This is a genomic window from Burkholderia sp. LFS061, from assembly GCF_047978125.1.
Classification (GTDB): domain Bacteria; phylum Pseudomonadota; class Gammaproteobacteria; order Burkholderiales; family Burkholderiaceae; genus Burkholderia; species Burkholderia pyrrocinia_C.
The window spans coordinates 1-55,146 of the sequence record NZ_JBFPFS010000043.1; the positions used below are offsets into that span (position 1 = coordinate 1).

Genomic DNA, 55,146 nt, shown 5'->3' on the forward strand with positions numbered 1-55,146 from the left:
GCGCGGGAGGCCACCCGGCCCCCCCGGCCGCCCCCCCCCCCGCGGGGGGCCCCCCCCGCGCCCCACACCCGCCCGAACTCCCCGCCCCCCCGTCCCGGGGGCGGGGCGCCGCCCCCCGCGGCCCGGGCGGCGCCGCCGGCCGGCCGGGAACCCCGGTCCGACCGTCGGCGCTTGCCCGAATCAGTATTTCGCCCCTACAGTTCGTGGTTGTCATCCTCTCGTCGCTCGGAAGCCCCTATGTCCAATGCCTATAAACGCGTCCTCCTCAAACTCTCCGGCGAAGCGCTGATGGGCGACGATGCCTTCGGCATCAATCGCGCGACGATCGAACGGATGGTGGCCGATATCGCTGAAGTCGTGCGTCTCGGTACGCAGTTGGCGGTCGTGATCGGTGGCGGTAATATTTTCCGCGGTGTCGCGGGCGGCGCGGCCGGCATGGACCGCGCGACCGCCGACTACATGGGGATGCTCGCGACGATGATGAACGCGCTGGCGCTGCAGGACGCGATGCGCCACGCCGGCATCGAGGCGCGCGTGCAGTCCGCGCTGCGGATGGACCAGGTCGTCGAGCCGTACATCCGGCCGCGCGCGATCCGCCAGCTCGAGGAAGGCCGCGTCGTGATCTTCGCGGCCGGCACCGGCAACCCGTTCTTCACGACGGACACCGCCGCGGCGCTGCGCGGTTCGGAAGTGGGCGCCGAGGTCGTACTGAAGGCGACCAAGGTCGATGGCGTATATTCTGCCGATCCGAAGAAGGATCCGTCGGCCACGCGCTACACGACGATCAGCTTCGACGAGGCGATCAGCCGCAACCTGCAGGTGATGGACGCGACGGCGTTTGCGCTGTGCCGCGACCAGAAGCTGCCGATTCGCGTGTTTTCGATCAACAAGCCGGGCGCGCTCAAGCGCATCGTGCTGGGCGAGGACGAAGGTACGCTCGTCCACGTGTAAACTCCCGCGGATGCGGGTCAATGGCCGCGGCGCGCAGGATGCGCCGTGCGGGGCCCGCGTTCTTTGAAGGTTTGAAGGTTCGGAGGTTGAAATGAGTGTCGCTGATACCAAGAAGGGCGTCGAGCAAAAGATGCAGCGCTCGATCGAAGCGTTCAAGAACGATCTGGCAAAGATCCGTACGGGCCGTGCGCACACCGGTCTGCTCGATCACGTGCAGGTCGACTACTACGGGTCGATGGTGCCGATCTCGCAGGTCGCGAACCTGACGCTGGTCGACGCGCGCACGATCGGCGTGCAGCCGTGGGAAAAGAACATGGTCGCGAAGGTCGAGAAGGCCATCCGCGAAGCCGATCTGGGCCTGAACCCGGCAACGGCCGGCGACCTGATCCGCGTGCCGATGCCCGCGCTGACGGAAGAGCGCCGCCGCGAGCTGACGAAGGTCGTCAAGAGCGAAGGCGAAACGGCCAAGGTCGCGATCCGCAACCTGCGCCGCGACGCGAACGAAGCGCTCAAGAAGCTCGTGAAGGACAAGGAAATCTCGGAAGACGACGAGCGCCGTGCGAGCGACGACGTGCAGAAGCTGACCGACAAGCACGTCGCCGAAATCGACAAGCTCGTGCAGACCAAGGAAGCCGAGATCATGACGGTCTGACGACCGTCCTCGCGCGCCGCCTTCTTCCCGCATTACTGTCTCAACGGCCATGACCTATACCAGCTCTACCGTTCGCGTGCCTGACGTCGGCGTCGTGCCGCGTCACATCGCGATCATCATGGACGGCAACGGCCGTTGGGCAACCGAACGCCGCTTGCCGCGCGTCGCGGGGCATACCCGCGGCGTCGATGCCGTGCGGGCGGTGGTCGAAGGCTGCGCACGCGCCGGCGTCGAATACCTGACGCTGTTCGCGTTCAGTTCGGAAAACTGGCGCCGGCCGAACGACGAAGTGTCGTTCCTGATGCGGCTCTTCATCACCGCGCTCGAGCGCGAGGTGGGCAAGCTGCATGCGAACGGGATCCGCCTGCGTGTCGTCGGCGATCTCGAGCGCTTCGAGCCGCGCATCCGCGAACTGATTCGCCGCGCCGAGACCAAGACGGCGCGCAACACCCGTCTTACGCTCACCATCGCTGCCAACTACGGCGGCCGGTGGGACATCCTGCAGGCGACGAAGAAGCTCGTCGAGCAGGCCGTGCGCGAGGGTCGCGAGGTCGAAGTGACCGAGGACGCATTCGCGCCGCACCTGGCGATGGCCTATGCGCCGGAGCCCGATCTCTTCATCCGCACCGGCGGCGAGCAGCGCGTCAGCAACTTCCTGCTGTGGCAGCTCGCGTACGCCGAATTCTATTTCACCGACAAATACTGGCCGGATTTCGACGGCGCGGCACTGGCCGACGCGATGGCGTCGTATACCGAGCGCGAGCGCCGTTTCGGGCGCACGAGCGCACAGCTCGAACCACAATCGCAGAACGCCGACTCCCTTTCATGCTGAAAACCCGTGTGATCACGGCGATCGTGATGCTGGCAGTGCTGCTGCCGGTGACGCTGTTCGCGCCGCTCGTCGCGTTCGGCGCGCTGATCGGCGTCGTGCTCGTGTTCGCCGCATGGGAATGGGCGCGCCTGCTGAAGCTCGGCGGCGCGGGCCCGGTCGTCTATGCGGTCGTCGCGGCGCTCGCGCTGGCGGCCACCATGCCGCTCGGCATCGATGCGACTGCATCCCGGCCCCTTTTCATGGCGGCCGGCGTGTTCTGGCTGCTGGTCGGCCCGTTCGCGCTGCGGCGCAAGCCCGAACTTGCGGGCGGCGTCTGGCGGCCGTTCCTGCTGGCGGCCGGGTTGATCGTGTTCGCGGCCTGCTGGCATGCGCTCGTCGCGGCGCGCGCGCAGGGCGTGCCGTTCGTGCTGTCGCTGCTTCTGGTCGTCTGGCTGGCCGATATCGGCGCATACTTCGCGGGCAAGGCCTTCGGAAAGCGTAAACTGGCCATTACGATCAGTCCCGGCAAGAGTTGGGAAGGCGCGATCGGCGGCTGGCTTGCGGTGATGGTCGTCGCCGGTGTCGCGACGGCCGCGCATGCTTTCGAGCCGACCCTGTTTTCCGCATTCGCCGTGCGCTACGGAATGCCCGGTGCGTGGGCCGCGCTGACGCTGCTGGTTGCGTACAGCGTGATCGGCGACCTGTTCGAGTCGCTGCTGAAGCGGCAGGCCGGTGTGAAGGATTCGAGCGGACTGCTGCCCGGCCATGGCGGCGTGCTCGACCGTGTCGACGCGCTGCTGCCGGTGCTGCCGCTCGCGATGCTGCTGCTTGGTTAAACCATTATCTCTGTTATGCAAAAACGTCTGACATTGCTCGGTTCCACGGGCTCGATCGGAGACAGCACGCTCGACGTGGTCGCGCGCCATCCCGAGCGTTTCTCGGTCTACGCGCTGACCGCGCACCGCAACGGCGACAAGCTCGTCGAGCAGTGCCTGCGTTTCGCGCCTGAAGTGGCGGTGGTCGGCGATGCCGCGACGGCCGCGCACGTCGAAGCGAAACTGCGCGCGGCGGGCAGCAAGACGACCGTGCTGCACGGGCCGCAGGCGCTCGTCGACGTGTCGACGAGCGACGGCTGCGACACGGTGGTCGCGGCGATCGTCGGCGCGGCAGGCCTGGCGCCGAGCCTCGCGGCCGCGCGTGCCGGCAAGCGGATCCTGCTCGCGAACAAGGAAGCGCTCGTGATGTCGGGCGCGATCTTCATGGACGCCGTGCGCGACCATGGCGCGATCCTGCTGCCGGTCGACAGCGAACACAATGCGATCTTCCAGTGCATGCCGCGCGATGCGGGCGAGCACGGCGGGATCTCGAAGATCATCTTGACCGCGTCGGGCGGCCCGTTCCGCACGCGCGAGCCGGCCACGCTCGTCGACGTTACGCCGGACGAGGCGTGCAAGCACCCGAACTGGGTGATGGGCCGCAAGATCTCGGTCGATTCCGCGACGATGATGAACAAGGGTCTCGAGGTGATCGAGGCGCACTGGATCTTCGGGCTGCCGGGCGACCGGATCGACGTGCTGATCCATCCGCAGAGCGTGATCCATTCGCTCGTGTCGTACCGCGACGGCTCGGTGCTCGCGCAGCTCGGCAACCCCGACATGCGCACGCCGATCGCGCATGCGCTCGCGTTTCCCGATCGCGTCGATGCGGGCGTCGACCAGCTCGATCTCGCGCAGATCGCGCAGCTGTCGTTCGAGAAGCCCGATTACGCGCGCTTCCCATGCCTCGCGCTCGCGCTGAAGGCGCTTGAGGAAGGCGGCATCGCGAGCGCCGCATTGAACGCGGCGAACGAAGTTGCGGTCGAAGCGTTTCTCGAGCGCCGGATCGGCTTCATGGCGATCGCGGCGACGGTCGACGCAGTGCTCAACGCGCTGCCGAACCGTGCACCCGACGGGCTCGACGACGTCCTGGCGGCGGATGCCGAGGCACGCCGCCTCGCCGCCACGATCATTGCAAAAGCGCCTGCGCCCCGCGTGGAGCGTACTGTCTGAATGGAGTGCTCATGAACGTGCTGGTCGAACTGATCGCGTTTGCGGTGGCGATCGGGGTGCTGGTCGTCGTGCATGAGTACGGACATTATCGCGTCGCGCGCTGGTGCGGCGTGAAGGTGCTGCGTTTCTCGATCGGCTTCGGCCAGCCCGTCGCGCGCTGGGTCAGCCGCAGGACGGGCACCGAGTGGACGCTGTCCGCGCTGCCGCTCGGCGGCTACGTGAAGATGCTCGACGAGCGCGATCCGGGCCCCGGCATCAAGCCGGAGGAACTCGGCCAGGCATTCAACCGCCAGTCGGTCTACAAGCGCATCGCGATCGTTGCGGCCGGGCCGATTGCGAACTTCCTGCTGGCAATCGTGCTGTTTTCCGTCGTATTCGCGTCCGGCGTGACCGAGCCGGCCGCGATCGTCGCGCCGCCGGCCGCCGGCACGGTGGCGGCCCGCGCGGGCTTCGACGGCAGCGAGACGATCGTGTCGATCCGCAACGTGCGCGTAGGCGATGCGCAGGGCGGCGAGTCGGAGCCGGTGCGGTCGTGGTCGGACCTGCGCTGGAAGCTGCTGGCGGCCGCGTTCGATCATCGCGAGATCGTGCTCGGCGCGCGCGACGGCAGCGCGACGTTCGATTTTCGCGTCGACCTCCGCAATGTTCCCGAAAGCCAGCTCGACGACGATTTCATGACGCACCTGGGCTTCGAGGCCGGCGGCGGCATGCTGTCGGTCGCATCGGTGCAGCCCGGCAGCGCGGCGGAGCAGGCGGGCCTGAAGGCCGGCGACAAGCTGGTCGCGCTCGACGGCAAGCCGATCGGCGGCGCGTCGCGCTTCATCGATTCCGTCAAGCACCATGCGGGCAAGGCGCTCGACCTGCGGATCGAGCGCGACGGCGCCGCGCAGACGGTATCGATCGTGCCGCAGATGCAGCGCGACGACGAATCGGGGCAGCAGGTCGGCCGGATCGGCGCGGCGCTGTCGATGCACACGCCGTCCGTCGACGTGCGCTACGGGCCGATCGAGAGCCTGCGGCTCGGCGTGCACCGCACGTGGGACATCTCCGTGTATTCGCTGCGGATGTTCGGGCGGATGATCACGGGCAACGCGTCGCTGAAGAACCTGTCCGGCCCCGTGACGATCGCCGACTACGCGGGCAAGAGTGCACGGCTCTGTCCGTCGGCGTTCCTGTCGTTCCTCGCCCTTGTCAGCATTAGCCTTGGCGTCCTGAACTTGTTGCCGATTCCCGTTTTGGACGGGGGGCATCTGTTATATTATGCGGTTGAAGCCGCGACCGGGAAAGCCGTCTCGGAGCGCTGGCAACTGATTCTGCAAAGAGCCGGGTTGATCTGCATCGTCGCGTTGTCGGCGATCGCGCTGTTCAACGATCTGGCTCGGCTAATCCATTTCTGAAGCGTCAGGCGGCCGCCGCTGGGCAGTCGCCCGATTTGATGCAGCTTAAATATTGGGGATGCATGTTGTTCAAACCTCATCGCTTTGTACCTAAGACAGTTGCAGCGGCCGCGCTCGCCGCGCACGGCCTCGCGGCGCATGCAGCGGCACCGTTCGTGGTGCAAGACATCAAGATCGAGGGGCTGCAGCGCGTCGAAGCGGGTTCGGTGTTCGCCTATCTGCCGATCAAGCAGGGCGATACCTTCACGGACGACAAGGCATCCGAAGCAATCCGCGCGCTGTACGCGACGGGCTTCTTCAACGACGTGCGCATCGCCACGCAGGGCAACGTCGTGATCGTGCAGGTGCAGGAGCGTCCGGCGATCGCGTCGATCGACTTCACCGGCACGAAGGAATTCGACAAGGACAACCTGACGAAGGCGCTGCGCGCCGTCGGTCTCGCCGACGGCCGCTACTACGACAAGGCGCTCGTCGACAAGGCGGAGCAGGAGCTCAAGCGCCAGTACCTGACGCGCGGCTTCTACGCGGCCGAAGTCAAGACGACGGTCACGCCGGTCGACGCGAACCGCGTATCGATCCTGTTCGCGGTTGCCGAAGGCCCGAGCGCGAAGATCCGCCAGATCAACTTCATCGGCAACAAGGCGTTCAAGACGAGCACGCTGCGCGACGAGATGCAGCTGTCGACGCCGAACTGGTTCTCCTGGTACACGAAGAACGACCTGTACTCGAAGGAAAAGCTGACGGGCGACCTCGAGGCCGTGCGCTCGTACTACCTGAACCGCGGCTACCTCGAGTTCAACATCGAGTCGACCCAGGTGTCGATCTCGCCCGACAAGAAGGACATGTACCTGACGGTCACGCTGCACGAAGGCGAGCCGTACACGGTGTCGGGCATCAAGCTGTCGGGCAACCTGCTCGATCGCGAGGCCGAACTCAACAAGATGATCAAGATCAAGCCGGGCGACCGCTTCTCGGCCGAAAAGCTGCAGCAGACCACCAAGTCGATCGTCGACAAGCTCGGTGAATACGGCTATGCATTCGCGGCCGTCAACGCGCAGCCGGACATCGACCAGGCGAACCACAAGGTGAACCTGAACCTCGTCGTTGATCCGAGCCGCCGCGTGTACGTGCGCCGCATCAACGTCGTCGGCAACACGCGCACGCGCGACGAAGTGGTGCGCCGCGAAATGCGCCAGCTCGAAAGCTCGTGGTTCGATTCGAACCGCCTCGCGCTGTCGAAGGACCGCGTGAACCGTCTCGGCTACTTCACCAACGTCGACGTGACGACGGTGCCGGTCGAAGGCACGAACGACCAGGTCGACGTGAACGTGAAGGTCGACGAAAAGCCGACCGGCGCGATCACGCTGGGCGCCGGCTTCTCGTCGACGGACAAGGTCGTGCTGTCGGCCGGCGTGTCGCAGGACAACGTGTTCGGTTCGGGTACCAGCCTGTCGGTGAACGTCAACACCGCGAAGAGCTACCGCACGCTGACCGTCACGCAGGTCGACCCGTACTTCACGGTCGACGGCATCAAGCGGATCACGGACGTCTACTACCGTACGTACCAGCCGCTCTATTATTCGACGAGCTCGAGCTTCCGGATCATCAGCGCGGGCGGCAACCTGAAGTTCGGCATCCCGTTCTCGGAAGTCGACACCGTCTACTTCGGCGCGGGCTTCGAGCAGAACCGCCTCGACGTCGATTCGAACACGCCGCAGAGCTACCAGGATTACGTGAACCAGTTCGGCCGCGTGTCGAACACGGTGCCGCTGACCGTCGCGTGGTCGCGCGACGCGCGCGACAGCGCGCTGATTCCGAGCCGTGGTTACTTCACGCAGGCGAACATGGAGTACGGCGTGCCGGTCGGCAAGATCCAGTACTACAAGGCCGACCTGCAGGCACAGTACTACTATTCGTTCTCGCGCGGCTTCATCCTGGGCCTGAACCTGCAGGGCGGCTACGGTAACGGTATCGGCAACCCGTACCCGATCTTCAAGAACTACTACGCGGGCGGTATCGGCTCCGTGCGTGGCTACGAGCCGAGCTCGCTGGGCCCGCGCGACACGAAGACGAATGACCCGATCGGCGGTTCGAAGATGCTGGTCGGCAACATCGAGCTGACGTTCCCGCTGCCGGGCACCGGCTACGACCGCACGCTGCGCGTGTTCACGTTCCTCGACGGCGGTAACGTGTGGGGCAACGCGCCGGGCGGCACGAGTACGGGCGCCAACGGCCTGCGTTACGGCTATGGTGTGGGTCTCGCGTGGATCTCGCCGATCGGCCCGCTGAAGCTGAGCCTCGGCTTCCCGCTGCAGAAGCACGAAGGCGACCAGTACCAGAAATTCCAGTTCCAGATCGGGACGGCGTTCTGACCGAACGCATGACAACAGCAACGAGAGGGTAATTTTGCTAACCGGTAAGTTTTCGAAACGAGTGATGTGCGCGCTGACCGTTGCGCTGGCCCTGGGCGCGGCGACGGTTCACGCACAGGACGTCGCCCGCATCGCGGCGGTCAATTCGGATCGGATCCTGCGCGAGTCGGCGCCCGCGAAGGCGGCGCAGACGAAGCTCGAAGCCGAGTTCGCGAAGCGCGACAAGGATCTGCAGGATCTGGCGGCGCGTCTGAAGTCGATGTCCGATTCGCTCGACAAGGGCGGCACGTCGCTGTCGGCGGCCGATCGCGCGCAGAAGCAGCGCGATCTCGCTCAGCTCGACACCGATTTCCAGCGCAAGCAGCGCGAGTTCCGCGAAGACCTGAACCAGCGTCGCAACGAGGAACTGGCGGCCGTGCTGGAGCGAGCGAACAAGGTCATCAAGCAGATCGCCGAGCAGCAGAACTACGACCTGATCGTGCAGGAAGCCGTGTACGTCAGCCCGCGCATCGACATCACCGACAAGGTGCTCAAGGCGCTCGCGTCCGGCTCGGCGAACTGAACGGAGCAGACGACGAATGGCATTGACGCTTGAGGAACTCGTAAAGCGGTTCGGCGGCGAGATCGCCGGCGACGCACAGTGCAAGGTGAACGGGCTCGCGCCGCTCGACCAGGCAGGCCCTCAGCAGCTCGCGTTCCTCGCGAATCCGAAGTACCTGTCGCAGGTCGAGTCGACCCGCGCAGGCGCGGTGCTGATCGCGCCGAAGGATCTGGAAAAGCTGGGCGCGGCCGCTAACGGTCGCAATTTCATCGTGACGCCGAATCCGTACGCGTACTTCGCGCGCGTCGCGCAGATGTTCATCGACCTGGCCGCGCCGCCGCGCGCCGCCGGCGTGCATCCGAGCGCGACGATCGATCCGGCCGCGAAGGTCGCCGCGAGCGCGGTGATCGGCCCGCACGTGACGGTCGAGGCCGGCGCGGTGATCGAGGACGGCGTGCAGCTCGACGCGAACGTATTCGTCGGCCGCGGCACGACGATCGGCGCAGGTTCGCACCTTTATCCCAACGCATCGGTGTACCACGGCTGCAAGGTCGGACCGCGCGCGATCGTCCATGCGGGCGCGGTGATCGGCTCCGACGGCTTCGGCTTCGCGCCGGATTTCGTCGGCGACGGCGACGCCCGCACCGGTAGCTGGGTCAAGATCCCGCAGGTCGGCGGCGTATCGATCGGCCCGGACGTCGAGATCGGCGCGAACACGACGATCGATCGCGGCGCGATGGCGGACACCGTCATCGAGGAATGCGTGAAGATCGACAACCAGGTGCAGATCGGGCACAACTGCCGGATCGGCGCCTATACCGTGATCGCCGGCAGCGCCGGCATCGCGGGCAGCACGACGATCGGCCGCCACTGCATGATCGGCGGCGCGGCCGGGATTGCCGGCCATGTGACGCTCGGCGACTACGTCATCATCACCGCGAAGTCGGGCGTATCGAAGTCGCTGCCGAAAGCCGGCATCTATACCAGCGCGTTCCCGGCCGTCGACCACGGCGAATGGAACAAGAGCGCCGCGCTCGTGCGGAACCTCGACAAGCTGCGCGACCGCATCAAGGCGCTCGAAGCCGCGCTCGCCGCCCAGGGCGGCACGGAAGCCTGAGCGCGCCATGCGAGACCACCAACCGGGCACGGCCAGCGCAACCGGCCCGGTTTGTCAGACTGGGCCGCATGGCGGCCCGCTTCAGCCTTTGCATCACCACCGCGCAGCCTCTGCGTGAGACGAACCATCATGAGCACTGAAAAAATCAATCTCGACATCCACAAGATCCTCACGCTGCTGCCGCATCGCTACCCGATTCTGCTCGTCGATCGCGTGCTCGAACTCGAGCCGCACAAAGGGATCAAAGCGCTGAAGAACGTGTCGATCAACGAGCCGTTCTTCCAGGGGCACTTCCCGAAGCGGCCGGTGATGCCGGGCGTGCTGATCCTCGAGGCGCTCGCGCAGGCCGCGGCGCTGCTGACCTTCGCGGAAGAGCAGCCGAAGGATCCGGAGAACACGCTGTACTACTTCGTCGGGATCGACGGCGCGCGCTTCAAGCGCGTGGTCGAACCGGGCGACCAACTGATTCTGAACGTGACGTTCGAACGCTACATCCGCGGCATCTGGAAGTTCAAGGCGGTGGCGGAAGTGGACGGCAAGGTGGCGGCGGAAGCCGAACTGATGTGCACGGTCAAGACGGCCGACGCGGCGCCCTGAGCGACGCGGCACGCATGGGCAACGCAACGCGACACATCACATCGAGAGGCAACGGCGCATGACCAGGATTCATCCCACCGCGATTGTCGAATCGGGCGCGCAGATCGACGAATCGGTCGAGATCGGCCCGTACGCGATCGTCGGCCCGAACGTCACGATCGGCGCGCGCACGACGATCGGCTCGCACAGCGTGATCGAAGGCCACACGACGCTCGGCGAGGACAATCGCATCGGCCATTACGCATCGGTCGGCGGCCGTCCGCAGGACATGAAGTACAAGGACGAGCCGACGAAGCTCGTGATCGGCAACCGCAACACGATCCGCGAATTCACGACAATCCACACGGGCACGGTGCAGGACGTCGGCGTAACGACGCTCGGCGACGACAACTGGATCATGGCCTATGTGCACATCGGCCATGACTGCAGCGTCGGCAGCCACGTGATCCTGTCGAGCAACGCGCAGATGGCCGGCCACGTCGAGATCGGCGACTGGGCGATCGTCGGCGGGATGTCGGGCGTTCACCAGTTCGTGCGCATCGGTGCGCACTCGATGCTGGGCGGCGCGTCGGCGCTCGTGCAGGACATTCCGCCGTTCGTGATCGCGGCAGGCAACAAGGCCGAGCCGCACGGGATCAACATCGAAGGGCTGCGCCGGCGCGGTTTCTCGCCCGACGCGATTTCGGCGCTGCGCAGCGCGTACCGCCTGCTGTACAAGAACGGCCTGTCGCTCGAGGAAGCGAAGGTGCAGCTGCGCGAGCTGGCGGAGGCGGGCGGCGACGGCGATGCGCCGGTGAAGGCGCTCGTCGAGTTCATCGACGCGTCGCAACGCGGCATCATCCGCTAAGCGATGCCGTTTCCGACCAATCAGCTCCGGCTCGCGATGGTGGCAGGCGAGCCATCGGGCGACCTGCTCGCGGCGTCGCTGCTCGGCGGGCTGCGCGAGCGGCTGCCCGAATCGGCCCAGTATTACGGGATCGGCGGGCCGCGGATGATCGCGCAGGGCTTCGATTCGCACTGGCAGATGGACAAGCTGACCGTGCGCGGTTATGTCGAGGCGCTGGGCCAGATTCCCGAGATCCTGCGGATTCGCGGCGAGCTGAAGCGCCAGGTGCTCGCGGAGCGGCCGGCCGCGTTCATCGGCATCGACGCGCCGGATTTCAACTTCAGCGTCGAACAGGCCGTGCGCGACGCGGGCATCCCGTCGATCCACTTTGTGTGCCCGTCGATCTGGGCATGGCGCGGCGGCCGGATCAAGAAGATCGCGAAGTCCGTCGATCACATGCTGTGCCTGTTCCCGTTCGAGCCGGCGATTCTCGACAAGGCAGGCGTCGCGTCGACCTACGTCGGCCATCCGCTAGCCGACGAGATCCCGCTCGAGCCCGACACGCACGGCGCGCGCATCGCGCTCGGCCTGCCCGCGGACGGTCCCGTGATCGCGGTGCTGCCGGGCAGCCGGCGCTCGGAGATTGCGCTGATCGGCCCGACGTTCTTCGCGGCGATGGCACTGATGCAGCAGCGCGAGCCCGGCGTGCGGTTCGTGATGCCGGCGGCGACGCCCGCGCTGCGCGAGCTGCTGCAGCCGCTCGTCGACGCGCATCCGCAGCTCGCGCTGACGATTACCGATGGCCGCTCGCAGGTCGCGATGACGGCCGCCGACGCGATCCTCGTGAAGAGCGGCACCGTCACGCTGGAAGCCGCGCTGCTGAAGAAGCCGATGGTGATCTCGTACAAGGTGCCCTGGCTGACCGGGCAGATCATGCGCCGGCAGGGCTACCTGCCGTATGTCGGCTTGCCGAACATCCTGGCGGGGCGCTTCGTCGTGCCCGAGCTGCTGCAGCATTTCGCGACGCCCGAGGCGCTCGCCGATGCGACGCTCACGCAGCTGCGCGACGACGCGAACCGCCGCACGCTGACCGACGTATTTACCGAAATGCATCTTTCGCTGCGGCAGAACACGGCCGCGAAGGCGGCCGAAGCGGTCGTGCGCGTGCTCGAACAACGCAAGGGGCGCGCATGACGGCAGTACGTGCACCGCGCCGCCGCGCGTCGAGAGACGTGCAGGGCGGCTTCGACTTCAGCCGACCCGACGAGATCGTCTGCGGCGTCGACGAAGCCGGCCGCGGCCCGCTCGCGGGGCCGGTGGTGGCCGCGGCGGTGATTCTCGATCCGGCGCAGCCGATCGACGGGCTCGACGATTCGAAGGCGCTGTCCGCGAAGAAGCGCGACGTGCTGTACGACCTGATCGTCGCGCGTTCGCGCGCGTATTGCGTTGCGTCGGCAAGCGTCGACGAAATCGATACGTTGAACATCCTGCACGCGACGATGCTCGCGATGAAGCGGGCCGTCGAGGGCCTGTCGGTCCTGCCGACGCTCGCGCAGATCGACGGCAACCGCTGCCCGACGCTGACGGTGCGTGCCGAGGCGATCGTCAGCGGCGATGCGCTCGTACCGAGCATCTCGGCCGCGTCGATCCTCGCGAAGGTCACGCGTGACCGCATGCTCGTCGACCTGCACGAACGCTTCCCGGTGTACGGTTTCAACGTGCATGCGGGTTACGGCACCGCGAAACACCTTGCCGCGCTGCGCGAGCACGGCCCGTGCGAAGCGCACCGGCGCTCGTTCGCACCGGTCCGGGCGGCACTCGACCTGATTCGATGAAAAGCATTACTTCCCGTGACAACCCGCTGTACAAGCGCCTGAAGGCGCTCGCGGGTTCGACGCACCATCAGCGCCGCGGCGGCCAGGCGATGCTCGAAGGATTCCATCTCGCGAGCGCGTACCTCGATACGGGTGCGACGCCCGAGCTGTGCGTGGCGACCGAAGGCGCGCTCGGCCACGCCGAGGCGCAGGCGATCGTCGCGCGCATCGACGCGCAGCGTGTCGTCACGCTGCCCGATGCGCTGTTCGGGCAGTTGTCGAACGTCGTCAACGGCGTCGGGTTCCTGCTGCTCGTCGACCGGCCGGCGCAACCGCTGCCTGAGCGTGTGACGCACACGTCGGTCGTGCTCGACGGCGTGCAGGACGCCGGCAACGTCGGCTCGATCCTGCGCAGCGCCGCGGCGGCCGGTGTGCGCCACGTGTTCTGTGCGCCGGGCACGGCCTACGCGTGGTCGTCAAAGGTGCTGCGCTCGGGCATGGGCGCGCATTTCCTGCTGTCGATCCACGAAGACGTTGACGCCGCGGCGCTCGCCGAACGCATCGACCTACCGGTCGCGCTGACCGATTCGCATGGCGCGCAGGCGCTCTACGACTGCGACCTGTCGGGGCCCGTCGCATGGGTGTTCGGCAACGAGGGCGCCGGCGTATCGGCGTTCTGGCGCGATGCGGCCACGCATCGCGTGACGATTCCGCAGCCGGGCGGGATGGAGTCGCTGAATGTCGCGGCAGCAGCGGCGATCTGCCTGTTCGAGCAGGTGCGGCAGCAGCGGCCTGCGTGACGCCCCACGCAAGCATTCCCCGCACCACGAAAAAGGCCGCGTTCGTTCGCGGCCTTTTTGTTTTTCCGGCGGCGGCCGAGCGGCCGCAAGCGCGCCGGCGCTCAGTACGACTGCCGGTCGAGGCGGATTTCCTGCAGGATCGTCGTCGCGATTTCCTCGATCGACTTGTGTGTCGACGACAGCCACTTGATCCCTTCGCGACGCATCATCGCTTCGGCCTCGTTGATCTCGAAGCGGCAGTTCTCGGGCGCCGCGTACTTGCTGCCCGGCCGCCGCTCGTTGCGGATCTCGGACAGGCGCTGCGGGTCGATCGACAGCCCGAACAGCTTTTCACGGTGCGCGGAGAGCGCCGACGGCAGCTTGCCGCGTTCGAAGTCTTCCGGAATCAGCGGATAGTTCGCGGCCTTCACGCCGTACTGCATCGCGAGATACAGGCTCGTCGGCGTCTTGCCGCTGCGCGACACGCCGACGAGGATCACGTCGGCCTCCGACAGGTTACGGTTCGACTGGCCGTCGTCGTGCGCGAGCGAGAAGTTGATCGCCTCGATCCGCGTCTTGTATTCCTCGGTGTCCGCGTTCTGGTGGCCGCGGCCCATCGCGTGGCTCGACTTGAGCTCCAGCTCCTGCTCGAGCGGCTCGACGAAGCGCTGGAACATGTCGAGCACGAGCGCGTTCGAGCGCTTGACGATGTCGTTCGACTCGCTGTCGACGAGCGTCGTGAACACGATCGCGCGGCGGCCGTCGTGCACGGCGGCCTCGTTGATCTTCTCGACGGTCGCATAGGCCTTGTCGAGCGAGTCGACGAACGGCACGCGCACGAGACGGAATTTCTGGTCGAACTGGGAGAGGATCGAATGCGCGAAGGTTTCGGCAGTAATCCCGGTGCCGTCGGAGACGATGAAAACGGTAGGCAGCATGAATCTGGGCGTCGAACGTGAAGGGCGGTTGCACGGGGCGGCTGGAGGTTCGCCTCCAGACACAGTGACAAGGTCGCGCCACATCCGGCAGCCGGCACGGTAGAATAGCGGCAACCTGTTGGATAAGCAATTGCGGGGGCAGGGCGCGAACGGCGCCCGTGGCTTCGCCGCTCGATTCCAAAATTCCCGGCAAGTTTGGCGATTTGTCTGCAAATATCGCCCTTCTGCCGGGATTTTTGCAAATCGGGTCGGAAGATTTTCCGCCCTGCGAGTGTTTATCTAACAGGTTGCGCAAGACGCGCCGCGCCTTTTTGCAAGCGCCCGCGTCCAAGCCCACTTGCGCGATCGAGCATTTTTTTCACACTTAGGGGCTTGTATGACTAACGCAGCAAACGTCGCAAAGGACCAGGCGTATGTAATTCCGTTCGAGCAGTTGCGGATGACCGATGTGGAGATCGTCGGCGGCAAGAATGCGTCGCTCGGCGAGATGATCAGCCAGCTTTCCGAAGCTGGCGTTCGTGTGCCCACCGGTTTCGCCACGACCGCGCTCGCTTTCCGCGATTTCCTCACGCACAACGACCTTACCGACCGCATCGCCAAGCGTCTCGAGTCGCTCGACATCGACGACGTGAAGGCGCTCGCCGAAGCCGGTGCCGAAATCCGCAAGTGGATCGTCGACGCGCCGATGCAGGCGCGCCTCGAGCAGGAAATCCGCGCGCAGTTCGAAATCCTGAAGAACGGCTCGCCGGGCGAGCTGTCGTTCGCCGTGCGCTCGTCCGCGACCGCGGAAGACCTGCCCGACGCATCGTTCGCCGGCCAGCAGGAGTCGTACCTGAACGTCGTCGGCATCGAAGACGTGCTCGACCGCATGAAGCACGTGTTCGCGTCGCTGTATAACGACCGCGCGATCTCGTACCGCGTGCACAAGGGCTTCACGCACGCCGAGGTCGCTCTGTCGGCCGGCGTGCAGCGCATGGTCCGCTCGGACGTCGGCGCCGCCGGCGTGATGTTCACGATCGACACCGAATCGGGCTTCAAGGACGCCGTGTTCATCACGTCGAGCTACGGCCTGGGCGAAACCGTCGTGCAGGGCGCGGTGAACCCGGACGAGTTCTATGTGTTCAAGACGACGCTCGCACAGGACAAATACCCGATCATCCGCCGCTCGATCGGCTCGAAGCTGATCAAGATGGAATTCACGCAGCCGGGCGAGCCGGGCCGCGTGAAGACGGTCGACGTGTCGCACGAGCAGCGCAACCGCTACTCGATCACCGACGAGGACGTGATCGAGCTGGCGAAGTACGCGGTCATCATCGAGAAGCACTACCAGCGTCCGATGGACATCGAGTGGGGCAAGGACGGCCGCGACGGCAAGATCTTCATCCTGCAGGCGCGCCCGGAAACGGTGAAGAGCCAGGCGAGCGGCAAGGCCGAGCAGCGCTTCAAGCTGAAGGGCCAGTCGCAGGTTCTCGCGACGGGCCGTGCGATCGGCCAGAAGATCGGCGCGGGCCGCGTGCGCGTGATCCAGGATCCGTCGGAAATGGAACGCGTGCAGCCGGGCGACGTGCTGGTTGCCGACATGACCGACCCGAACTGGGAGCCGGTGATGAAGCGTGCAGCCGCGATCGTCACGAACCGTGGCGGCCGGACCTGCCACGCGGCGATCATCGCGCGTGAGCTCGGCGTGCCGGCGGTCGTCGGCTGCGGCGACGCAACCGACGTGCTGAAGGACGGCGCGCTCGTCACCGTGTCGTGCGCGGAAGGCGACGAAGGCAAGATCTACGACGGCCTGCTCGAGACGGAAGTCACGGAAGTGCAGCGCGGCGAACTGCCGGAAATCCCGGTCAAGATCATGATGAACGTCGGCAACCCGCAGCTCGCGTTCGACTTCTCGCAGCTGCCGAACGGCGGCGTGGGCCTCGCGCGTCTCGAGTTCATCATCAACAACAACATCGGCGTTCACCCGAAGGCGATTCTCGAGTACCCGAACATCGACCAGGACTTGAAGAAGGCCGTCGAGAGCGTCGCGCGCGGCCACGCGTCGCCGCGTCAGTTCTATGTCGACAAGCTGACGGAAGGTGTCGCGACGATCGCCGCGGCGTTCTATCCGAAGCCCGTGATCGTGCGCCTGTCCGACTTCAAGTCGAACGAGTACAAGAAGCTGATCGGCGGTTCGCGTTACGAGCCGGACGAGGAAAACCCGATGCTGGGCTTCCGCGGCGCGTCGCGCTACATCGCGGAAGACTTCGCGCCGGCGTTCGAGATGGAGTGCCGTGCACTGAAGCGCGTGCGCGACGAGATGGGCCTGACCAACGTCGAGATCATGGTGCCGTTCGTGCGTACCGTGAAGCAGGCGGAGCGTGTCGTCGGCCTGCTCGAGAAGTTCGGCCTGAAGCGCGGCGAAAACGGCCTGCGCCTCGTGATGATGTGCGAAGTCCCGACCAACGCGATCCTCGCCGAAGACTTCCTGCAGCACTTCGACGGTTTCTCGATCGGCTCGAACGACCTCACGCAGCTCACGCTCGGCCTCGACCGCGACTCGGGCATGGAACTGCTGGCAGTCGACTTCGACGAACGCGATCCGGCCGTCAAGTTCCTGCTGAAGCGTGCGATCGATACCTGCCGCAAGATGGGCAAGTACGTCGGCATCTGCGGCCAGGGCCCGTCCGATCACCCGGACTTCGCGCAATGGCTGGCCGACGAAGGCATCGTGTCGATCTCGCTGAACCCGGACACGATCATCGATACGTGGCAGGCGCTCGCCAACCGGAAGTAACGGACGGTAACGCACCTTCGGCGAAAGCGCGGGGCCGCTGCGCTTTCGTTGAAGGCAAAATGCAAGGTTCATGCTATAAACACCCCGGTAGACGCCGGGGTGTTTTTGTTTGTCGGGACGCGCCGGGCCGCCCCAAGCGTGCCGACCGCCCCCTCGGGGGGGCGGTGAACGTGTCGATCCGGAGTAGCGCTTCAGCGCGTACTCCGATCCCATGCAACGCAAGTGAGCCTGGGGGCGTTTTCTGGAGACCACAATGATGTCGGGGCATCTGTTCTGGTGGGTCGCGGTGGGTGTGCTGGTCGTGGCCGAGTTGCTGACGGGCACGTTCTATCTGCTGATGATCGCGCTCGGCTTTCTCGCGGGCGGGTTGCTGCAACTGGCGGGTTTCGCGCCGCACGTGCAGTTCGGCGCGGCGGCCGTGGTGGCGATCGTCGCGATGATCGTGCTGCGCCGTTCGGGGCTCGGCCGCAAGCAGAAGCGCGACACGTCGACGAATCCCGACATCAATCTCGATATCGGTGCGACCGTTACGGTCGACGCGTGGCGTGACGGTCGTGCGCGCGTGCAGTATCGCGGCGCCGACTGGGACGTCGAGCTCGCGAACGGCGAGCGCGACGATGCGCACGTGTATCAGGTAAGCGCCGTGCGCGGCAACTGTCTCGTAGTCGTGGCGAAACCCGCGGGCTGATTGTCCGCCGATACAACAAGGAGGGAATAGTCCATGGATTCGCTGATCATCTGGGTTGTCCTGCTCGTCATCGCGATCGTGATCGTGTCGAAGACGGTGAAGATCGTGCCGCAGCAGCATGCGTGGGTGCTCGAGCGCTTCGGTCGCTATCACGCGACGCTGTCGCCGGGGCTGAACATCGTGCTGCCGTTCGTCGATCGCATCGCGTACCGGCACGTGCTGAAGGAAATTCCGCTCGACGTGCCGAGCCAGATCTGCATCACGCGCGACAACACGCAGCTTCAGGTCGACGGCGTGTTGTATTTCCAGGTGATGGACCCGATGAAGGCATCGTACGGGTCGAGCAACTTCGTGCTCGCGATCACGCAGTTGTCGCAAACGATGCTGCGCTCGGTAATCGGCAAGCTGGAGCTCGACAAGACCTTCGAGGAGCGCGACTTCATCAACCACAGCATCGTGTCGGCGCTCGACGAGGCCGCGGCGAACTGGGGCGTGAAAGTGCTGCGCTACGAGATCAAGGACCTGACGCCGCCGAAGGAGATTCTGCACGCGATGCAGGCGCAGATCACCGCCGAGCGCGAGAAGCGCGCGCTGATCGCCGCGTCCGAAGGCCGCAAGCAGGAGCAGATCAACCTCGCGTCGGGCGCGCGCGAGGCGGCGATCCAGAAGTCCGAAGGCGAGCGGCAGGCCGCGATCAACCAGGCGCAGGGCGAGGCGGCCGCGATTCTCGCGGTGGCCGAGGCGAACGCGCAGGCGATCCAGAAGATCGCGAGCGCGATCCAGTCGCAGGGCGGGATGGACGCGGTGAACCTGAAGGTCGCCGAGCAGTATGTCGGCGCGTTCTCGAATCTCGCGAAGCAGGGCAATACGCTGATCGTGCCGTCGAACCTGTCGGATCTCGGCAGTGCGATCGCATCGGCGATGTCGATCGTCAAGAACGCGTCGCCGGCCGCGGGCGGGAAGGGCTGAGCCGGACGCACTATGTGCCGACGGCTGCCGTATGCGATAGGCGTGCGGCGAATCGTCGCGCAGCCGGGCGGCCCGGATGAGGTCCGTCGGTTGCCGGCCGGCCCGTATCGTCAACCGAACCGGCGCGGCATCCGGAATCCCGCCGCCCGCGTCCGGTCGCCGATATGTGCGAATCACGCTTTACAAAGCGACACGGCCCGCTTCGAGCGGGCCGTGTCGTTTTCGATACGCGTCGCGCGCGTCAGGTGCCGGCGCGCATGATGCGCGCTTTCTCGCGTTCCCAGTCGCGCTTTTTCTCGGTTTCGCGCTTGTCGTGCAGCTTCTTGCCCTTCGCGAGCGCGATGTCGCACTTCACGCGGCCGCCCTTGTAGTGGAAGTTCAGCGGCACGAGCGTGTAGCCGCGCTGCTCGACCTTGCCGATCAGTTTCTTGATTTCCTCACGGTGCAGCAGCAGCTTGCGCGTGCGGACCGGGTCGGGCTTGATGTGCGTCGAGGCTTCGGGCAGCGGGCTGATATGGGTGCCGATCAGGAAGATCTCGGCGTTCTTCACCACGACGTAGCCTTCCTTGATCTGGCCTCGCCCGGCGCGCAGCGCCTTGACTTCCCAGCCCTCAAGCACGAGCCCCGCTTCGTAGCGTTCCTCGATGTGATAATCGAAGTGCGCTTTCCTGTTGTCGATGATGCTCATGAAAGGATCGGGCCAACTCGTTTAAAATCACGATTTTAGCAAAGCGGGGCGTGAATCGCCCGGCTTGCGTTCCCACCTTGAGCGATGCCGCGCGATTTATGGCAGATGTCCAGAAAACCGTATTGATCCGTCATTCGGCGGAACAGATGTTCGACCTCGTCACCGACGTGGCCGATTACCCCAATTTCCTGCCCTGGTGCGGCGGCGTCGAGATTCGCCGTCAGGACGACAGCGGGATGGAAGCGCGCATCGATATCAACTTCAAGGGCATCAAGCAGCATTTCGCGACGCGCAACACGCAGCAGCGTCCGACGCGGATCGACATGGAGTTCACGGACGGCCCGTTCAAGAAGTTCACGGGCTCGTGGCGCTTCACCGCGCTGCGCGCCGATGCGTGCAAGATCGAATTCGCGCTGCACTACGAGTTTTCGAGCATCCTGCTCGAGAAAATCATCGGGCCGGTGTTCAGCCACATCGCGAACACGTTCGTCGATTCGTTCGTGAAGCGTGCGGACCAGCGCTACGGGAAGGGGTGACGCGATGCTGTCGATCGAAGTCTGCTATGCGCTGCCGGACCGCCAGACGCTGATTCGGGTGTCGCTGCCCGAAGGCGCGACCGTTCGCTCAGCGATCGACGCGAGCGGCGTGCTCGCGCTGCACCCGGAGATCGACCTCGCGCAAGCGAAGACGGGCGTGTACGGCAAGCTCGCGCCGCTCGACGCGCCGCTCGCCGACCACGACCGCGTCGAGATCTACCGCCCGCTGATCGTCGATCCGAAGCTGGCGCGCCAGCGGCGCGTCGACAAGTCCCGCCGCGCCGGCTCCATCGAGGGCCGCAAATGGATGCACAAGGACGCGCGCTGACGCGCGATTCCGCTCCTTCCGCTCCGATTCGTCTGATCAAGCGCCGCGGCGCTCAGTGGGCCGCGGCGTTCGCGTTGACCGACGCGCTGCCCGGCGTGTCTCCGCCGGCGGGCGTGTCGTCGTGCTGTCGCACCGAGCCGTACACGCCTGCGAGCAGCAGCACCAGCGCGGCGATCTCGAGCGGGTGCGGCATCCGCTGGTCGTAGGCGAACGCGTAAAGCATCGCGAACACGGTTTCGAACACGATCAACTGACCCGACAGCGTGAGCGGCAACCGCTTCGACGCCGCATTCCACAGCCCGTTGCCGAGCCATGACGCGCCGATCGCGAGCACGAGATTCAGCAGCCAGAACAGTTGCCAGCGCGACGCCGGGACGGCCGCCTGCACCGTGCCGGCCGGCAGCGCGAGGATTGCGATCCAGCAGAGCGCGCCGATCAGGCCCGTCACGACACCCCACAGCACCGACCATTCGTTGCCGCCGAAATGATGATGGCGCTGCAGGTAGCGCGTGTTCGCGACCGCGTACCAGGTCCAGCTCGCGAGCGCGCCGGCTGCGCAGGCGATGCCAGCGAGCTTCTGGCCGAGCGTCGTCGCGTGCGCGGCCTCGGACGTGAACAGGTCGACGTTGATGCAAGCGATGCCCGCGATCACCAGTGCGAGCGGGACGGCAAGCCGCCGCAGCGGCACGGCGCCGTGGTCGCCGATGCCCGCGAGCGTGACGGTGACGGGCAGCACGCCGACGATCAGCGAACTGGGCGCGATGCCGATCAGGTGCACGGCGCCGGACAGCAGCATGTAGTACGCGACGTTGCCGACGACCGCGAGCTTCACGAGCGCGACCAGATCTTCGCGGGTCAGCCGCGCGAGCAGCGAGCGGGCGGCCGGCAGCGCGGCCGCGAGTGACACGACGCCATACATCGCGTAGCGGCCGGCGCTTAGCAGCAGCGGCGAGAAGTCGGTCAGCAGCCGCGGAACGAGAAACACCATGCCCCACAGGGCACCTGCGAGAACACCATAGACCACACCGCGTCGCATCGACCGCTCCGAACACATGACTGACGAGCGCGCATCTTAGCGACGCCGGTTCGGCGGCGTCTTGTCCATTCCTGCACTCGGGAAATGGCGGGGTTTCGACGTGCCGTGCGACGGAGCGGTCGCGATCCGTTCCTGGTTATCGAGGGTTCCACGGTTCGGTACGGTGCGAATCAGCCGTCGGCCGGGTCGGGCGTCGCACCGGCGCCGTCGCCCGACGCCCGCACGCGCGCCGGGCGACGCACGGTGCGCAGCTTGCCGCTGTTGCCGCCGCCGCAGTAGAAAAGATCGTGGCCGTCGGATTCGAGCCCCGACACGCCGACGCCGGGCGGCATGTCGACCTGCTCGAGCACCTGGCCCGTACGCGGATCGACGTGCCGCAAATCGCTCTGGTCGGCTTCCCAGGTGCCGTGCCACAGCTCGCCGTCGACCCACGTCACGCCGGTGACGAAGCGGTTCGATTCGATCGTGCGCAGCACGGCGCCCGATTCCGGATCGATCTGATGAATCTTGCGTTCGCGGTACTGGCCGACCCACAGCGTGCCTTCGGCCCACGCGAGCCCAGAGTCGGCGCCGCCGCCGGGTGCCGGGATCGTCGCGAGCACGCGGCCGGATTCCGGATCGATCTTCTCGATGCGGTCCTCGACGATCTGGAACAGGTGGCGGCCGTCGAACGCCGTGCCCGCATGCGCGGTGACGTCGAGCGAGCGGACGGTCGTGCCGCGCTCCGGATCGAGCGCATTCAGCTTGTCGCCGGACGCGTACCACACGTGCCGCCCGTCGAACGTGACGCCGTGCACGCCGTCGACGCCCGGAAACGGGCCGTACTCGCGAATGATGTCTGCATTGGAGCGTTTCATGTTCGTCACCTCGTCGTTCGGTGAGGCCATCCTAATCTCCCGGCAGCGCGGCAGGGAGTAACAAGGTCGTCGCGAATCCGGGCAGCGGCGGCGTCATCCAGCGGCGCGCGCGGCCGCGGCCGAGTGCCTGCACCTTGGCCGCTTCGGCGAGCGCGTCGAGCGCGCGCTGCACGGTGCGCTGGCTCGCGCCGAGCGCGAGCGCCAGCGCGGAGCTCGACCACGCCTCGCCGTCGGCGAGGAGCGCGAGCACGGCCGCGTGGCGATCGTCGACCGGGCGCGCGAGTACGACGGTCTCGCGCACGCCGAGCGGTTCGAGCGCGAAGCCGCGCGGCGTCGCGGTGACGTTCGCGAGCGGCCGCAGCACCGCTCGGAGCCGGCCGATCTCGACGCGCAGGCGCGCGCGATGCGATTCGTCCGCATGTTTCGCGCGGAACGCTGCGGCCACGAGCGCGTTTCTCGACACGTCGGCCGGCCATGCCTCGCCGAGCGCGCGGGCGAGCACGAACAGCACGGGGCGGCGCGCGAGCGACACGGTCGTGCGCGCGTCGCGCACCGTGTGGCGGCACGCATCGACGACGAGCGCATTCGACGCGAACAGCGTCTCGACTTCGTCGAGCTGAACGAGCCGCGACGTGCCGCGCGCGATGAGTCGCGCGGCCGGCGCATCAAGCACGCGCGCGGCGGTATCGACTTCGGCCGTCAGCGCGGCGATGCCGGCATCGTGGGCGGCTGCACGTGCACGGGCGAGCGCCGCGCGAGCCGCATGCGTGCGGATGCGGCGCATCGCGATGCCGGCCGCGATCAGTTCATGGGCGGCGCGCGACGCGGCCGGCAGCGGCGCGGGATCGAGATGCGCGAGCATCCGTTCGGCATCGTCGATGCGACCGATCAGCAGCAGCCGGCGCACGCCGAGATAACGCGCATGCGCGGCGTTCGCGCGGTCGCCGTGCGCGTCGAGCGTCGCGCACGCGGCGTCGAGCGCGCGCGTCGGCCAGCGGAGGTCGCGCGACGCGAGCGCGATCTCGGCTTCCGCGACGACGCAGCGCGCACGCGCCACGGCTTCCTTTACGCCGAACGCGCGCGCGGCGCCGCGCACGAGTGCCCGCGCGCGCTCGAAATCGCCGAGCTGAGCCATCGCGATTCCGCGCAGCGCGAGCGCCGGCGCATCGTCGCGCAGCGCGACGCGGTTCAGCGCGCCGAGCGCGTCACCGGCCGCGAGCGCGCGCGCGGCCGCGGTGATCAGCGAATCCATCCGAATCCCGACACACTTGTCACTCCCTCCGGCCCGATGCCGAGCACTAATCTAGCACCACGCACACGGCGCCGTACGCCGTGCCCGGATACCCATCGGAAGGAGGAACCCGCAATGACGACCCATCTCACCGGAACGCGCGACGAATGGCTGGCCGAGCGCAGGGCGCTGCTCGAAGCAGAAAAGGCGCTGACGCGGCAAAGCGACGAACTCGCGCGGCGGCGCCAGGCACTGCCTTGGGTGCGCGTCGACAAGACCTACCGGTTCGACACCGAAGAAGGGCAGGCGACGCTCGACGACCTGTTTCGCGGCCGTTCGCAACTGCTCGTTTATCACTTCATGTTCGGCCCCGACTACAAGGCCGGCTGCCCGTCGTGCTCGGCGCTCGCGGACGGTTTCGACGGTTTTGCCGTGCACCTGGCGAACCACGACGTGACGCTCGCGGCCGTGTCGCGCGCGCCGCTCGCGAAGCTGCTCGCGTACCGGCAGCGGATGGGGTGGACTTTCCCGTGGGCGTCGTCGGTCGGCAGCGATTTCAACTTCGACTTCAATGTGTCGTTCACCGAAACGCAGCGGCGCACGGGCGACGTCGAATACAACTACGCGAGGGCGGGACATGCGATGGACATGGATCCGCCGCCGGCGCCCGTCGTGCAGTTCGCGGCGACGTGCGGCACCGACGCGGCCACGTATTCGCTCGACCGGCCGGGGATGAGCGCGTTCGTGCGTGAGGACGGCGCCGTCTATCATACGTATTCGACCTATGCGCGCGGCCTCGACGGGCTGTGGGGGATGTACCAGTGGCTCGATCGCGCGCCGCGCGGGCGCAACGAGGCGGGCCCGTGGTGGCGCCGGCACGACGAATACGCGCGCGGCTGAGCGCGGGCCGGCGACGGGGCGGGAGCGTGCGATGACATGGCCGGCAACCGGCGACACGGGCCGCGATCGGCGCGCATTCGGCGCGGCGCTCGCCGCCGTGTTCGTCGCCGTGTTCGCCGCCGCGGCGATGGCGACACTGGCGCAGCACGCGTCGATGGACGCGATGGGCGGCGAACCGATGCCCGGCGGCTGGATGCTCTCGTCCGCATGGCTGCGGCCGTGCGGATGGGGCGCCGGACGCGCGTTCGCGGCGTTCGCCGGCATGTGGGGCGCGATGACGGTGACGATGATGCTTCCCGTGCTGGCGCCGACGCTCTGGCGATACCGGCAGCGCGTCGGCCAGCTGGGCGCGGCGCGCTCGACCTGGCTGGTCGTCGTCGCGGGCGCCGGGTATTTCGCGGTATGGATGGCGCTCGGCGCGGTGACGTTTGCGCTCGGCGGCGCGCTGACCGCCGCCGCGGCACGGCTGCCGGCGCTCGCCCGTGCGATGCCGTTCGCGGCCGGCGCGGTCGTGCTCGGCGCGGGCGTGTTGCAGTTCTCGGCGTGGAAGGCGCGCCGGCTGGCGTGCTGCCGGCACGCTGCGGCGGGCCCGCGCCGGTCGCGCCCGGATGCCGGCGCGGCCTGGCGGCACGGTGTGCGAACCGCGACGCGTTGCGGCGCCTGTTGCGGGAACCTGATGGCGATCGCGCTGGCGGCCGGCATGATGGATCTGCGCGTGATGGCCGCCATGACGGTCGCGATTGCCGCCGAGCGGCTGGCGCCGGCCGGCGAGCGCGTTGCGCGGCTGGTCGGCGGTATCGCGATCGGGGGCGGTCTCGCGATGATCGCGCGCGCGGCCGGGCTGGTATAAGACCGGGGAGGCGAGCCGATCCGGCGCGTTGCCGGGCCGCGGGCGACGGGTGCCGCGGCTGCCGTGTGGCCCGGCCGCGACAGGCGCGGTTGCCGCGGCGCAGCCCGTTGCGCGAATGGCTCGACGCGGCGGCGAAACGAAAGGCGATCGAAAACGAACCGAACGGCGATCCGAACGATTCGGCCCCCGGACGCATGAAAACGGCTAAGCCGTTGTTCGTGTTGTGAAAATTCGCAGCGCTTCGCGTATAATTCGCTTTTGCGCCCATAGGATTTGCCATGCGTCTGATCCAAAAAGCACTCACTTTCGATGACGTGCTCCTCGTACCCGCCTTTTCCGACGTTCTCCCGCGCGACACCAGCCTCAAGACCAAGCTGACCCGCAACATCTCCCTGAACATGCCGCTCGTGTCCGCCGCCATGGACACGGTCACCGAAGGTCGTCTCGCGATCGCGATGGCGCAGCAGGGTGGTGTCGGTATCGTCCACAAGAACCTCACGCCGGCCGAACAGGCCCGCGAGGTCGCGAAGGTCAAGCGTTTCGAGTCGGGTGTCGTCCGTGACCCGATCACGGTGCCGCCGCAAATGAAGGTGCGCGACGTGATCGCGCTGTCGCGCCAGCATGGCATCTCGGGGTTCCCGGTCGTCGAAGGCCCGCAGCTCGTCGGCATCGTCACGAACCGCGACCTGCGTTTCGAAACGCGCCTCGACGAGCCGGTCAAGTCGATCATGACGCCGCGCGAGCGCCTCGTCACGGTCAAGGAAGGCACGCCGCTCGCCGAAGCGAAGGCGCTGATGCACAGCCACCGCCTCGAGCGCGTGCTGGTCGTCAACGACGCGTTCGAACTGCGCGGCCTGATGACCGTCAAGGACATCACGAAGCAGACCGAGCACCCGGACGCGTGCAAGGACGAACACGGCAAGCTGCGCGCAGGCGCGGCGGTCGGCGTCGGTCCCGACAACGAAGAACGCGTCGAGCTGCTGGTGCAGGCCGGCGTCGACGTGATCGTCGTCGATACCGCGCACGGTCACAGCAAGGGCGTGCTCGAGCGCGTCCGCTGGGTCAAGCAGAATTTCCCGCACGTCGAGGTGATCGGCGGCAACATCGCGACGGCCGCTGCCGCGAAGGCGCTCGTCGAATACGGCGCGGACGCGGTCAAGGTCGGTATCGGCCCCGGCTCGATCTGCACGACGCGGATCGTCGCGGGCGTCGGCGTGCCGCAGATCAGCGCGATCGCGAACGTCGCGGAAGCGCTGAAGGGCACCGGTGTGCCGTGCATCGCCGACGGCGGCGTGCGTTTCTCGGGCGACGTGTCGAAGGCCCTCGCGGCCGGCGCGAACGCGGTGATGATGGGCAGCATGCTGGCGGGCACCGAAGAGTCGCCGGGCGACGTGTTCCTGTACCAGGGCCGCCAGTACAAGGCGTACCGCGGCATGGGTTCGGTCGGTGCGATGAAGGACGGCGCGGCAGACCGCTACTTCCAGGACAACTCGGCGAACATCGACAAGCTCGTGCCGGAAGGCATCGAAGGCCGCGTCGCGTACAAGGGTTCGGTCAACGCGATCCTGTTCCAGCTGGTCGGCGGCGTGCGAGCCAGCATGGGCTACTGCGGCTGCCGGACGATCGACGAGCTGCACGACAAGGCCGAATTCGTCCAGATCACCGCTGCGGGCATGCGCGAGTCGCACGTGCACGACGTGCAGATCACGAAGGAAGCGCCGAACTACCACGTGGACTGACCGCCGATGAAACCGCTGCTGCGAGCCGTGCTGATCATCGATGCCGTGCTGCTGCTGGCGTTCGGCGTGCTGTTCGTGCTGACGCCCTGGCAGTCGCTCTTCAACGCGCTGCAGCTTGCGAACATCCAGCCGGCGATGCTCGGCCAGGCGTTCGGCATCGCATTGCTCGGGCTCGCGTGGCTCGCGTTTCATGCGGCGTTCAACGGCGATCTCACGGCGCCCGTCGCGCGGTCGGTCGGCCACGTGTACTGGCTGACCGGCGTGCTGACGATCGTCTGGTCGATCGGCACCGGCAGCGGTCCCGCGCTCGCGGCCGCCGGCCGGGTGTTGTCGGCCGTGGCCGGGGTCGCGCTGATCGTGCTCGGCCTCGGCGGCGTGCGGCTCGCATCGGCCGTGCGCCGGCGCGAGAAGGCGCAGGCGCTCGACGCGCGCGCACCGGCGCAGCGTCCGGCCGAGCCGGCGATGGCGCCGGCGTCGCCGCCCGCACCGCAGCGCGTCGAACCCATCGTTAGCCGTCCCGCGGCGCCCGCCGCGCCGTCGTCGGCCGCGTCCAGCCAATCAGGCGGCGTCGCACTCGACGAGCGCCCGCCGATGCAGGATTGACCGGCCATGCGTCGCGCGTGCCGCCTGCCGCCCGACGCCGCTGTCCATGCTATTGACGCAGCGCTTCGTGCGCTGCTTTTCTTATTCTCTTCATCCCGTCCGCAGCCATGCACGACAAAATCCTGATTCTCGACTTCGGTTCGCAAGTCACCCAACTGATTGCGCGACGCGTGCGTGAAGCGCACGTCTACTGCGAAATCCATCCGAACGATGTGTCCGACGACTTCGTCCGCGAGTTCGCGCCGAAGGCGGTGATCCTGTCGGGCAGCCACGCGAGCACGTACGAAGACCACCAGCTGCGCGCGCCGCAGGCCGTGTGGGATCTCGGCGTGCCGGTGCTCGGCATCTGCTACGGCATGCAGACGATGGCCGTGCAACTCGGCGGCAAGGTCGAGTGGAGCGACCATCGCGAATTCGGCTATGCGGAAATGCGCGCGCACGGCCATACGCGGCTGCTCGACGGCATCGAGGATTTCACGACGGCCGAAGGCCACGGGATGCTGAAGGTCTGGATGAGCCACGGCGACAAGGTCGCCGAGCTGCCGCCGGGCTTCGCGCTGATGGCATCGACGCCGAGCTGCCCGATCGCCGGCATGGCCGACGAGGCGCGCGGCTACTACGCGGTGCAGTTCCACCCGGAAGTCACGCATACAGTGAAGGGCCGCCAGATCATCGAGCGCTTCGTACTGCAGATCGCCGGCGCGAAGCCCGACTGGATCATGCGCAACCACATCGAGGAAGCCGTCGCGAAGATCCGCGAGCAGGTCGGTGACGAGGAAGTGATTCTCGGCCTGTCGGGTGGCGTCGATTCGAGCGTCGCGGCCGCGCTGATCCATCGCGCGATCGGCGACCAGCTCACCTGCGTGTTCGTCGACCATGGCCTGCTGCGCCTGAACGAGGGCAAGATGGTGCTCGACATGTTCGAGGGCCGCCTGCACGCGAAGGTCGTGCACGTCGACGCGTCCGACCAGTTCCTCGGCCACCTGGCCGGCGTGACCGATCCGGAAGCGAAGCGCAAGATCATCGGCCGCGAGTTCGTCGAAGTGTTCCAGGCCGAGGCGAAGAAGCTGTCGAAGGCGAAGTGGCTCGCGCAGGGCACGATCTATCCGGACGTGGTCGAATCGGGCGGCACGAAGACGAAGAAGGCGACGACGATCAAGAGTCACCACAACGTCGGCGGCCTGCCGGAAACGCTCGGCCTGAAGCTGCTCGAGCCGCTGCGCGACCTGTTCAAGGACGAAGTGCGCGAGCTGGGCGTCGCGCTCGGCCTGCCGCCGGAGATGGTGTATCGCCATCCGTTCCCGGGCCCGGGCCTCGGCGTGCGGATCCTCGGCGAAGTGAAGCGCGAATACGCCGACCTGCTGCGCCGCGCGGACGCGATCTTCATCGAGGAACTGCGCAACACGACCGCGACCGCGCAGGATGCGGCTGCCGGCCTGTGCGGCGAGGCCGATGTCGGCAAGAGCTGGTACGACCTGACGAGCCAGGCGTTCGCGGTGTTCCTGCCGGTGAAGTCGGTCGGCGTGATGGGCGACGGCCGCACGTACGACTACGTGACGTCGCTGCGCGCAGTGCAGACGACCGATTTCATGACCGCACACTGGGCGCACCTGCCGTACGCGCTGCTCGGCCGCGCGTCGAACCGGATCATCAACGAGGTGCGCGGGATCAACCGTGTCGTGTACGACATCTCGGGGAAGCCGCCGGCGACGATCGAGTGGGAGTGATCTGGTGTCCGGCACTGGCCGGCATCCGTTGGCAGTAAAACACACCTAAGCCCGCGTCACAGCGGGCTTTTTTCGTTTTTGGCCTGGCAGGTGCCATCGCCCGGTTGGAGCATCGCGCGGATTTCGTGTTTCATCGACAAGAACACACCGAGAACATTCGTGCGCCATGAGGCGTCGCCGGTACCTTTATTTCTGCTCTCGTTCAACCGGCGGCTCCGCTCATCGACTGCGCCATGCCGTACCCAATCGTTACCTGCAACCAGTTGAAGCGCAAAAGGCGCGGATTGAAACAGCGTTCGCGTGCTGTGTAGCGAGGCCGCTTGATGGAGAAGTCGTTAAACGACGTGCTGCTACCCCCAATTTCGCCGCGACTGTAATCGAGCGTAATTGATTGCTCTGCGCGCTCAGCCTAATTTCTTCCTGGCAGGGGCTCTTCGCGAATGGCTGGCCCAAGCCGCCACGGAGATTGTGATGAACGTTATCGATGCGTGACTCGCGCAAGCCAGATTCGGGCTATACGACCCTGGCTTTCGGTTTTTCAACTCACAGCAGGAGAAATTGTCATGTCGAACGAAAAATTCAGCGAAATTCAAAGGCTCGCGGAGAATGCGGACGATTTGAAACGCGTAGAGGTTGAGTCAATCCAGCTGGGCTATTGGGACAAGCAGGATACCCTTCCTTTCATGCTCAATAACGAGGGGGGGAATTCGTTTGCAGTGAATGCCTCGAACACGGCGTTGCTGATCCAGATTGGAAACGCGCTCACAGCGCTTGGGCAGAAGCGGAAGGTCGTGGCCTATCTGGGAGACCTCAGCCACGGAGGTACCCTCAAAGTGCTCCTGATCGGCCTTGAATAGTACGAAAAATAAGTCGCGACTCAGTGAGTCAGCGTCGTGGGCGGCCACAAAATGGCCGTCCTGCCGTTTCCTTGTATTAGTAGACTGCCCCCGGTTTTAAAACCGGGGGCAGGTCAGACAAGAAAACGGCTTGGCAGGTTGCCAAGCCGCTTTTCGTTAATGGATTGCGCAAGTCAGAGCCATCGCGCCTCGGTTTCTCATGCGGGCGTGCCCACGAGCGAACGCAGGTATGTTGGCACGTTCGCCTTCGCCGTTGCCTGGACACGTGTCATGAGCGCGTGATCGATACGATCCAGTCCATAAGTCCGTGCAATGTCCTGCTGCAGCCGGCACCACAGATGGCCGGCCATCTCGGCATCGACCATCGCCCGGTGCGCACGTCCCGATTTCGGCAATCGCAGCATGTCTGCGAGGCTCGACAGGCGATGGCTCAGTGCGTCCGGGTAAATGCGTCGCGCGACGAGCATCGTGCAGGCAAAGGCATGCTCGGCCGACATGCCGAGAAGCCCGAGTTCTGCCTGCCAGAACCGCTTGTCGAAACCGGCGTTGTGGGCGACGACCGCATGCTTGCCAACGAACGCCGCCGCTTCCTTCATGACTTTTGACGCCGGGGGAGCCGATGCAATCATGTCGTTCGTGATGCCGGTCAGCGCGACGACATCGGACGGTATGCGTTTGCCCGCATTCATCAAGCTCTGGAAACGGTCGACGACTTGTCCGTCGCGTAGAAGGATCACGGCAATTTCGGTGGCACGGTCGCCCAGATTCGGCGAAAGCCCGGTTGTTTCGAAGTCCAGTACCGCGACGGTTTGCATGGTTGAATCCTGGTGCTTCATGCGGTGGCGTTTAGTTTGGCCAAGAGGTTAGCATCATCGGGCCTGTGAAAGACTCGTTCAGTTCGAGAAACGATCGTTCTTGCCATTTCCCCGCTTGCGATCCGGTGCCATGCGGTTGCTGTCGACGTCCAATTCCAAAACGGGTCCTTGATGTCTTGATACCAAGTCCGGCGCTCGGTGCATCGTTGGCAGCTTGCCGCATCGGATGATGCAGGCGCCCGACAGGGATACCTGCCGGGCGTTGTTGTTTGCGCGACGGAAGGGTTGTCTTCCGATCGACGATAATGGAGACGTTGCCATCGGCGTATCTGCAATATGGCCATGACTCAGCTGACGCTACCCGGATTCGACGTGCCGCCACCGGTTCCCGAGCATCGCTTTTTCTTCGCTGCGATGCCCGATCCAGCGGCGGCTGCATGTATTGCCGGAATGACTGAAGGCTTGCAGTCAGGGAAGCCTGGGGAGCGCGGGGTGCTGCACACCGAGCGTCTGCATGTCACGCTGTACTCCCTGGGCGACTTTGCTTATGTGCCGGGCGCCATCATCGCGCGTGCATGTGCCGCGGCGGATCGCATCGATGTGCCGTCTTTCGGCGTCACCTTCGATCGGCTCGTCAGCTTCAATGGGCGGCCGGGCCATCGGCCTCTGGTACTGACTGGGAACGCGGGGCTGGAAATATTGATCGATTTTCAGCAGCAACTTCGAGATGCCCTTGGAAAGGCAGGTCTGCGTGTTTCAGGTGCGCGTTTCACGCCCCACGTGACGTTGCTGTACGGCGAACGCAGGCCCGATCAGTACAGGATCGATCCGATTACGTGGACCGTCCGCGAATTCGTCCTGATTCACAGTTGGCTCCGCAGGACGCACTACGATGTAATAGGGCGCTGGCCGCTGACGAACCGCAGTTCGTCGGCGTGATCGTATGTTGGAAGCCCGCTCCGGTCGTCGACCATCCGGATCGAGCCCATGGTTTGCCGTGCGCGCTGCCTGATGCTGAATCCGATCGGATCGCTGTAAATCTCCCGTTTAGCTGCGATGCATGGATTGCATGGGTATCGCGCAATCGAAGGCGAGCGAGTGCTTCGGGGCGTTCGGTGCGTGGTTGGCAAGCGGCGCGGCAGGCGATGCCGCGCAAGTCCAAGTCACGCGTTTTCCTGCGACCGGCCAGACGCGATCGCGCCGCGATAGCGAAGGTGGACCAGCGGATAAGGCCGCCCCTGTCCGTCGAGCGCCGATCGCCCGCAGCGCTCGAATCCGAGCCTTTCATAGAATCCCGCCGCCGATTCGTTCTGCTCGTTGACGTCGGTCGACAGGTCGGGATGGCGCCTGAGCGCTTCTTCCACGAGCAGGCGCCCGATGCCCGCGCCATGGTGAGCGGGATCGATGAACAGCGCTGCCATGTGACTGCCGTCGAGCAGCATGAAGCCGATCGGCCGATCGGCCTCGTCGACGGCCACATCGAGCGGCGCGCCGGGCAGAAACGGCTCGACTTCGGCATCGATCGCGCGTCGGTCGGTGTCGCTCAGGAAGTGATGCGTCGCGTCGACCGCGCTGCGCCAGATATCCAGCACGCGTGAGCCATCGGCCTGGGTGGATTTGCGGATTCTGATCATGGCTTGATTTGTCGTGGTTCGGATGTCCGTTCGACGGCTCGTCGCGCGACGTCCTGGACCCCCGGGCTCATCAGCAGATCGTCCCGATCGAGTTCCGCGAGATCGAACCAGCCTGCCTCGAGCGCACCATCGCTGCTGTTCGAACGGCTCTGCACGACGAGCGGCGAGCCGGCCCGCGCAAGGTTGAGCGCCATCGGCGTGCCTGTCACGCCGAGGCCGATGAATCCGACTGCCGTTTGCATGTCCTGGCTCCTGTGGAAAAGGGGCGCGCAGCGCGCAGGCGTCAGTATCGCAGCGTTTCAGGAGGCATGACGGCGGCGCGCGAAGGTTTCGGCGGCAACGTCGAGTGCGCCGGGCAGGCGCGGTGCATATCGAGGCATGCTGCGAGCCGGAACGGCGTACCGATGCGAGGCTGGCCCGCCGGTGGTCAGTTCGCGAGATCGCCGAACTTGCGCACGCAATGCGTGCCGAGGTCCGGATCCGTCGCGCGTTTTCCGAGTTCCGCCAGATACGGCCACGGATAGATGCCGCGAGCATGACCGTCGCCGAACAGCAGGCGAATGCCGTAACCGGCCGCTTCCACATCGTCCAGCGTCACGTCCGGTCGCGCGTCGACCACGCCTGCGCCGAACCGGATCTTGCGGCAAGCAGCGCACGGGCAACTGCTGCGCAACAGCACGTAATCGATGCGTTGCATGTCGCCGCCCGGCCAGCGCAGCGTCAACACACGAGCAGCGTGGTCGAGCACGATTTCGGTCGGCGGCGTCATCGCGCCTCTCCGATCTGCCGGATTGCGATCCGCACGGCCTTGCGCACTTCGGGATCGCGATCGTCGAGTGCGTCGTGCAGTGCAGGCAGCGTGCCGGGGTCGCGCAGTTCGCCGAGCGCGAGCGCGGCTTCCTTGCGCAGATTGCTGATCGTATGCGGGAGCAGCGCGGCGACGGCCGGCGCCGCAGCCGCATCGCGCAACTGTCCGAGCGCGCGCACGGCGCGCAATCGCACTTGCCAGTAGTCGTCGTCGAGCGCGGCGACGAGTTGGTCACGCGCGACCGCGACACGCGGCTTGCCGAGCGTTGCGGCCGATTCTTCGCGTACCTGCCATGTGGCGTCGCGCAATGCGGCGAGCAGTGCGGCGATGACGGTCGTGTCGTCCGATGCCGCGAATCCGAGCGCGCCGACCGCGACGCGCCGCACGTCCGCATCGGCATCGGTCGTCGCGACGCGCGCGAGCGGCGACAACGCGCGTATATCCCTGAGCCAGCCGAGCACGGCGACGGCCTCGGCACGCACGGCGGTGGCGTCGGCGTCGAGCGCGCGCAACGCAGGCGCGAACGCATCGGGATCGCGCAATTCGCGCAGCCCGCGCAGCACGGCGCTGCGCACGAACAGCTCGGGCCGGTCGGCCCAGCCGCACAGCACGGCGCCCGATGCCGCGTCCTTCAGTTCGGACAGGCTCTGCGCAGCGGTCGCGCGCACGCCGTCGTCCGGATCGAGCAGCGCGCGGCACAGCGCGTCGACGACGTCGGGTTGTTCCCAGGCGCCGAGCACGCGGGCCGCCTCGCTGCGCACGTCGGCGGTCGGGTCGTCGCGCAGCGCCGCGACGAACGCGGGAATGAAACCGGATTCCTCGAGATCGGCGAGTTCGAGCAGCGCTATGCGGCGCACGGATGCGTCGGGCGCAGCGAGGCGGGCGACGAGCGCGGCACGATCCGGATCGAGTGTGCCGGGCAGCGAGGAGGTGGAAGAGAAATCGGTCATGGGGAAAAGGTCGGTTCGATGAAAGGGCGGGTGCTCACGGAGCGCGGTGCATGGGCGATGCGAACCTGGCGAACGCCGGCCCCATCACGTCGTCGATGCACGACCCGCGCGGGCAGCACGACGACGATCGGCCGCGCACCCGGTCAGCGCAGCAGATAAGGGATCTCGACCTTGACCGCGCCGGTCGGGCAATCGCGCTCGCACGGCATGCAGTACCAGCATTCGTCGAACTGCATATAGGCCTTGCCCTTGGTCACGTCGATCGCGAGCAGGTCGAGCGGGCACACGTCGACGCAGACGGTGCAGCCCTTGTCGGCGATGCACAGTGCCTCGTCGATCGTGACGGGCGCGCTGCTGCGCTGGAAGATGTCGTGCGGGGTATGGGGCATGGTGTGGCTCCTCAAAGGGCGGCCGCGAGCGCGGCCGGTTCGCGGATGCGCAGATGCGCGTAGGCGCCGCGTTCGTCGTCGGCCAGCGGCACGATGTACGGCTCGACCGGCCGCTTCTCGCTGCGCATCGCGCCGTCGGCATCCTTTCGCAGCCATGTGTGGCAGAACCATTCGGCGTCGTCGCGATGCGGAAAGTCGACGCGATGGTGGTACAGCCCCCAGCGGCTTTCGGTGCGGAACAGCGACGCGCGCGCGGCCATTTCCGCGCAGTCGCGAATCGCGCGCACTTCGGCGGCGCGCATCAGTTCGTGAGGATGGCTTGCCTTGATAAATTCGATATCCTCAGTAATCGCGTCAAAACGTTGCAGTCCGATTTCCATCTTGCGCGTCACCTTCGGCGGCTGCAGATAGTCGTTCACCATGCGGCGCAGCTTGTATTCGACCTGCGCCGGCGCCAGGCCGCGCTCGCGTAACAGCGGGGCGAACACGCGTGTACGTTCCGCGTCGACCTGTTCGTCGTCCACCGGCGCATGGTCGCGGCCGATCACGTAGTCGGCCGCGTTCTGCCCGGCAAACCAGCCGTACGTGAAAGCGCCGAGCATGTAGTTGTGCGGGACGGCGGCCATGTCGCCGGCGGCGTAGAGCCCGGGCACGGTCGTCTCCGCGCGCGCGTTCACGTAGACGCCTGACGCACTGTGGCCGCTGCAGAAGCCGATCTCGGAGATGTGCATCTCGACCATCTGGCTGCGGTAGTCGGTCCCTCGCCCCGCATGGAAGCGGCCGCGGCTCGGCCGCTCGTTCGTATGCAGGATCTGCTCGATGGTCCGGATCGTCTCTTCCGCGAGATGGTTGAGCTTCAGGAACACGGGGCCGTTGCCGCTTTGCAGTTCCTGATGGAATTCCCACATCATCTGGCCGCTCCAGTAATCGCATTCGATGAAGCGCTCGCCCCGGCCGTTCGCGGTGAAGCCGCCGAGCGGGCCCGTCACGTATGCGCACGCGGGGCCGTTGTAGTCCTTGATCAGCGGATTGATCTGGAAGCATTCGAGATTCGCGAGTGCGGCGCCCGCGTGATAGGCCATCGCGTAGCCGTCGCCCGCGTTGGTCGGATTCTCGTACGTGCCCATCAGGTAGCCCGACGCCGGCAGCCCGAGCCGGCCGGCCGCGCCGCAGCAGAGAATCACGGCCTTCGCGCGGATCACGTGGAACTCCGCGGTGCGGCAATCGAAGCCGAGCACGCCGCTCGCGTGGCCGTGCGCGTCGGTCAGCACGCGCGTCGCGACGATCCGGTTCGTGATCGCGATGCGTGCACGCTTCAGTTGCCGGTACAGCACCTTCTTGATGTCGTGTCCTTCCGGCATCGGCAGCACGTACGAGCCCATGTGATGGACCTTCTTCACCGCATAGTCGCCGGTGCCGTCCTTCTCGAATTTCACGCCCCAGCGGTCGAGCTGTTCGATCGTCGCGAAGCTGTGCGTCGCATACGCGTACACGGCTTCCTGGTCGACGATGCCGTCGTTGGCGATCGTGATCTCGCGCGTGTACTGCTCGGGCGTCGCATGCCCGGGGATCACCGCGTTGTTCAGCCCGTCCATCCCCATCGAGATCGCGCCACTGCGCTTCACGTTGGCCTTTTCGAGCAGCAGCACGCGCAGGGACGGGTCGCGTTCCTTCGCCTTGATCGCCGCCATCGGGCCGGCCGTGCCGCCGCCGACCACGACGACGTCGTATTCGTGCACATGGGTATTCATCGCGGGTTCCTTGCAGGTTTGCGGGCCTTCTGCCGGTCGATGCGCAACCGGTACTGGAAGGCGTCGCCGCGGAAGTAGAGGTATTCGTAGTCGATCGGCGCGCCCGATGCGTCGTGCGTGAGGCGTTCGATGCGCAGCACGGGGCTGCTTTCCTCGACGCGCAGCGCGTCGACGATCTCGTCGTCGGCGAGGATTGCGTTGATCGACACGTCGGCATGACCGAGCGGAATGCCGCAGTCGTTTTCCAGGATCAGGAAGATGTCGCGGGTCGCGAGATCGGCACCCGCGAGGCGCTTGCCGAGTGCTTCGGGCACCCAGGTCTGTTCGAGCGACACGGGCTCGCGGTTCAGCAGCCGCACGCGATGGATCTCGACGAGCGGCGCGCCTTCCGGCACGTGCAGCTTCGTCGCGAGATGGCGGTCGGCCTTCACGGTGCGAACGCTGCGCAACTGGTTGACGATCTCGTAGCCCATCGACGACATCGCCTCGGCGAACCCCTGCAGCGACGTCACGTTCTGGAACGCCTTCGGCTTCGACACGAACGTGCCCTTGCCATGCAGCTTGAACAACAGGCCTTCCTTCTGCAGGTCGCCGAGCGCCTGGCGCACCGTGATGCGGCTGACGTCGAACATTGCGCAGAGTTCGTGCTCGGACGGCATCCGGCTGTGCGGCGCATAGGTGCCGTCGAGAATGCGAGCGCGCAGCGTGTCCTTGATCTGCACGTAGAGCGGGGCCGCCGACAGCGGCACGACGTTGGTTCGAGGCATCGGTCAACTTGTTATGACAAGATGGTTCGAGTGTAGCCAGCGCGATCGTGCGTCCAAACCAACCATTTCTGATTTCGACTTTCCGAATCCGGAAAAGCAGGGCGGCAGGCCGGACGGGCAATCCGGCGGCATTCGGTGTTCGAACGATCCGCCCCGTACCAGCCGCGCGGATCGGCCGACAATCAAAAAAATTCGCCGGCGTGTGCGCCGCACATGTCGATTTCCCGATGCGTCGCCCGTCGTATCGATGTCGACCGGGCTCGCGACAGCGTCGATGGGCAGCCGGACCTACCGCCGCGCAGCGCGGCGGGAGCCCGGTTCCGAGGGTTGCGGAAACGAGAAAGGAGACGCCAGATGCCGGATTCCCGATACCGCTGGGTGATCGTCGCCGCGGGCGGCCTGATGGGCTGCATCGCGATCGGCGCGATGTTTTCGCTGCCGGTGTTTCTGCGCGCGATTGCGCGCGACACGGGCTGGTCGATGACCGGCATTTCCGGCGCGATGACGCTCGGCTTCATCGCGATGGCCTTCGCGAGCATGGGGTGGGGCGGCCTGTCGGACCGCATCGGTACGCGCGCGGTCGTCATGACGGGCGCCGTGCTGCTGTCGGCGAGCCTCGCGCTGGCGAGCCGAGCGCCGTCGCTGCTCGCGTTCCAGCTGACCTTCGGTCTTGCCGTCGGCAGCGCGGCGGCCGCGGTGTTCGCGCCGATGATGGCGTGCGTGACGGGCTGGTTCGACACGCACCGCAGCCTGGCGGTGTCGCTCGTGTCGGCCGGCATGGGGATGGCGCCGATGACGATGTCGCCGCTGGCCGCATGGCTCGTATCGACGCACGACTGGCGCACGTCGATGCTGCTGGTCGCCGCGCTGGCGGCCGTCGTGATGATTCCGGCGTCGCTGCTGGTGCGCCGCGCGCCCGCGCTCGACCGCGCACAGGCTGTGCCCGCGCCTGCCGACGCGCCCGCGGCGATGTCGGTCGCGGACGCGCTGCGCTCGCCGCAGTTCATGGTGCTGCTGCTGACCAACTTCTTCTGCTGTGCGACGCACTCGGGCCCGATTTTCCATACGGTCAGCTACGCGGTGACGTGCGGGATCCCGCTGATCGTCGCGGTGTCGATCTACAGCGTCGAAGGGCTCGCGGGCATGGGCGGCCGGATCGTGTTCGGGCTCCTCGGCGACCGTGTCGGCGCGAAGCGCATGCTGGTGGCCGGGCTGCTCGCGCAGGCGCTGGGCGCGCTCGGCTACTACTTCGTGCGCACGCTCGACGGGTTCTACGCGGTCGCGACGCTGTTCGGCTTCATCTATGCGGGCGTGATGCCGCTGTATTCGGTGCTCGCGCGCGAGAACTTCCCGCTGCGGATGATGGGCACCGTGATCGGCGGCTGCGCGATGGCCGGCAGCCTCGGCATGGCTGCGGGGCCCGTTGCCGGCGGCCTGATCGTCGATACGTTCGGCAGTTACGGCTGGCTGTACCTCGGTTCGTTCGCGATCGGTCTCGGCGCGTTCCTGATCGCGACGATGTTCCGCCCGTTTGCGAAAGCGCGGCCGGAAACGATGGCCGCGTGACCCGATAACGGAAGACGGGCGCCTTCCGTTTCGCCGGATTGGCGACGCCCGGAACGCATCGACGCAGATAAAAAACAGGGCCGGACACCGCCTGCATTTGCAGATGTCCGGATGGCGCTTCGCCCGCTGCGGCGCAGCAGACCGGCAACTGGCGCCGATCGGCGCGCATGCGTCACGATTCGGCCCCTAAAAGCACAATATCGAGCATATATTCGAAGGGCCTGTCATACCCGCGTCACCCTGCTAGAATTCGGCCTGCCGCATTGTTCCCATTGACTGATGAGATTGCTTGACGCCCTGGTCGAACAACGTATTGCCGCCGCCGCCGCGCGGGGAGAGTTCGACGATTTGCCGGGTACCGGCGCGCCGCAGGCGCTGGATGACGACCTGCTCGTGCCCGAGGAGGTGCGGGTGGCCAACCGTATCCTGAAGAACGCGGGCTTCGTGCCGCCGGCCGTCGAGCAATTGCGCGCGCTGCGCAACCTGCATGACGAAGTGCAGGCGGTCAGCGACCGCGCCGCGCGCTGCCGGCTGCAGGCGAAGATCCTGGCGCTCGACATGGCGCTCGAATCGCTGCGCGGCGGCCCGATGGTGATGCCGCGCGACTACTGCCGTCGCATCGCGGAACGCCTGTGCGAGCGCGGGCTCGACGATGCGCCCGCCGAAGCGGGGCCGATGTGACGTCCGACGCGCTGCACGACGCAGCCCGATCGGTGGCCGACACGGCCGCTGAACCTGCCGCCCAGTCTCCTGTTCCCGAAACCGCACCCGTATCGGCGCGCGACCTGCATTTCATGCGGCTCGCACAGGCCGCCGCGGAAGAGGCGCGCGCGGCCGGCGAAGTGCCGGTCGGCGCGGTGCTCGTGCGCGGCGACGAAGTGATTGCACGCGGCTTCAACCATCCGATCGGCGGGCACGACCCGTCGGCCCATGCGGAAATGGCGGCGCTGCGCATGGCCGCGCAAAATCTGCAGAATTACCGGATGCCCGGCTGCGAGTTGTACGTGACGCTCGAGCCATGCCTGATGTGCGCGGGTGCGATCATGCATGCGCGCATCGCGCGGGTCGTCTACGGCGCCGCCGATCCGAAGACGGGTGCATGCGGCAGCGTGATCGACGCGTTCGCGAATCCGCAGCTCAACCACCATACCGAAGTGACCGGCGGCGTGCTCGCCGACGAGTGCGGCGCCGCGCTGAAGTCGTTCTTCGCCGAGCGCCGTCGCGCGTTGCGCGAAGCACGGCTGGCGCGCGACGCCGAATCCGGCGCGTCATAGTCGCGCCGACCGCGCCTGTCGCTCCGGGTGCGCTCGGTTCCCTGAACCGAAGACGGTTCGGACCCTCTAAGCAGGTTTGACGACCCGACACCTTTCGCCATGTCCTTCCAGCCCGCCGCGTCCTACACCATCCGCCTGCTGGCGCCATCCGGTTATCCGCACGATCCCGACGCGATCAATCGCGCGCTCGAACGCCTCAGCATCGCGCAGCAGCGCATCGAGAACATCGAGGCGACGCAGCGGCGCTTCCAGCGTTTCGGCGGCACCGACGGCGAGCGGGCAGGCGACCTGAACCGTCTCGCCGATCCCGAGCGGCCGCTGCCGGACATCGCGCTCGCGGTGCGCGGCGGCTACGGTGCCGCGCGGATCCTGCACGGGCTCGACTATCGCGGGCTCGAGCGCAGGCTGCGCGACCGGCCCGTCGCGCTCGTCGGCCACAGCGATTTCACGGCGATCCAGCTCGCGCTGTACGCGAAGGCGCGCATCAAGACGTTCGGCGGCCCGATGCTGTCTGCCGATTTCGGCGCGGAAACGCCGAGTGATTTCACGATGCAGCACTTCTGGCAGACGCTGACGCAGCCGAGCACGACGATCATCGCCGAAGCACCGCAGGTGCAGACCGTGAACGTGACGGGCACGCTGTGGGGCGGCAACCTCGCGATCCTCACGTCGCTCATCGGCACGCCTTACATGCCCGACATCGAGGGCGGCATCCTGTTCATCGAGGATGTCAACGAGCAACCGTTCCGGATCGAGCGGATGATTTATCAACTGCACCTGTCGGGCCTGCTCGCGCGCCAGCAGGCGCTCGTGCTCGGCCAGTTCACGGGCGCGCGGCCGTTCGAGTACGACAACGGCTACGACATGCAGGCGATGATCGACCAGGTGCGCGAGGTGGTCGGCATCCCGGTCGTCACGGGGTTGCAGTTCGGCCACGTGCCCGACCTGCTGACGCTGCCGTTCGGCGCGCAGGCGCAGCTGGTCGCGAACGCACACGGTTTCTGGCTCACGCTGTCGGACTATCCGCACCTCGGCTGATGCGGGCGCGGTCGATCGAAAGGCGGGTTTCCGCCTTTTTCTTTATGTAAGTGTGCAACTAACGGTCAAAAATTTCGACTGCCACCGACAGGATCGTCACCGGATTTTGCACCATTTTTGTCAACAAAATGGCCGGGAGGGTATACGGCAAGAACGGCCTCTGTCATGGCATTCAGGCTTGATATGCATGGATTTCGCGCATCCTGCACCGATTGGGGTCGTGTCCGTGCACGCCGATTGTGCGAAATTCCGGAAAAGAATTGTTGACAATCTTTATGTCCATCCTAGGATGAGGACCATCACACGATGCAGATCATGAACGAGCCCGATTCCCACGCGTCCGGTGCAGCCAGTCCCGAAGCGATCGCCGAGCGGATCCGCACGGCGATCCTCGAGCATCGGCTCGCGCCCGGCGCGAAGCTGACGGAGGCGCAGCTCTGCGACGTGTTCGGCGTGAAGCGCGGGACGATTCGCCAGGCGCTCGCGCAGCTCGCGACCGACAAGCTGGTCGAGCTCGAGCCGAACCGCGGTGCGTTCGTCGCGAGCCCGACGCTGCAGGACGTGCACGAGGTGTTCGAGATGCGCCGGATCATCGAGCTCGCCGTGGTCGAGCGGCTCGCGACCGGGCCCGGCGCGAAGCGGCTGAAGGGCGTCGCCGCGCTGATCGACAAGGAACGCAAGGCGTTCGAGCGGCACGACTTCGCGGCATGGATCCGGCTGTCGGGCGAATTCCACACGGCGCTCGCCACGCTGATGGGCAATGCGACGCTCAGCGAGTGCCTCGAAGGGCTCGTCGCACGTTCGACGCTGATGTCGGCGCTGTACGAATCGCACGGGCGCAGCCCGTGTTCGTGCGACGACCACGACGAGATCCTCGCCGCGCTGGAGGCGGGCGATCCGAAGCGGGCGGTGACGCTGATGGCGCGCCACCTGCAGCATGTCGAACTGAAGATGCTGGACCGGCCCGCGCAAGGGCAGGTCGATTTGCGCGAAGTGTTCGGCGGCGCCTGAGCGGCGACGCGAACCCGGCCGCGCGCCACAGAACGAGAGCAATGCAGGCCTGCGGTGTCCGCCGCGGGCCGCTGGTCCGACTCCGGGCGACGATCCGGAGCGGTAACGATGACGGTGGAGCGGCCACCCGGCCGCGTCAAGGAGAAGTCATGGCTCAGTTCAGTGTGGCGCACGACAGCGCCTATCCGGCGGAAGAGGGCGGCGAGGGCGGCGATCCGACGCTGCCGGGCGGTTACAGCGAACGTCTGTATAACGAAGATTTGGCACCCCTGAAGAATCAGACATGGGGCTCGTACAACATCTTCGCGTTCTGGATGTCGGACGTGCACAGCGTCGGCGGCTACGTGTTCGCGGGCAGCCTGTTCGCGCTCGGGCTGACGAGCTGGCAGGTGCTGATCGCGCTGATCGTCGGGATCGGCATCGTGAACCTGCTGTGCAACCTGATCGCGCGGCCGAGCCAGCAGATCGGCGTGCCGTATCCGGTCGCGTGCCGCGCGACGTTCGGCGTGCTCGGCGCGAACGTGCCGGCCGTGATCCGCGGGCTGATCGCGATCGCGTGGTACGGCATCCAGACCTATCTCGCATCGAGCGCGCTGGTGATCGTCGTGCTGAAGTTCTTCCCGCAATGGCTGCCGTATGCGGACGTCCATCGCTACGGCTTCCTCGGGCTGTCCGCGGTCGGCTGGGCCGGGTTCATGCTGCTGTGGGTCCTGCAGGCGTTCGTGTTCTGGAACGGGATGGAGACGATCAAGAAGTTCATCGACTTCGCGGGCCCGGCCGTCTATGTCGTGATGTTCATCCTCGCTGGCTACATGGTGTGGCGCGCGGGCTGGCGCAACATCGGCATCAACCTCGGCGGCGTCAAGTATCACGGCGCGCAAGTGATCCCGGTGATGATCACGGCCGTGTCGCTGGTCGTGTCGTACTTCTCCGGGCCGATGCTGAACTTCGGCGATTTCTCGCGCTACTGCCGCTCGTTCGGCGAAGTGAAGCGCGGCAATTTCTGGGGGCTGCCCGTCAACTTCCTCGCGTTCTCGCTCGTCACGGTGATCACGACGGCCGCGACGCTGCCGGTGTTCGGCGAACTCATCACCGATCCCGTCGAGACGGTCGGCCGCATCGACCATCCGACCGCGGTGATCCTCGGCGCGCTGACGTTCACGATCGCGACGATCGGCATCAACATCGTCGCGAACTTCGTGTCGCCCGCGTTCGACTTCTCGAACGTCGCGCCGCGCCTGATCAGCTGGCGCGCGGGCGGGATGCTCGCGGCCGTCGCGTCGATCTTCATCACGCCGTGGAACCTGTTCAACAACCCGGCCGTGATCCACTACACGCTCGACGTGCTCGGCGCGTTCATCGGCCCGCTGTACGGCGTGCTGATCGCCGACTTCTATCTCGTCAAGCGCGGCCGGCTCGTTCGCGACGACCTGTACACGATGTCGGAAAGCGGCACGTACTGGTACACGGGCGGCGTGAACCGTCGTGCGCTCGCCGCGCTGCTGCCGGCAGCGGTGATCGCGGTCGTCTGCGTGATGGTGCCGGGCTGGCAGGGCGTCGCGAACTTCTCGTGGTTCATCGGCGCGGGGCTCGGCTTCGTGTTCTACCGGTTGCTCGTGAGCACGAAGGCGTGAGGAGCATGCGATGAAGATCCGACTGATCAATCCGAATACGACGCAGCGGATGACCGAAGCGATGGGCCGCTGCGCACGCGACGTCGCGGCCGCCGGCACGGAGATCGTCGCGGTGAGCCCGCCGATGGGGCCGCCGTCGATCGAAGGGTATTACGACGAGGCGCTCGCGACGCCCGGGCTGCTCGCCGAGATCGCGCAGGGCGAGCGCGACGGCTGCGACGCGTACGTGATCGCGTGCTTCGGCGATCCCGGCCTCTACGCAGCTCGCGAGCTCGCGCGCGGGCCGGTGATCGGCATCGCCGAGGCCGCGATGCATGCGGCGAGCGTGCTCGCGCCCGGCTTCTCGGTCGTCACGACCCTCGCGCGCACCTGCGGGATGGCGTGGCACCTGGCCGAACGCTACGGAATGAAGCGATTCTGCCGCAACGTGCGCGCGACCGACGTCGCGGTGCTCGAACTCGACCGGCCGGGCTCGGCCGCGCGCCGGATCATCGTCGACGAATGCCGGCGGGCGCTCGACGAGGACGGCGCCGACGCGATCGTGCTCGGCTGTGCGGGGATGGCCGAATTCGCGCACGAGATCGAGCAGCAGATCGGCGCACCGGTGGTCGAGGGCGTCACGGCGGCCGTCAAGTGGGCCGAGGCGCTCGTTGCGCTGCGCCTCGCGACCGCGAAGCGCGGCGACTACGCGCGGCCGCTGCCGAAGCGCTACGACGGCGCATTCGCCCGCTTCAGCCCGCCGGACGGGGATGCGGCGGAACCCGTCCCGAATTTGCCGCAACCGCACATACACACCGTCTGACATGCACTATCTGCGCCGCTGTATGGGCGCGTATGGACGTTTTCGCTACACTGGGCCGTCATCGCATCGGCTCACGCGGCCGCCCTGCGGCACCCGCGCGGTCGATGCGAACCCATTACTCCAGCGAACTTTCGCCGCACTTCGAACCATGTCACTCGATCCCAACTATCCTCGCGACCTGATCGGCTATGGCCGCCATCCCGTGCAGGCGAACTGGCCGGGGCGCGCCCGCGTCGCCGTGCAATTCGTGCTGAACTATGAAGAAGGCGGCGAGAACTGCGTGCTGCACGGCGATCCGGGCTCCGAGCAGTTCCTGTCCGAAATCGTCGGTGCGGCCGCGTATCCGGACCGCCACATGAGCATGGAGTCGATCTACGAATACGGTTCGCGGGCCGGCGTGTGGCGTATCCTGCGCGAATTCGAGAAGCGCGGGTTGCCGCTGACGGTATTCGGCGTCGGCATGGCGATCGAGCGTCACCCGGAGCTCGCGCGCGCGTTCGTCGAGCTCGGCCATGAGATCGCGTGCCACGGCTGGCGCTGGATCCATTACCAGAGCATGACGCCCGAACTCGAGGCCGAACACATGCGTCTCGGGATGGAGGCGATCGAGCGCGTGACGGGCGAGCGCCCGCTCGGCTGGTATACCGGCCGCGACAGCCCCAATACGCACCGCCTGGTCGCGGAATACGGCGGCTTCCTGTACGACTCCGACAACTACGGCGACGACCTGCCGTTCTGGATGGACGTCGCCGTGTCGGGCGGCGGCACGTCGCCGCAACTGATCGTCCCGTACACGCTCGACACGAACGACATGCGCTTCGCGACGCCGCAGGGCTTCAACACCGGCGATCACTTCTTCGACTATCTGCGCGACGCGTTCGACGTGCTGTATGCGGAGGGCGACGAGGCGCCGAAGATGCTGTCGATCGGCATGCACTGCCGGCTGCTCGGCCGGCCGGGCCGGTTCCGCGGGCTGCAGCGGTTCCTCGATCACATCGAGAAGCACGATCGCGTATGGGTGACGCGCCGTGTCGATATCGCGCGTCACTGGCGTGAACATCATCCGTATCAGCCCGGTCATCGAAACGAAGGGAAAGCATGAAGGCGATGCGTTACACGTTGAGTCAACTGAACACGATGGCGCCGAGCGCATTCGTCGCGGCGCTGTCGGGGATTTTCGAACATTCGCCGTGGGTGGCCGAGGTTGCCGCGGGCGAGCGGCCGTTCGCGAGCATCGACGCGTTGCACAAGACGATGTCGGGCGCGGTGGAAACGGGCGGCGAAGTGCGCCAGCTTGCGCTGATCAACGCTCACCCGGAGCTGGCCGGCAAGGCCGCCGTGCGCGGCGAGCTGACGGCCGAGTCGACGCGCGAGCAGAGCGGCGCGGGCCTCGACCAGTGCACGCAGGAAGAATTCGACAAGCTGCTGACGCTGAACCGCACGTATCGCGAGAAGTTCGGCTTCCCGTTCATCCTCGCGGTGCGCGGCTATGACCGGCACGGCATCATCGCGAACTTCGAGTCGCGCGTGAATCATTCGCGCGCCGAGGAGCTGCGCGCGAGCCTCGACCAGATCTACCGGATCGCGCGCTTCCGCCTCGACGACCTGATCGACGCCTGACACCGCAATACGGCCTGCTGCGTCGCGGCGGCCGGATCGCATCACTGAAACAAGGAAACATCATGGCTGTTCCGCTTCTCGATCCCAACGCACCCGAATTCACGCGGCGCTACGTGAATCTTGCCGACCCGCGTCTCGGTGCGCAGGCGCTCGAAGCCAGCGACGATTTCTTCGCGCCGAAGGACCGGATGCTGAACCCCGAGCCGGCCGTGTTCATTCCCGGCAAGTACGACGACCACGGCAAGTGGATGGACGGCTGGGAGACGCGCCGCAAGCGCACGACGGGGTACGACTGGTGCATCGTCAAGCTCGCGCGCCCGGGCGTGATCAAGGGCTTCGACATCGACACGAGCCATTTCACGGGCAACTTCCCGCCGGCCGCGTCGATCGAGGCCGCCTTCGTGGCCGACGGCGCGCCGACGCATGCGACCGAGTGGGTCGAGATCGTGCCGTCGACGACGCTGCAGGGCAACAGCCATCACTACGTCGAAGCGAGCGACGCACGCGCGTTCACGCACCTGCGTGTGAACATCTATCCGGACGGCGGCATTGCGCGCCTGCGCGTGTACGGCCAGCCTCAGCTCGACTGGGCCGGCGCGAGCGCGACCGAGCAGTTCGATCTCGCAGCGATGGAAAACGGCGGTTATGTCGTGGCCGCGAACAACCAGCATTTCGGCGTCGCGTCGAACCTGCTGCTGCCGGGCCGCGGCGTGAACATGGGCGATGGCTGGGAAACCCGCCGCCGCCGCGAGCCGGGCAACGACTGGGCGATCATCGCGCTCGCGCAGCCGGGCGTGATCCGCAAGATCGAAGTCGATACCGCGTTCTTCAAGGGCAACTACCCGGACCGCTGCTCGATCCAGGCTGCCTATGTGTCGGGCGGCACCGACAGCTCGCTGATCACGCAGTCGATGTTCTGGCCGGTGCTGCTCGGCGAACAGAAGCTGCAGATGGACAAGCAGCACTACTTCGAAGCCGACATCGCGTCGCTCGGCCCCGTCACGCACGTGCGACTGAACATCATTCCGGACGGCGGCGTGTCGCGCCTGCGTCTGTGGGGGACGCTCGACAAATGAAGACGCTTGTTATCGAACCGCTGACCAAGGAGGCGTTCGCGCCGTTCGGCGACGTGATCGAGACGGAAGGCGCGAAGCAGATCCCGATCAACCTCGGCACGACGATCCGCTTTCACGATCTCGCGAAAGTCGATGTGACGGATGAAGACGGCCGCACGCTCGTCAACCTGTTTCGAGGCCAGCCGCGCACGCTGCCGTTCGAAGTGAAGATGCTCGAGCGGCACCCGCTCGGCAGCCAGGCATTCGTGCCGCTGAACGACCAGCCGTATCTCGTCGTCGTGGCGCCAGCAGGCGATCTCGACCCGGCGAAGATCCGCGCGTTCGTGACGAGCGGCTGGCAGGGCGTCAACTATGCGAAGGGCGTGTGGCATCACCCACTGATCGCACTCGGCGGCGTCAGCGATTTCATCGTCGTCGACCGTGGCGGCGACGGCCTGAACCTCAACGAGCAGGATCTGCAGGAATCGCTGTGGCTCACCGACGAGGCGCTGCATGCGCTGACGGCCTGAGTCGCCGGCGCTTCCGCGCCAGCTTGTCGAACCCCGCGCAACTTGCGCGGGTTTTTTATGTGCAGCCGTTTATGCGCGATTCAGGTCGGCACAGCCTTGCCCGTGTCGCGCGAACCGCTGCCGCCGCGACGCCGGTTCGCGACCGGCGCATGCTGCGCCATCAGGTCGGCGATCCAGTCGACGAAGACGCGCAGCTTCGCGCTGACGTGCCGGTTCGGCGGGAACGCGACGTACATCGGCATCGGTTCGAGTTGCCACGCGTCGAACAGCGGCACCAGTTCGCCACGCTCGCGATGCGCGGCAGCCATGTAGTCGGGTAGCCACAGAATGCCCAGCCCGGCGAGGCCGGCCTCGAGGTATGCATTGCCGTCGTCGACGGCGAGCACGTAGCGCCCGCGCACGTCGACGCGCTCGCCGTCGCATTCCATCGCAAACGGCAGCGCCTTGCCGGTACGCGCCCACAGGAAGCCGACGATCCGATGATGCGTGTCTTCAAGTTCACTTGGATGCGACGGCGTGCCGGCACGCGCGAGATAGGCCGGCGACGCGTACACGCCGAGCCGCAGGTCGCCGACGCGACGCGTGACCAGCGAACGGTCGGCCGGTTCGCCGCCGCGCACGACGCAGTCGACGTTCTCGCCGATCACGTCCACCACGCGGTCGCTCACGCCCATATCGAGCTGGATGTCCGGGTAGCGCGCATGGAACGCCGGCAGCGCGGGGATCAGGATCAGGCGCGCGAACGGGCTCGGCACGTCCACGCGCAGCCGCCCCCGGGGCGACGCGGACGCCGCGGACAGGCTCGTTTCGGCATCGTCCATGTCGGCCAGCAGCCGCACCACGCGCTCGTAGTACGCGGCACCGTCGGCGGTGACGACGACCTTGCGCGTCGTGCGGTTGAACAGCTTCACGCGCAGCCGCGCTTCGAGCTGCTGCACCAGTTGCGTGACGGTGGTGCGGCTCATGTGCAGCGTCTCGGCCGCCTTCGTGAAGCTGCCGGCCTCCACTACGCGGGCGAACGCCTGCATTGCGTCGAATCGATCCATCGGGTCAGGGCTCCGCGTCGGTCGGAAATTGTTTGGTGCGCGCAAACAGTGTTGGACAGGGTTGCCGGTTTATCCGCCGGGCAACGGTCATTAAAGTGCCTTCATCGTTGATGCAGGGGCGGCTTCGCCCCACTGACTGATGGAGGTGTTGGATGGCAAAGCGTAGCGTAGTTTTTCCGCCCGGTCGCCAGGCGCTGTACGAGCGCAACCGCTATTCGCCGGCGCTGCGCTCGAACGGTTTCCTGTTCGTGTCCGGGCAGGTCGGCAGCCGCGACGACGGTTCGCCCGAGCCGGAGCTGGGCGCGCAGGTTCGCCGCGCGTTCGACAACCTGAACGCGGTGCTGCGTGCGGCCGGCTGCACGTTCGACGATGTCGTCGACGTGACGGTGTTCCTCGTCGACCCCGAAGCGACGTTCGAGCGGATCTGGGAGATCGTCCCCGAGTACTGGGGCGATGCGCCGCATCCGACGCTGACCGCCGTCGGCGTGACCTGGCTGTACGGCTTCCAGTTCGAGATCAAGGCGATCGCGCGGCTGCCGGAGTCCGTCGACGGATGAGGTGACCTGCAGCGCACCCGCGTTCCGAGGCTGGCTTGCGGACGAAGTCGCGGCGGTGCGTGCATGGCGCCGTCATCGCGCGTGCTATCGTGCCCGCATCGCCACCGCACGACGTCCGGAACCGGACGTGTTCCTCCGATGAGCCAACCTGAAAACGACCTCGCGGTCCTGCTGCGCACGATGCAACCCGAACTGCATCCGGGCGCGTTCGCGTTTGTCTCGCTGCCGACCGATGTGGACGTATCGTTATCCGAAGTGATTGCAACGTTCCGCGAAGCGGAAGGGCTGACGGTCGTCGTCGGCGAGGAGGTGGCCGTGCGTCGCGGCTGGCCCGTGCTGTTCCGCGCCGCGTGGATCACGCTTACCGTGCATTCCGATCTCGCGGCAGTCGGCCTCACCGCGGCGTTCGCGCGGGCGCTCGGCGCGGCCGGGATCAGTTGCAACGTGATGGCGGCCGCGTACCACGATCACATCTTCGTGCCGTTCGACGACGGCCCGCGCGCCCTCGAGGCGCTCGTCGCACTGCAACGCGATGCGATGCACGGCTAGCGCGCGGCGCATTCGGAACACGCAAAAAAACGGGCCCGTCACCGGGCCCGCGAACGGAGAGGATTGCGCCGGCAACCGGCGCACGGCGGCTTACTTGACCGCGCCGCCCTCGAACCAGGCAGCGAGCTTCGTCCGCTCGTCGTCGGTCATGTGCGTGACGTTGCCGATCGGCATCGCCTTCAGGCGCACGGCCTGTTCGTAGATGCGCTGCGCGTTCTTCGACACTTCGTCCGGCGTGTCGAACAGCACGCCCGCGGGCGCGCTGCCCATCAGCGTCGGCTTCGACGAGTGGCACTCGACGCAGCGCTGCTGCAGGATCGGCATGATGTCGTTGATCACGATCTTCGGCGCGTTGGCGGCCTGCGCTTCCGGTGCGACCGGCTTCGGCATCGTCCACACCAGCGCGCCCGACAGCAGCGCGACGCCGCCGATCGGCAGGTACCACAGCTGCTTGCCGCGGTGACGCATCACGAAGAACTGGCGGATCAGCGCGCCGGCCAGCATGATCAGCACGAGCACGACCCAGTTGAACTTGTTCGTGTACGTCATCGCATAGTGGTTCGACAGCATCGCGAACACGACAGGCAGCGTGAAGTACGTGTTGTGCACCGAGCGCTGCTTGCCGCGCTTGCCATAGATCGGGTTCGGCTCTTCGCCCTTGAGCATCTTGTCGACCATCTTGCGCTGGCCGGGGATGATCACGAAAAACACGTTCGCCGACATGATCGTCGCGAGCATCGCGCCGACGATCAGGTAGGCCGCACGGCCCGAGAAGATGTGGCACGCGAGATACGCTGCGACGACGACGTAAAGGCCGACGCAAATACCGAGCACGCGGTCGTTGGTGCCGAGGATGCGGCACAGCGAGTCGTAGACGATCCAGCCGGCTGCGAGGAAGCCGAGCGCGGATGCGACGGCGACGACCGGGCCCATGTCGAGCACGCTCTTGTCGATCAGGTACGTGTTCGGCGCGAGCAGGTACAGCACGAAGAACAGCGAGAAGCCCGACAGCCAGGTCGTGTACGACGGCCACTTCGACCAGTGCAGGTCATCCGGCATTTCCGGCGGGGCGACCGTGTACTTCTGCATGTTGTAGAAGCCGCCGCCGTGGACGTGCCACAGTTCTCCGAATACCCCGCGCTTGCGCTGGTTCGGGTCGGTCGGCGGTTTCAGGCTGTTGTCGAGCGCGACGAAATAGAACGACTCGCCGATCCACGCGATGGCGACGATGACGTGCAGCCATCGCAGCGCGAGGTTCAGCCAGTCGGTGATGAAGCCTTCCATGAAACTCCTCCAGACTCAGATCGTTTGTCTTTGATGCAGGCGCCGATGCGATGTCAGCTGCCGCGATAGGTGCTGTACGACCACGGCGACACGAGCAGTGGCACGTGGTAGTGCGAACCGGTGTCGGCGATGCCGAAGCGCAGCACGACGCGGTCGACGAAACGGGGTTCGGGCACCTTCACGCCGAGCGACGCGAAGTAGTCGCCGGCATGGAACACGAGTTCGTATTCGCCGGCGGCGAGCGCAGCGCCTTCGAGCAGGGGTTCGTCGCAGCGGCCGTCGCTATTGGTCAGCACGGTCTTGATCGCGCGGCGCGATTCGCCGTCCAGCGCGTAGAGGTCGACCTTGATTGCGGCGCCGGGACGACCGTGTGCCGTATCGAGTACGTGGGTAGTGAGCTTTCCCATTCGTTGTGTCCTTGTGTGAATGCGAGGTTCGGCGGCGACTCGATCCATTGACTGTGCGGCGGATCGAGGCTCCACGTCACGTGGCTACATACCCGTCGGCGAGGTGAAGCGAGCGCCGTGCAGGCATTGTAAAAAGGTTCCCTGCGCAAATACGGGCGCGATATCAAAGATAATGCGCCGCGCATAAGCAGCTGTCGACGGCACGCCGACAGGGCTTCCAGCGGGCGTTTCGGGCATCCGGCGGCAGGACGGACCAAGCGCGCGCGGCGTACCATATCGGAACCGTGAAGTGCGGTATTCGGGATCGCGCATTGTGCGCCGCGCGCGCTTGGGCGATCCTCCCGTCGTGCGCGTCGGCCTGTGGCCCGCGCGTACCCCCGAAGACGGCGAGCACGCCGGGTAACCGGGCCAGGGCGTTCGAACGGACGCAGGCACCGGGGCGTGCCGCGAATCGCGTTCGAACGGCTTTGTGACCGTCCCCGGGAATCAGCCCCTGGGGCCGACCGACGCGGAGAACGCATGAACCTCGAGCAGCACGCCGGCGCACGCGCGCCGAACGCATCCCCATCCCGCCCGAAAACCCTGCTGGTCAAGCACGCCGACGTGCTCGTGACCATGGACGACACGCGCCGCGAATTGCGCGACGCGGGGCTCTACATCGAAGACAACCGGATCGTCGCGGTCGGCCCGACCGCCGAGCTGCCCGACGCGGCCGACGAAGTGCTGGACCTGCGCGGCCACCTCGTGATCCCGGGGCTCGTGAACACGCACCACCACATGTACCAGAGCCTCACGCGCGCGGTGCCGGCTGCGCAGAACGCCGAGCTGTTCGGCTGGCTCACGAACCTGTACCGGATCTGGGCGCACCTGACGCCCGAGATGATCGAGGTGTCGACGCTCACCGCGATGGCCGAGCTGCTGCAGTCGGGCTGCACGACGTCGAGCGACCACCTGTACATCTACCCGAACGGCAGCCGGCTCGACGACAGCATCGGCGCCGCGCGGCGAATCGGCATGCGCTTTCACGCGAGCCGCGGCGCGATGAGCGTCGGCCAGCGCGACGGCGGGCTGCCGCCCGATTCGGTCGTCGAGCGCGAACCCGATATCCTGCGCGACACGCAGCGCCTGATCGAGACCTATCACGACGAAGGCCGCTACGCGATGCTGCGCGTGGTGGTCGCGCCATGCTCGCCGTTTTCGGTGAGCCGCGACCTGATGCGCGACGCGGCCGTGCTCGCGCGCGAGTACGGCGTGTCGCTGCACACGCACCTGGCGGAGAACGTCAACGATATCGCGTACAGCCGCGAGAAGTTCGGGATGACACCCGCCGAATATGCGGAAGATCTCGGCTGGGTCGGCCGCGACGTATGGCATGCGCACTGCGTGCAGCTCGACGATGCGGGCATCGGCCTGTTCGCGCGCACCGGCACGGGCGTCGCGCACTGTCCGTGCTCGAACATGCGGCTCGCGTCGGGTATCGCGCCGGTGAAGAAGATGCGTCTCGCGGGTGTGCCGGTCGGCCTCGGCGTCGACGGCTCCGCGTCGAACGACGGCGCGCAGATGGTCGCGGAAGTGCGGCAGGCGCTGCTGCTGCAGCGGGTCGGTTTCGGGCCCGATGCGATGACCGCGCGCGAAGCGCTCGAGATCGCGACGCTCGGCGGAGCGAAGGTGCTGAACCGCGACGATATCGGCGCGTTGAAGCCCGGCATGGCCGCGGACTTCGCCGCGTTCGACCTGCGCCAGCCGCTGTTCGCGGGCGCGCTGCACGATCCGGTCGCGGCGCTCGTGTTCTGCGCGCCGTCGCAGACGGCGTACACGGTGGTGAACGGGAAGGTAGTGGTGCGGGAAGGGCGGTTGGCGACGCTCGATCTGCCGCCCGTCATCGAGCGCCATAACGCGCTCGCGTATGCATTGGTCGACGCATCGCGCTGAACGAAGCCTGAAGCGATACGGCGGCCGCCTTGCCGGGCGTGCCGCCAGCTGCTGGCCGTCACCGCGCGGCGACGGCGCGGGCGGCGTGTGCCGTTACGCCTCGATCAGCGTGCGGGTGGCTTCGGCAACGAGGCTGCGCAGCCAGCGCACTTCGTCGGAGTAGTGGCAGCGCTCGTGCCACAGCTGGTAGTACTGCATCGGCGGGAAGTCGAGCGGCGCCGGCACGACCGACAGCGGCAGGAACTTCGCGTAGTGATCGGCGAACAGGCGCGTGGTCGTGAAGATCAGGTCGGACTTCACGAGCACGTACGGCGCGAGGTTGAAGTACGGCAGCGTGACGACCACGTGGCGCTTGAGCCGTTCGCGCGCAAGATGCACGTCGATCGCGCCGCGCTGGCCGACCGAGTACGGCGTCGGCGCGAGATGCGGCGCGTTCAGGTACTGGTCGAGCGTGAGCCCGCCGCGCTTCGCGAACGGGTGCGTGTTGCTCATCAGGCAGACGATCTCGTCGACGAACAGGTTCGACAGGTGCAGCTGCTCGGGCGGTTCGGGCCAGTTGCCGACGACGATGTCGAGCTTGCCGTCTTCCAGCGCGAGTTCGTAGTCGAACGCGGGGCCGAGCGAGTGAAACTCGAGCGTTGCGTTCGGCGCGGCCAGGCGGAAGCGCTCGACGACGGTCGGCACGAACAGCACGTTCAGGTAGTCGGGGCAACCGATCCGGTAGCAGCGGATCGACGTGGCCGGGTCGAAGTTGTGCTGCTGGAACTTGATGCGCTCGATTTCACGCAGCGCATTCTGCACGGGCTCGAGCAGACGCAGCCCGTATTCGGTCGGCACCATGCCGGATTTGCCGCGCACCAGCAGCGGATCGCCGGTGATGTCGCGCAGGCGCCGCAGCGCGGCGCTGATCGCCGGTTGCGACTGGTTCAGTTTGACGGCCGCGCGCGTGACGCTGCGCTCCATCAACAAGGTGTGCAAGACGCGCAAGAGGTACGTGTCGATCGCCTCGCGTTGCTGACTCATGATTTCTCCGGGTTATATGTCCAGGCTGATCGAGGGGTACTGTGGGTATATCGTTTTTAATATGAACGAAAGTCAG

General features: G+C 66.5%; 57 protein-coding genes and 1 pseudogene. 40 read left to right on the forward strand and 18 right to left on the reverse strand.

Features of this window, described 5'->3' with window-relative positions; genetic code table 11:
• Positions 1–237: 237 nt before the first annotated feature.
• From pyrH to ACNQQL_RS28655, 14 genes are all read left to right on the forward strand, one after another.
• The gene (gene pyrH, locus ACNQQL_RS28590; protein WP_006402648.1) at positions 238–951 is read left to right on the forward strand and encodes a UMP kinase; all 714 of its coding nucleotides are present in this window, start codon (positions 238–240) and stop codon (positions 949–951) included.
• Between the two features lie 91 nt (positions 952–1,042).
• Positions 1,043–1,603 (forward strand): ribosome recycling factor, encoded by a 561-nt coding sequence (gene frr, locus ACNQQL_RS28595; protein ID WP_021159105.1) that lies wholly within the window; start codon positions 1,043–1,045, stop codon positions 1,601–1,603.
• Positions 1,604–1,652: 49 nt separating this feature from the next.
• Positions 1,653–2,435, forward strand: a complete 783-nt coding sequence (gene uppS, locus ACNQQL_RS28600; RefSeq protein ID WP_034207662.1) for a polyprenyl diphosphate synthase — start codon at positions 1,653–1,655, stop codon at positions 2,433–2,435.
• Positions 2,429–3,250, forward strand: coding sequence for a phosphatidate cytidylyltransferase (locus ACNQQL_RS28605; protein WP_347067376.1), 822 nt, complete (start codon positions 2,429–2,431; stop codon positions 3,248–3,250). Before uppS ends, ACNQQL_RS28605 begins: the two co-directional genes overlap by 7 nt.
• A 15-nt stretch (positions 3,251–3,265) precedes the next feature.
• Positions 3,266–4,462 carry a 1-deoxy-D-xylulose-5-phosphate reductoisomerase gene (locus ACNQQL_RS28610; protein WP_347067378.1) on the forward strand — a complete coding sequence of 399 codons (1,197 nt, stop codon included), beginning with the start codon at positions 3,266–3,268 and terminating at the stop codon, positions 4,460–4,462.
• Between the two features lie 11 nt (positions 4,463–4,473).
• Complete coding sequence (gene rseP / locus ACNQQL_RS28615; RefSeq protein ID WP_347067380.1) at positions 4,474–5,859, forward strand: RIP metalloprotease RseP; 1,386 nt, start codon at positions 4,474–4,476, stop codon at positions 5,857–5,859.
• A gap of 62 nt (positions 5,860–5,921) precedes the next feature.
• Positions 5,922–8,231 carry an outer membrane protein assembly factor BamA gene (bamA, locus tag ACNQQL_RS28620; RefSeq protein WP_347067382.1) on the forward strand — a complete coding sequence of 770 codons (2,310 nt, stop codon included), beginning with the start codon at positions 5,922–5,924 and terminating at the stop codon, positions 8,229–8,231.
• A gap of 64 nt (positions 8,232–8,295) precedes the next feature.
• Positions 8,296–8,793: an OmpH family outer membrane protein gene (locus tag ACNQQL_RS28625; RefSeq protein WP_034184747.1), complete on the forward strand. Its 498-nt coding sequence runs from the start codon at positions 8,296–8,298 to the stop codon at positions 8,791–8,793.
• 16 nt (positions 8,794–8,809) lie between these two features.
• On the forward strand, positions 8,810–9,889 hold the full coding sequence (gene lpxD, locus ACNQQL_RS28630) for a UDP-3-O-(3-hydroxymyristoyl)glucosamine N-acyltransferase (RefSeq protein ID WP_347067385.1): 1,080 nt from the start codon (positions 8,810–8,812) through the stop codon (positions 9,887–9,889).
• Between the two features lie 129 nt (positions 9,890–10,018).
• Complete coding sequence (gene fabZ, locus ACNQQL_RS28635) at positions 10,019–10,486, forward strand: 3-hydroxyacyl-ACP dehydratase FabZ (RefSeq protein WP_006495559.1); 468 nt, start codon at positions 10,019–10,021, stop codon at positions 10,484–10,486.
• Between the two features lie 58 nt (positions 10,487–10,544).
• Complete coding sequence (lpxA, locus tag ACNQQL_RS28640; RefSeq protein WP_175961132.1) at positions 10,545–11,333, forward strand: acyl-ACP--UDP-N-acetylglucosamine O-acyltransferase; 789 nt, start codon at positions 10,545–10,547, stop codon at positions 11,331–11,333.
• Positions 11,334–11,336: 3 nt separating this feature from the next.
• The gene (lpxB, locus tag ACNQQL_RS28645; protein WP_072437096.1) at positions 11,337–12,506 is read left to right on the forward strand and encodes a lipid-A-disaccharide synthase; all 1,170 of its coding nucleotides are present in this window, start codon (positions 11,337–11,339) and stop codon (positions 12,504–12,506) included.
• Positions 12,503–13,147, forward strand: coding sequence for a ribonuclease HII (gene rnhB / locus ACNQQL_RS28650; protein WP_347067388.1), 645 nt, complete (start codon positions 12,503–12,505; stop codon positions 13,145–13,147). The genes lpxB and rnhB overlap by 4 nt, the downstream gene beginning before the upstream one ends.
• Complete coding sequence (locus ACNQQL_RS28655) at positions 13,144–13,926, forward strand: RNA methyltransferase (protein WP_347067390.1); 783 nt, start codon at positions 13,144–13,146, stop codon at positions 13,924–13,926. Before rnhB ends, ACNQQL_RS28655 begins: the two co-directional genes overlap by 4 nt.
• A 101-nt stretch (positions 13,927–14,027) precedes the next feature.
• Here the strand turns inward: ACNQQL_RS28655 and ACNQQL_RS28660 are convergent, their stop codons facing one another.
• On the reverse strand, positions 14,028–14,843 hold the full coding sequence (locus ACNQQL_RS28660; protein WP_034181125.1) for a pyruvate, water dikinase regulatory protein: 816 nt from the start codon (positions 14,841–14,843) through the stop codon (positions 14,028–14,030).
• A 376-nt stretch (positions 14,844–15,219) separates the two neighbouring features.
• Here ACNQQL_RS28660 and ppsA point away from each other — a divergent pair, with 376 nt between their 5' ends.
• From ppsA to ACNQQL_RS28675, 3 genes are all read left to right on the forward strand, one after another.
• Positions 15,220–17,619: a phosphoenolpyruvate synthase gene (gene ppsA, locus ACNQQL_RS28665; RefSeq protein ID WP_347067392.1), complete on the forward strand. Its 2,400-nt coding sequence runs from the start codon at positions 15,220–15,222 to the stop codon at positions 17,617–17,619.
• A 253-nt stretch (positions 17,620–17,872) separates the two neighbouring features.
• A complete protein-coding gene (locus ACNQQL_RS28670; protein WP_072437101.1) occupies positions 17,873–18,307 on the forward strand; it encodes an NfeD family protein in 435 nt (144 codons plus the stop codon).
• Positions 18,308–18,340: 33 nt separating this feature from the next.
• Positions 18,341–19,276: an SPFH domain-containing protein gene (locus ACNQQL_RS28675; protein WP_069745079.1), complete on the forward strand. Its 936-nt coding sequence runs from the start codon at positions 18,341–18,343 to the stop codon at positions 19,274–19,276.
• Between the two features lie 241 nt (positions 19,277–19,517).
• Here the strand turns inward: ACNQQL_RS28675 and smpB are convergent, their stop codons facing one another.
• The gene (gene smpB / locus ACNQQL_RS28680; protein ID WP_006478511.1) at positions 19,518–19,964 is read right to left on the reverse strand and encodes an SsrA-binding protein SmpB; all 447 of its coding nucleotides are present in this window, start codon (positions 19,962–19,964) and stop codon (positions 19,518–19,520) included.
• A 98-nt stretch (positions 19,965–20,062) separates the two neighbouring features.
• Between smpB and ACNQQL_RS28685 the strand changes: the two genes are divergently transcribed.
• The gene (locus ACNQQL_RS28685; RefSeq protein WP_034181130.1) at positions 20,063–20,500 is read left to right on the forward strand and encodes a type II toxin-antitoxin system RatA family toxin; all 438 of its coding nucleotides are present in this window, start codon (positions 20,063–20,065) and stop codon (positions 20,498–20,500) included.
• 4 nt (positions 20,501–20,504) lie between these two features.
• Entirely contained in the window at positions 20,505–20,828 is a 324-nt protein-coding gene (locus ACNQQL_RS28690; protein WP_034181131.1) for an RnfH family protein, read from the forward strand.
• A gap of 52 nt (positions 20,829–20,880) precedes the next feature.
• Here ACNQQL_RS28690 and ACNQQL_RS28695 read toward each other — a convergent pair whose 3' ends face one another.
• From ACNQQL_RS28695 to ACNQQL_RS28705, 3 genes are all read right to left on the reverse strand, one after another.
• Entirely contained in the window at positions 20,881–21,864 is a 984-nt protein-coding gene (locus ACNQQL_RS28695) for a DMT family transporter (protein ID WP_347067396.1), read from the reverse strand.
• Between the two features lie 170 nt (positions 21,865–22,034).
• Positions 22,035–22,721, reverse strand: a complete 687-nt coding sequence (locus ACNQQL_RS28700) for a glutaminyl-peptide cyclotransferase (RefSeq protein WP_347067398.1) — start codon at positions 22,719–22,721, stop codon at positions 22,035–22,037.
• Positions 22,722–22,752: 31 nt separating this feature from the next.
• The gene (locus tag ACNQQL_RS28705; RefSeq protein WP_347067400.1) at positions 22,753–23,973 is read right to left on the reverse strand and encodes a helix-turn-helix domain-containing protein; all 1,221 of its coding nucleotides are present in this window, start codon (positions 23,971–23,973) and stop codon (positions 22,753–22,755) included.
• A 114-nt stretch (positions 23,974–24,087) separates the two neighbouring features.
• Here ACNQQL_RS28705 and ACNQQL_RS28710 point away from each other — a divergent pair, with 114 nt between their 5' ends.
• The 5 genes from ACNQQL_RS28710 (at position 24,088) to guaA (ending at position 29,771) form a co-directional block, all read left to right on the forward strand.
• Positions 24,088–24,852 carry a DUF899 domain-containing protein gene (locus ACNQQL_RS28710; RefSeq protein WP_072437105.1) on the forward strand — a complete coding sequence of 255 codons (765 nt, stop codon included), beginning with the start codon at positions 24,088–24,090 and terminating at the stop codon, positions 24,850–24,852.
• A 31-nt stretch (positions 24,853–24,883) separates the two neighbouring features.
• The gene (locus ACNQQL_RS28715) at positions 24,884–25,702 is read left to right on the forward strand and encodes a DUF2182 domain-containing protein (RefSeq protein ID WP_347067402.1); all 819 of its coding nucleotides are present in this window, start codon (positions 24,884–24,886) and stop codon (positions 25,700–25,702) included.
• Positions 25,703–25,980: 278 nt separating this feature from the next.
• Positions 25,981–27,441 (forward strand): IMP dehydrogenase, encoded by a 1,461-nt coding sequence (gene guaB / locus ACNQQL_RS28720; RefSeq protein WP_034181136.1) that lies wholly within the window; start codon positions 25,981–25,983, stop codon positions 27,439–27,441.
• Between the two features lie 6 nt (positions 27,442–27,447).
• Positions 27,448–28,044: a hypothetical protein gene (locus ACNQQL_RS28725; RefSeq protein WP_347067404.1), complete on the forward strand. Its 597-nt coding sequence runs from the start codon at positions 27,448–27,450 to the stop codon at positions 28,042–28,044.
• A gap of 107 nt (positions 28,045–28,151) precedes the next feature.
• Positions 28,152–29,771: a glutamine-hydrolyzing GMP synthase gene (gene guaA / locus ACNQQL_RS28730; protein ID WP_072437108.1), complete on the forward strand. Its 1,620-nt coding sequence runs from the start codon at positions 28,152–28,154 to the stop codon at positions 29,769–29,771.
• Positions 29,772–29,827: 56 nt separating this feature from the next.
• On the opposite strand, the gene ACNQQL_RS28735 is transcribed toward guaA, so the two are convergent.
• Positions 29,828–29,977: a hypothetical protein gene (locus ACNQQL_RS28735; protein WP_347067407.1), complete on the reverse strand. Its 150-nt coding sequence runs from the start codon at positions 29,975–29,977 to the stop codon at positions 29,828–29,830.
• 357 nt (positions 29,978–30,334) lie between these two features.
• Between ACNQQL_RS28735 and ACNQQL_RS28740 the strand changes: the two genes are divergently transcribed.
• Positions 30,335–30,628, forward strand: a complete 294-nt coding sequence (locus tag ACNQQL_RS28740) for a hypothetical protein (RefSeq protein ID WP_347067408.1) — start codon at positions 30,335–30,337, stop codon at positions 30,626–30,628.
• Between the two features lie 197 nt (positions 30,629–30,825).
• Here ACNQQL_RS28740 and ACNQQL_RS28745 read toward each other — a convergent pair whose 3' ends face one another.
• A complete protein-coding gene (locus tag ACNQQL_RS28745; RefSeq protein WP_347067410.1) occupies positions 30,826–31,443 on the reverse strand; it encodes a 3'-5' exonuclease in 618 nt (205 codons plus the stop codon).
• Between the two features lie 342 nt (positions 31,444–31,785).
• Between ACNQQL_RS28745 and ACNQQL_RS28750 the strand changes: the two genes are divergently transcribed.
• Positions 31,786–32,382 (forward strand): 2'-5' RNA ligase family protein, encoded by a 597-nt coding sequence (locus ACNQQL_RS28750; RefSeq protein WP_347067412.1) that lies wholly within the window; start codon positions 31,786–31,788, stop codon positions 32,380–32,382.
• Positions 32,383–32,606: 224 nt separating this feature from the next.
• Here the strand turns inward: ACNQQL_RS28750 and ACNQQL_RS28755 are convergent, their stop codons facing one another.
• From ACNQQL_RS28755 to ACNQQL_RS28785, 7 genes and pseudogenes are all read right to left on the reverse strand, one after another.
• Complete coding sequence (locus ACNQQL_RS28755; RefSeq protein WP_347067414.1) at positions 32,607–33,077, reverse strand: acetyltransferase; 471 nt, start codon at positions 33,075–33,077, stop codon at positions 32,607–32,609.
• 65 nt (positions 33,078–33,142) lie between these two features.
• Positions 33,143–33,319 (reverse strand): annotated as a pseudogene (locus ACNQQL_RS28760) (NAD(P)-binding domain-containing protein); the annotation flags it as partial.
• A 185-nt stretch (positions 33,320–33,504) separates the two neighbouring features.
• Positions 33,505–33,846: a gamma-butyrobetaine hydroxylase-like domain-containing protein gene (locus tag ACNQQL_RS28765; protein ID WP_204423644.1), complete on the reverse strand. Its 342-nt coding sequence runs from the start codon at positions 33,844–33,846 to the stop codon at positions 33,505–33,507.
• Positions 33,843–34,835, reverse strand: coding sequence for a HEAT repeat domain-containing protein (locus ACNQQL_RS28770; RefSeq protein WP_347067417.1), 993 nt, complete (start codon positions 34,833–34,835; stop codon positions 33,843–33,845). Before ACNQQL_RS28770 ends, ACNQQL_RS28765 begins: the two co-directional genes overlap by 4 nt.
• A 143-nt stretch (positions 34,836–34,978) precedes the next feature.
• Positions 34,979–35,224, reverse strand: coding sequence for a 4Fe-4S dicluster domain-containing protein (locus ACNQQL_RS28775; protein ID WP_034181146.1), 246 nt, complete (start codon positions 35,222–35,224; stop codon positions 34,979–34,981).
• Positions 35,225–35,235: 11 nt separating this feature from the next.
• Positions 35,236–36,975, reverse strand: a complete 1,740-nt coding sequence (locus tag ACNQQL_RS28780) for a fumarate reductase/succinate dehydrogenase flavoprotein subunit (protein WP_347067419.1) — start codon at positions 36,973–36,975, stop codon at positions 35,236–35,238.
• Positions 36,972–37,742: a GntR family transcriptional regulator gene (locus ACNQQL_RS28785; protein ID WP_347067421.1), complete on the reverse strand. Its 771-nt coding sequence runs from the start codon at positions 37,740–37,742 to the stop codon at positions 36,972–36,974. Before ACNQQL_RS28785 ends, ACNQQL_RS28780 begins: the two co-directional genes overlap by 4 nt.
• A gap of 354 nt (positions 37,743–38,096) precedes the next feature.
• On the opposite strand from ACNQQL_RS28785, the gene ACNQQL_RS28790 reads away from it, so the two are divergent.
• The 11 genes from ACNQQL_RS28790 to ACNQQL_RS28840 all read left to right on the forward strand — a co-directional run bounded on the left by ACNQQL_RS28790 (position 38,097) and on the right by ACNQQL_RS28840 (position 48,272).
• The gene (locus tag ACNQQL_RS28790) at positions 38,097–39,308 is read left to right on the forward strand and encodes an MFS transporter (protein WP_347067423.1); all 1,212 of its coding nucleotides are present in this window, start codon (positions 38,097–38,099) and stop codon (positions 39,306–39,308) included.
• 279 nt (positions 39,309–39,587) lie between these two features.
• Entirely contained in the window at positions 39,588–39,989 is a 402-nt protein-coding gene (locus tag ACNQQL_RS28795) for a DnaJ family domain-containing protein (RefSeq protein WP_072437118.1), read from the forward strand.
• Positions 39,986–40,582 carry a tRNA adenosine(34) deaminase TadA gene (gene tadA / locus ACNQQL_RS28800; RefSeq protein WP_347067426.1) on the forward strand — a complete coding sequence of 199 codons (597 nt, stop codon included), beginning with the start codon at positions 39,986–39,988 and terminating at the stop codon, positions 40,580–40,582. Before ACNQQL_RS28795 ends, tadA begins: the two co-directional genes overlap by 4 nt.
• 99 nt (positions 40,583–40,681) lie before the next feature.
• Positions 40,682–41,620, forward strand: coding sequence for a muramoyltetrapeptide carboxypeptidase (ldcA, locus tag ACNQQL_RS28805; RefSeq protein WP_347067428.1), 939 nt, complete (start codon positions 40,682–40,684; stop codon positions 41,618–41,620).
• A gap of 306 nt (positions 41,621–41,926) precedes the next feature.
• Positions 41,927–42,631 carry a GntR family transcriptional regulator gene (locus ACNQQL_RS28810; RefSeq protein ID WP_072437121.1) on the forward strand — a complete coding sequence of 235 codons (705 nt, stop codon included), beginning with the start codon at positions 41,927–41,929 and terminating at the stop codon, positions 42,629–42,631.
• 149 nt (positions 42,632–42,780) lie between these two features.
• Positions 42,781–44,265 (forward strand): NCS1 family nucleobase:cation symporter-1, encoded by a 1,485-nt coding sequence (locus ACNQQL_RS28815; RefSeq protein ID WP_175961073.1) that lies wholly within the window; start codon positions 42,781–42,783, stop codon positions 44,263–44,265.
• Positions 44,266–44,275: 10 nt separating this feature from the next.
• A complete protein-coding gene (locus ACNQQL_RS28820; protein ID WP_072437123.1) occupies positions 44,276–45,067 on the forward strand; it encodes an aspartate/glutamate racemase family protein in 792 nt (263 codons plus the stop codon).
• Between the two features lie 148 nt (positions 45,068–45,215).
• Positions 45,216–46,169: an allantoinase PuuE gene (gene puuE, locus ACNQQL_RS28825; RefSeq protein ID WP_072437124.1), complete on the forward strand. Its 954-nt coding sequence runs from the start codon at positions 45,216–45,218 to the stop codon at positions 46,167–46,169.
• Positions 46,166–46,687: a 2-oxo-4-hydroxy-4-carboxy-5-ureidoimidazoline decarboxylase gene (gene uraD, locus ACNQQL_RS28830; protein ID WP_152864408.1), complete on the forward strand. Its 522-nt coding sequence runs from the start codon at positions 46,166–46,168 to the stop codon at positions 46,685–46,687. The genes puuE and uraD overlap by 4 nt, the downstream gene beginning before the upstream one ends.
• Before the next feature lie 62 nt (positions 46,688–46,749).
• Positions 46,750–47,763: an allantoicase gene (alc, locus tag ACNQQL_RS28835; protein ID WP_072437126.1), complete on the forward strand. Its 1,014-nt coding sequence runs from the start codon at positions 46,750–46,752 to the stop codon at positions 47,761–47,763.
• The gene (locus tag ACNQQL_RS28840; RefSeq protein WP_021160363.1) at positions 47,760–48,272 is read left to right on the forward strand and encodes an ureidoglycolate lyase; all 513 of its coding nucleotides are present in this window, start codon (positions 47,760–47,762) and stop codon (positions 48,270–48,272) included. The genes alc and ACNQQL_RS28840 overlap by 4 nt, the downstream gene beginning before the upstream one ends.
• A gap of 80 nt (positions 48,273–48,352) precedes the next feature.
• On the opposite strand, the gene ACNQQL_RS28845 is transcribed toward ACNQQL_RS28840, so the two are convergent.
• Positions 48,353–49,318, reverse strand: coding sequence for a LysR substrate-binding domain-containing protein (locus ACNQQL_RS28845; protein WP_347067433.1), 966 nt, complete (start codon positions 49,316–49,318; stop codon positions 48,353–48,355).
• A gap of 152 nt (positions 49,319–49,470) precedes the next feature.
• Between ACNQQL_RS28845 and ACNQQL_RS28850 the strand changes: the two genes are divergently transcribed.
• Complete coding sequence (locus ACNQQL_RS28850) at positions 49,471–49,875, forward strand: RidA family protein (RefSeq protein ID WP_204423623.1); 405 nt, start codon at positions 49,471–49,473, stop codon at positions 49,873–49,875.
• 138 nt (positions 49,876–50,013) lie between these two features.
• Positions 50,014–50,424: an ACT domain-containing protein gene (locus ACNQQL_RS28855; protein ID WP_347067436.1), complete on the forward strand. Its 411-nt coding sequence runs from the start codon at positions 50,014–50,016 to the stop codon at positions 50,422–50,424.
• 90 nt (positions 50,425–50,514) lie between these two features.
• Here the strand turns inward: ACNQQL_RS28855 and ACNQQL_RS28860 are convergent, their stop codons facing one another.
• Together ACNQQL_RS28860 and uraH are read right to left on the reverse strand one after the other, a co-directional pair.
• Positions 50,515–51,708 (reverse strand): urate hydroxylase PuuD, encoded by a 1,194-nt coding sequence (locus ACNQQL_RS28860; RefSeq protein ID WP_347067438.1) that lies wholly within the window; start codon positions 51,706–51,708, stop codon positions 50,515–50,517.
• A gap of 53 nt (positions 51,709–51,761) precedes the next feature.
• A complete protein-coding gene (gene uraH / locus ACNQQL_RS28865; RefSeq protein ID WP_011352401.1) occupies positions 51,762–52,115 on the reverse strand; it encodes a hydroxyisourate hydrolase in 354 nt (117 codons plus the stop codon).
• A 519-nt stretch (positions 52,116–52,634) separates the two neighbouring features.
• Here uraH and ACNQQL_RS28870 point away from each other — a divergent pair.
• Complete coding sequence (locus ACNQQL_RS28870) at positions 52,635–54,047, forward strand: 8-oxoguanine deaminase (RefSeq protein WP_347067440.1); 1,413 nt, start codon at positions 52,635–52,637, stop codon at positions 54,045–54,047.
• A 93-nt stretch (positions 54,048–54,140) separates the two neighbouring features.
• On the opposite strand, the gene ACNQQL_RS28875 is transcribed toward ACNQQL_RS28870, so the two are convergent.
• A complete protein-coding gene (locus ACNQQL_RS28875) occupies positions 54,141–55,070 on the reverse strand; it encodes a LysR substrate-binding domain-containing protein (RefSeq protein ID WP_006478550.1) in 930 nt (309 codons plus the stop codon).
• Positions 55,071–55,146: the final 76 nt, after the last annotated feature.

Coding starts and splice junctions, on each gene's coding strand:
- ACNQQL_RS28775 (WP_034181146.1), bottom strand. CDS start 35,224: ATGCCCCATACCCCGCACGACATCTTCCAGCGCAGCAGCGCGCCCGTC.
- ACNQQL_RS28845 (WP_347067433.1), bottom strand. CDS start 49,318: ATGGATCGATTCGACGCAATGCAGGCGTTCGCCCGCGTAGTGGAGGCC.
- ACNQQL_RS28690 (WP_034181131.1), top strand. CDS start 20,505: ATGCTGTCGATCGAAGTCTGCTATGCGCTGCCGGACCGCCAGACGCTG.
- ACNQQL_RS28710 (WP_072437105.1), top strand. CDS start 24,088: ATGACGACCCATCTCACCGGAACGCGCGACGAATGGCTGGCCGAGCGC.
- ACNQQL_RS28610 (WP_347067378.1), top strand. CDS start 3,266: ATGCAAAAACGTCTGACATTGCTCGGTTCCACGGGCTCGATCGGAGAC.
- lpxB (WP_072437096.1), top strand. CDS start 11,337: ATGCCGTTTCCGACCAATCAGCTCCGGCTCGCGATGGTGGCAGGCGAG.
- ldcA (WP_347067428.1), top strand. CDS start 40,682: ATGTCCTTCCAGCCCGCCGCGTCCTACACCATCCGCCTGCTGGCGCCA.
- pyrH (WP_006402648.1), top strand. CDS start 238: ATGTCCAATGCCTATAAACGCGTCCTCCTCAAACTCTCCGGCGAAGCG.
- ACNQQL_RS28675 (WP_069745079.1), top strand. CDS start 18,341: ATGGATTCGCTGATCATCTGGGTTGTCCTGCTCGTCATCGCGATCGTG.
- smpB (WP_006478511.1), bottom strand. CDS start 19,964: ATGAGCATCATCGACAACAGGAAAGCGCACTTCGATTATCACATCGAG.
- ACNQQL_RS28815 (WP_175961073.1), top strand. CDS start 42,781: ATGGCTCAGTTCAGTGTGGCGCACGACAGCGCCTATCCGGCGGAAGAG.
- ACNQQL_RS28850 (WP_204423623.1), top strand. CDS start 49,471: ATGGCAAAGCGTAGCGTAGTTTTTCCGCCCGGTCGCCAGGCGCTGTAC.
- ACNQQL_RS28765 (WP_204423644.1), bottom strand. CDS start 33,846: ATGACGCCGCCGACCGAAATCGTGCTCGACCACGCTGCTCGTGTGTTG.
- ACNQQL_RS28700 (WP_347067398.1), bottom strand. CDS start 22,721: ATGAAACGCTCCAATGCAGACATCATTCGCGAGTACGGCCCGTTTCCG.
- guaB (WP_034181136.1), top strand. CDS start 25,981: ATGCGTCTGATCCAAAAAGCACTCACTTTCGATGACGTGCTCCTCGTA.
- ACNQQL_RS28750 (WP_347067412.1), top strand. CDS start 31,786: ATGACTCAGCTGACGCTACCCGGATTCGACGTGCCGCCACCGGTTCCC.
- ACNQQL_RS28695 (WP_347067396.1), bottom strand. CDS start 21,864: ATGCGACGCGGTGTGGTCTATGGTGTTCTCGCAGGTGCCCTGTGGGGC.
- ACNQQL_RS28795 (WP_072437118.1), top strand. CDS start 39,588: ATGAGATTGCTTGACGCCCTGGTCGAACAACGTATTGCCGCCGCCGCC.
- ppsA (WP_347067392.1), top strand. CDS start 15,220: ATGACTAACGCAGCAAACGTCGCAAAGGACCAGGCGTATGTAATTCCG.
- ACNQQL_RS28860 (WP_347067438.1), bottom strand. CDS start 51,708: ATGGAAGGCTTCATCACCGACTGGCTGAACCTCGCGCTGCGATGGCTG.
- ACNQQL_RS28840 (WP_021160363.1), top strand. CDS start 47,760: ATGAAGACGCTTGTTATCGAACCGCTGACCAAGGAGGCGTTCGCGCCG.
- ACNQQL_RS28605 (WP_347067376.1), top strand. CDS start 2,429: ATGCTGAAAACCCGTGTGATCACGGCGATCGTGATGCTGGCAGTGCTG.
- ACNQQL_RS28790 (WP_347067423.1), top strand. CDS start 38,097: ATGCCGGATTCCCGATACCGCTGGGTGATCGTCGCCGCGGGCGGCCTG.
- ACNQQL_RS28820 (WP_072437123.1), top strand. CDS start 44,276: ATGAAGATCCGACTGATCAATCCGAATACGACGCAGCGGATGACCGAA.
- ACNQQL_RS28780 (WP_347067419.1), bottom strand. CDS start 36,975: ATGAATACCCATGTGCACGAATACGACGTCGTCGTGGTCGGCGGCGGC.
- ACNQQL_RS28685 (WP_034181130.1), top strand. CDS start 20,063: ATGGCAGATGTCCAGAAAACCGTATTGATCCGTCATTCGGCGGAACAG.
- uraD (WP_152864408.1), top strand. CDS start 46,166: ATGAAGGCGATGCGTTACACGTTGAGTCAACTGAACACGATGGCGCCG.
- ACNQQL_RS28755 (WP_347067414.1), bottom strand. CDS start 33,077: ATGATCAGAATCCGCAAATCCACCCAGGCCGATGGCTCACGCGTGCTG.
- ACNQQL_RS28670 (WP_072437101.1), top strand. CDS start 17,873: ATGATGTCGGGGCATCTGTTCTGGTGGGTCGCGGTGGGTGTGCTGGTC.
- uraH (WP_011352401.1), bottom strand. CDS start 52,115: ATGGGAAAGCTCACTACCCACGTACTCGATACGGCACACGGTCGTCCC.
- ACNQQL_RS28740 (WP_347067408.1), top strand. CDS start 30,335: ATGTCGAACGAAAAATTCAGCGAAATTCAAAGGCTCGCGGAGAATGCG.
- frr (WP_021159105.1), top strand. CDS start 1,043: ATGAGTGTCGCTGATACCAAGAAGGGCGTCGAGCAAAAGATGCAGCGC.
- uppS (WP_034207662.1), top strand. CDS start 1,653: ATGACCTATACCAGCTCTACCGTTCGCGTGCCTGACGTCGGCGTCGTG.
- ACNQQL_RS28625 (WP_034184747.1), top strand. CDS start 8,296: ATGTGCGCGCTGACCGTTGCGCTGGCCCTGGGCGCGGCGACGGTTCAC.
- ACNQQL_RS28855 (WP_347067436.1), top strand. CDS start 50,014: ATGAGCCAACCTGAAAACGACCTCGCGGTCCTGCTGCGCACGATGCAA.
- ACNQQL_RS28715 (WP_347067402.1), top strand. CDS start 24,884: ATGACATGGCCGGCAACCGGCGACACGGGCCGCGATCGGCGCGCATTC.
- ACNQQL_RS28785 (WP_347067421.1), bottom strand. CDS start 37,742: ATGCCTCGAACCAACGTCGTGCCGCTGTCGGCGGCCCCGCTCTACGTG.
- lpxD (WP_347067385.1), top strand. CDS start 8,810: ATGGCATTGACGCTTGAGGAACTCGTAAAGCGGTTCGGCGGCGAGATC.
- rnhB (WP_347067388.1), top strand. CDS start 12,503: ATGACGGCAGTACGTGCACCGCGCCGCCGCGCGTCGAGAGACGTGCAG.
- ACNQQL_RS28875 (WP_006478550.1), bottom strand. CDS start 55,070: ATGAGTCAGCAACGCGAGGCGATCGACACGTACCTCTTGCGCGTCTTG.
- ACNQQL_RS28725 (WP_347067404.1), top strand. CDS start 27,448: ATGAAACCGCTGCTGCGAGCCGTGCTGATCATCGATGCCGTGCTGCTG.
- puuE (WP_072437124.1), top strand. CDS start 45,216: ATGTCACTCGATCCCAACTATCCTCGCGACCTGATCGGCTATGGCCGC.
- ACNQQL_RS28655 (WP_347067390.1), top strand. CDS start 13,144: ATGAAAAGCATTACTTCCCGTGACAACCCGCTGTACAAGCGCCTGAAG.
- ACNQQL_RS28660 (WP_034181125.1), bottom strand. CDS start 14,843: ATGCTGCCTACCGTTTTCATCGTCTCCGACGGCACCGGGATTACTGCC.
- ACNQQL_RS28810 (WP_072437121.1), top strand. CDS start 41,927: ATGCAGATCATGAACGAGCCCGATTCCCACGCGTCCGGTGCAGCCAGT.
- ACNQQL_RS28770 (WP_347067417.1), bottom strand. CDS start 34,835: ATGACCGATTTCTCTTCCACCTCCTCGCTGCCCGGCACACTCGATCCG.
- guaA (WP_072437108.1), top strand. CDS start 28,152: ATGCACGACAAAATCCTGATTCTCGACTTCGGTTCGCAAGTCACCCAA.
- fabZ (WP_006495559.1), top strand. CDS start 10,019: ATGAGCACTGAAAAAATCAATCTCGACATCCACAAGATCCTCACGCTG.
- ACNQQL_RS28705 (WP_347067400.1), bottom strand. CDS start 23,973: ATGGATTCGCTGATCACCGCGGCCGCGCGCGCGCTCGCGGCCGGTGAC.
- rseP (WP_347067380.1), top strand. CDS start 4,474: ATGAACGTGCTGGTCGAACTGATCGCGTTTGCGGTGGCGATCGGGGTG.
- ACNQQL_RS28745 (WP_347067410.1), bottom strand. CDS start 31,443: ATGCAAACCGTCGCGGTACTGGACTTCGAAACAACCGGGCTTTCGCCG.
- ACNQQL_RS28870 (WP_347067440.1), top strand. CDS start 52,635: ATGAACCTCGAGCAGCACGCCGGCGCACGCGCGCCGAACGCATCCCCA.
- alc (WP_072437126.1), top strand. CDS start 46,750: ATGGCTGTTCCGCTTCTCGATCCCAACGCACCCGAATTCACGCGGCGC.
- bamA (WP_347067382.1), top strand. CDS start 5,922: ATGTTGTTCAAACCTCATCGCTTTGTACCTAAGACAGTTGCAGCGGCC.
- lpxA (WP_175961132.1), top strand. CDS start 10,545: ATGACCAGGATTCATCCCACCGCGATTGTCGAATCGGGCGCGCAGATC.